Source organism: Streptosporangium sp. NPDC049046, assembly GCF_040649155.1.
Classification (GTDB): Bacteria; Actinomycetota; Actinomycetes; order Streptosporangiales; family Streptosporangiaceae; genus Streptosporangium.
On record NZ_JBEZEZ010000030.1, the window covers coordinates 57,233 to 103,170 of the forward strand.

The following is a 45,938-nucleotide window of genomic DNA, read 5'->3' on the forward strand; positions in this document are numbered from 1 at the left end:
CCACACGTTGCCCATCCCGCCGCTGCCGATCACGGACAGGAGCCGGTAGCGGCCGTTGACCACGCGGCCGTTCGTCTCGGGGGTCACGCAGGATCAGTCGTCGTCATCGGGGAACAGCTCGATCCTGCCGGGCCGCTCGCCCGCGGGGCCGCCGCCGGAGTCGGATCTGCGGAACACCCGGGTGTTCGGCATCGCGCGCAGCATGTCGTCCTCGGCGGAGTAGAGGTCGCCGTCCGGGGTGCGAGGGTCGGTCATCCGCGCGGTGTTCGACGGCCCGGCCGGAGTCTGCACCCTGTGGGCGGCGCGTAACGGGTCTGGCTCCTCCCAGATATCCCATATCGATGCGGGGTCGTCGTCGGGGTCCTGCCGCGTCGCGGAACCCGGTGAGGGGATGGCGGAACCGAACTGGGAGCTGTAACTGTCTCGCGCGTCGCGGAACTCCTGCTTCGCCGCGAGGTTGAGGATCTTCTCGTAGTTGCCCGGCTTCTGCATCAGCTTGACCGCGACCGGCAGGCACTCGATCAGCAGGAACAACAGGATCAGCAGGAGGTGGGTCAACCTGAGGGTGATGTCCTCGCCGGACACCTCGTTGAGCGCCTGCAGCCGGATCAGCAGCCCGCCGGTGGCGCGGTTCTCCGCGTCGAACGCGTTCTGCAGGTCGCTCTGGCGCCGCACGGCGGCGTCGAGCGACTCCTGGGTCTTGGGCAGTGCCTGCCTCGCCTGGGCGAGGCGCTCTGACCTGCTGTTCTCGTCCGTGGCGGTGAGCTCCGCCTTGCGCTCCTCGATCTGCCGGTTGAGCAGGTCGACCCGGCTCTTGGCCTTCTCGTACGTTCTCTCACTGGCCTGAGCGAGGGGGCCGTTGCCCTTGCGCGGGCACGTCTTGCCGCCGTAGAGCTGGCACTGCCACTCGTCGTAGAGCTTCTCGGTCTGCTTCTGCTGGGCGTCGCGCTCGGCCGTCAGTGACTTGACCTTCGGGTCCTTGGCGGGATCCAGCGGGACGTCGCCCTCCGAAGTGATCACGTTCTGGAGAGCGGTCACCTCCTTGCGGAGGTCGTCGACTTCACGCCCGACGCTGCCCGCGCTCTGCCGCGTGGCGAATTCGTTGGCGCGCTGCTGTTTGATCTGAACGATCTGCGCGTCGATCTCGGATTTGAAGATCTGCAGCACCAGCGGGGTGGAGATGACGATGCCGAGCAGCACGGCCATGAGGATCCGCGGCAGGGCCACCCGCCAGCGGCGCGACCCGTCGGCGTGCATGGTGCTGACCAGCCAGCGGTCGAGGCTCATGATGGCGAGGCCCCAGACGAGGCTGGCGGGGATGGCGATGAGGAGGGAGACGCCGAGCGCGGAGTTGAGGGCGAACGTCATCGACACGACCGCCAGCACGCTGGTGGTGAGCACCGCCCCGCCGATGCCCTCGAACTTGCCCTGCTCGGTCGGGCAGAGCTTCAGGATTTCTGGGCGTGCGCCGGACAGGGCAATCAGGAGTGTCCTCATCTATTCCCCTTCCGAATGGCGCTCGAACCGGCGGCTATGAACTTTAGGTCACGAGCGCGGGGCGTCGCCATGACATGGACACTATTATAATTCCGTAAGGTGTGATTCCTTATACCGCAGGGAAATCAAGCCCGGGGAGCGTCCCGGAGATGATCATTGTGAGGCCGTCGCGACCTTGACAAAAGGCGGAAAGGGAATTACGCCGCAGATGTTCGGGAATTCGCCGGGGGCTTCGGGAGGCGGGCGGAGTCGTCGCGCCGACGGTGCTCCGTGCCTTTCTTCAGACGCGTTACGGAGGCCATCAGGTGACCGAGCCGGGTGAGGTTCCGCTCCGCAAGGCTCTCGCCGGGGCGGTCGCGGGACTCGACGAGTCCGGGGGGCTGACCGTGGTGGAGGTGGCCGCCGACGGCATCACCACGTTCCACCTGCGCCGCGACGACCTGGGCAGGCCGCGCTGCCGGTTCACCCCGGTGATCCCGTGGACCTCTCTGTCGGGGGAGCACGGGCGCGATTTCGCGCGGGGCGACCTCACGTGGCAGGACCCCGCGCGGCGTGATGCCGCGAGGCAGGACCCCACGGAGGAAGCCGTCCTCCGCGCCGCGGGCGTCCACTCCCATGACGTGCTGATCCTTGTCTGCTCCTTCCCCGACAGTCCTCTGGCCGGGCAGGCGATGACCTGGCTGCACGCGGCGTGTCCGGAGGCGATGGCCTTCGTCCAGGCGGACGTGCGGGTCGACGCGCTGCTGCGCGAGGTCGTCGGGAACGACCCGCTGGACCGCCCGTACGAGCTGGTCGTGCTGAGGCGGAGCGCGGTGACGGGTGGGCTCGAACTCGCCGCTCACCAGCTGTTCGGCATCGGGGCGAGGCCCGGCGCGGTCGCCGAGGTCAGTGCTCGCTGCGAGGCGGGTGACGAGAGGGGCACCGCGTTCGCCGTGGTGGCCTGGGGGCGGAGGCCGCTGCTGCTGTCGGTGCAGTCGGCGAGACTCGTTCCCGGCCTTCACGATTTCACGGTCGAGCTGGAGAGACCCGGCCGGGTCCGTTTCCTCGGTCTGCCGGGGCTGGTGGACGACGACCGCAGCTGGGCCGACCTGGTCGAGGCGGTCCCGCGCCGGCTCGACCCCCGGGACGGCTCGCGGCACCTGATCTGCGCGGTGGAGATCAGCGGTGCTCCGGGTGACGTCACGACGCGGCTCGACCGCATCCGTCAGATGATCACGAGGATGTCCGCGGACCCCTCGGGTTTCCTCCGGGTCTCACTGGTCGCCTACGGTGCGCACTCCTACGACCGGAGGGTCCCCGAGGTGAAGGTCGAGGTCGCGGACTGGCTGGCTCCTCCCGGGCAGGCCCTCGCCTCGCTGTCCCGCCTGGAGGAGCGCGACCCGGCGCCGGAAGGCCACCCGCACGGTGCGCAGCTGGAGGACATGCTCGCCGTGGTGGCCGGCCGGATCGGTGAGGGAGAGGCCCAGCGGACGGTGCTCCTCACGGTCGGCGACCGGCCGCCGCATCCGGCCAGGGTGAACGGGACGATCCTGCCCTGCCCGTATCGCCACGACTGGCGCGCGCTGCTGCGCCGGCTCGGACAGCACCCCGGCATCGCGTTCGGAGCGATCTGCGACCGAGACGTCGGAGAGGCCGACCCCGTCTGGTCCCGCCTGGGTGCCACCGCGCTGACCTGGCTGGACGCTCTGGACATCCGAGAGTTCGGTGCCGAGCTCGGTCTGACGGCGCCTCAGGACCAACCGATCCCCTTCCCCCTGATTGAGGTGCCATGACGAACATGTGGAGCGGGCAGCGCGTGGCTCCCGACCTCGGATCCGAGCGTTCGCTGCCCAACATCGCGATGTGGGGCGCTCCGGGCAGTGGGAAGACCACGCTTCTCGCCGCGCTCAACATCGCCCTGCTCCGCCAGGAGGGCGACTGGAGCGTCGTGGGCGCGGACGCCCAGTCCACCAGCTTTCTGACGGAGAAGACCACCGCGCTGTCGCGGGACAAGGTGTTCCCTCCGGCGACGCAGGGGCTGGACAACTACAACTGGTTCCTGGTGGGGCAGCACAAGCGGCGTACACGTTGGTTCCGCAGGTCGAGAACGCCCCGTGCCCTCAAGATCGGCATCAATCTCCTCGACCCGCCCGGCGGGGCGTTCGGCAACCAGCGAGGAGGCGGCGCCTCCCAGCAGGACCTGCTCCGCAACCTGGTGCACAGCAGGGGCATCGTCTTCCTCTTCGATCCCATCAGGGAGAACGAGGACGGTGACGCGTTCGAATACTTCTACGGGGCCCTGGCCCAGCTCGCCGAGCAGGTGATCGCCGGATCCGCGGTGACGGACGGCAAGCTGCCGCACCATCTCGCGGTCTGCATCACCAAGTTCGACGACTTCAAGGTGCTGGAGACGGCGAAGCGGCTGAGGCTGCTCACGACCGACCCCGAGGATCCCTTCGGGTTTCCCCGGGTGGCGAACGACGACGCGAAAGAGCTGTTCCAGCAGCTGTGCAGGGTGTCGGCGAGCGGAAACGCGGATATGGTGCTGAATGCTATTGGGCGATTTTTCCGTGAAGACCGAATTAGGTACTTTGTCACGTCATCGATTGGTTTCTATGTCGGTCCGAAGAACAAGCTCTTCGACATGGACGACTATCAGAATCTTGTTCCGACGATTTCCCGGCCGGTGGACGGTGAGTCGGCCTCCGAGACCCGATACAACACCGAGATTCGGATACGCGGTGAGGTGCGTCCCATCAATGTGATGGAGCCGATGCTCTGGCTCGGACAGCGGATTTCCGCGCCGTAGCCGATCAGGAGGACTGGCCGATGAGCACGGTGCGACTGCCGTTCGAATGGGCGGTCGGGGGAAAGCCCCCCGGCAGCGGTGACGACTACCGGATCCTCGCCTGCAGCCAGGGGCTGCTCAGCCGTGACGACTTCGAGGACATCAGGACCGTCTACACGATCGGCACTCCCGAGGAGCTGCCCCAGGTCGTGATCGCATGGGTGGGCAGCGGGGACGACGCGCACCTGGTCCTGGCCATCCAGAGCTGGTCGGACGAGGAGGACAGACGGCACCGCAGGATCGCCCGCACCCACTACTTCTGCCTGCCGTACGCCCACATCGCCCAGCCCGCCTTCCCCGTGTCCTACGAAGATCTCCACCAGGCCCTCGGGGGGGTCTTGCTGCCCACGGAGAGGCAACTTGTCGTCTCCGTTCCCGAGCTCGACTCCGGCGCGGTCGCGGCGAGGATCGACCGGACGGCCATCTACGCGGCCGCGCTGCTCATGACCGGTCAGCACGTCTGCGTCGTGGGTGGTGAGGCCGTTCCGATGATCGAGCGTCTGCGATTCCTCGACACGGTGGCCGCGCTGCTCCCGTACGGCATGCGTGCGAGGCTGACGGCGTCGACCTGGGCGAGCAGCACCGCCGACCACAAGATCAGGCTCGCGTTCACCCAGCACGTCCCGGCCGGGACATACCCGGTCGTCTGGGGACGGCCGGCGGAGATCCCCGATCGGGAGGAGGACGCGTACCGTTACCTCACCCTGCTGGCGCGTCACGATCCGGACGCCGATCTGGTCGGCTGGCTCGCCTCGCGGACCGAACCGCTCACGTTCGGCAAGAACGGCAGGGCCCGTGCGCTGGACCTCCTACGGGGGTTCAGACCCTCCCCGCCCGCACTCACGCCCCCGCCCGTGTCCCCGCGCGCTCAGGACTCGGTGGAAGGGCTGCTGACCGAGTGCGCCGACGTCCTCGAACGCGGCGGGACGGCCGAGATCAGGGGTGTCCTCGAAAGGTTGGGCGACGTTGTCTCAAGCCGAGGGGTGGCGATCTCGGACGACGAGCGGGCCCTGTACCAGAAAATCATCAGGGACCGCCGGCTGCTGCCGCCGAAGGACGGTCTGCCCGAGGAACTGCGGGCCTACCTGCTCGCGGTGATCCAGATGGCCGGACACGGTCCGCCGGCCTCGTCCGTGCCGCGGACGGACGAGGTCGCCCGGGAGGTGGCCCCGCCGGTCAGGGTGTCGACGACGGCGATCGTCCACAGGCCCTCTCCCGATCCGGTCGCCTCCATGAAAACGGCGCACGACCAGGGTAGGGAGGAGCTGGAGGAGATACTCAGGCCACTGCAGACCAGGGACCTGGTCGCGATGGCCGCACGGCAGCCCTACGACATGCGGGTGATGGAGATCGCCTGTGACGAGCTCGTCAGCCGGGGGGGCGGCCATGCCGAGGACCATCAGATCGCCGAGGCCCTGCGCGAGCACGGTTATCTCGCCGACGCGATCAGCGGGCTTCATCCTGCCGGAGACCAGGCCCGGTTCGAGAGACTCTACCGCTTGCTGAGGGCGGCCTACGGGCAGGAGTTCGGCCCCAAGCAGTTCGAGGAGGTTGTCCGTTCCTCGGGCTGGCAGTCGGCGCCGCTGTTCGCCACCGCGGCGTTCCTGTTCGGCAAGGGCGCGGGAGACGCCCTGAAGAAGTCCGCCATCAACCTCGTGCGCGATTCGGGACTCGACCGCAAGGTCATCGAGGAGATCGAGAGGTCGCTGCTCGAATCCGAGTCGGGTGTGGGCCACCTGATCGCGGCCGATCCGCCGAGGAAGGAGCGGAGGCAGTGGTTCGGGCGCGGACGCCGAGGCAAAAGGGCCGAGTATCCCGTGCCCCCCTTCACCCTGTACTCCGTGATCGTCGCGCTCATGATCATCGCACTCGTGGAGCTCTTCCTGCTCTTCCCGGACTTCTGAGTGGGAGGCCGGCCATGCCGATAACCGTCGAGTGGGCGCTGTGGGGCATGTCCCCCGGAAGCAAGGGCCTGCCCGAGGTCCTGTCCTGCGGTCAGGGACGGATCCCCCGCTCGGGCTTCTCCGAGCTCGTCGAGCGGTACGCGATGACGACCCCCAGGCAGCTTCCCCAGGTGACGATCGCCTGGGCCGGCGCCGCCGAGGACGCGCACATCTTCCTCGCCGTCCAGGAGTGGTCCGGCACGTTCGACGGGTTGGGCCGGGAGATAGCGGTCACCCGCTGCTTCTGCGTGCCCTACGCGCAGGCCGCCTTCGGCCCCGTCTCCTACGAACGGCTCTACCGGGCGCTGAAAGATCAGAGACCGCCGGACGGCGGTCCGCTCGTCATCGACCCGCCGGCACTGGACGCCGAGGTCACCGCCGAGGCCGTGGACCAGACCGTCATCGGCGCGGCGGCCCTCCTGCTCACCGGGAAAAAGGTCTGCGTCGTCGAAGGCGGCGGAGTGTCGCTGCTCGACCGGCTCAGGTTCCTGGACACGGTGGCCGCGCTGCTCCCGTACGGCTTCAGGACCAAACTGATCGCCTCGACGTGGGCTCCCCTCGCGACCGGTCACCGGAGCAGGCTGTTCTTCGCCGACCACCCCTCTGAGAACGCGCTCACCATCGCCTGGAAGCAGGAGGTGAGCGTTCCCGAGAGCCATCCCGTCGCCCACCGCTACCACGAGATGCTGGCGAGCGGGATGGAGAAGGGACTCGCCGGGCTGATCGCGCGGTTCGCCCGCGACACCGGGCAGCGGAGGTTCTCCACGGAGGACCTGGAGGTCGTCCCTTCGATCGTCGAGTCCGGTGGCGAGCCCTCCCACACGTCGATCGACGACCTGCTGATCGCCTGCGCCGACAGCATCGAGGAAGGGCAGGTCGGCCTGATCCCCGATCACCTGGCCAGGCTCGACGCGCTGCGGGGTTCGGCCGCCGTGAACGGCGGCGTGCGTCGCCGCCGCAACATCGTGAGCGACCGCCGCCTCCTGGACAGGAGTCCCGTCCTGGTCCCGTCGGTCCAGGAGCATCTCTACGACCTGGTGCTGAGCGTGGCCTACGGGCCCAAGCTCACCGTGGACGGGCTTGAGCAGATCCTCAGGGACGTGGATCCGGTTCCCGCACGGCTCCTGACCGCGCTGTCCCGGATGCCGGTGGCCGATCCGGCCGTCACGGTGCGGCTCGCCGGCCGCCTCGACCCGCGCCGGTCCGCGCCGGCCCTCGCGTCGCTCTCCGTCGAGAAACTGGTCGAGGCGGGAGAACGGGAGCCGATCGACACCTCCGTCGTACGGCTGGTGTGCTCGGAACTCGCGGCCCGCTGCGCCAAGCCCTCACAGCGGGCCGGCATCGGCACGACGTTGCGGGGCCGCGCACGTCTCAGGGCCGCGATCGAGCGGCTTGAGGGGACCGACGCGGACAGCCGGTTCGAGAGATGCCTCGTCCTGCTGGTGGCCGACTACGGCTCGTCCATCGACTCCGACGAGTTACGGGAGGCCTTCACCTCTCATACCGAGGTGTTGCCGGCGCCGCGGCTCGCCGCGCTCGCACTGCTGTGCGACGCCCCCGCCCGCCAACTGCTCGCGCAGCTCGTCTTCCGCGAGCTCCTCGTCCAGGGGGGCATCACGTCAAAGACCTTCGAGAAATTCCAGCTCTAGCGATGACATCCCGGAGGATCCCGATCCGTCGCGCACGCACGCTCCCCTGTCACGGAAGCAGCACGCTCCCGCGCCGCCTCGGATCACCTACCGCGCACGCCTCCGGCCTCGGACCGGGGAGAGAAGGACCCCGGAGCGCTCCGCCTCACGGCTGCGCCAGCCAGAGGAAGGGCTTCTCCACGTCGATCGGATGCACCTCGCCGCGTACCCGAACCTCGCCGGCGGGGTGGGCACCGGATTCGGTGGAGGAGGCCGGTTGGCCGCCCTCGGGTCCGAGGGCAGCCGGAACGATGTTCTGGTAGTCCTCCATGTCGAAAAGCCTCTTCCTGGGATCGAGATAGAAGCCGATCGACGAGGTCACGAAGTATCTGGTCCGGTTTTCGTGGAACAGACGACCGAGGACGTTGGGAAACATGCCGGGGTACACGTCCGACAACCCGCACAACTGCGTGAACAACTCCTCGGCGTCCTCGCCGACCACCCGGGGAAACCGGAAGGGGTCCTCGGGGTCGGTCGTGAGCAGCCTCAGCCGGTTGGCCGTCTCCAGCACCCTGTAGTCGTCGAACTTGGTCACGCAGACCGCGAGACGGTGCGGCAGGCGACCGGTCTCGTCGAGAGGCAGGCCGAGCTTCGGCAGCGTCCTCAGGAAGAAGCCGGTGGCGTCGTCCCACCCGGATTCGCGGAGGGGGTCGAAGAGATAGATCAGATCGTCACAGGCGGCGAGCCATCGTGCCATGTCCTCGCGCGGCCTACCTGAGGTGGTCATGGAGCCGAGGTGGAGGACGACGCCGGTCTCACGGCGCCCCATTCCCATGAAGCCCCGGGACAACCGGCTCGTCCGGATCGTCACCTCCGCGTCGTCCAGGTCGGCGCTCGCCGGGGGGAACCTGCGTTCCCGTACGAGGGCGTCGGTGAGTTCGACGAGCCGAGCGGCCGCCGCGCTGTCGGCACCCAGCACCGACAGGCCGGAGTTCTGGCGCAGGACCGCCACGCTGAGCGCGCCGAGAAAGGCCGACTTGCCGCTGCCCACGGCGCCCAGCAACCCGATGCGGCGCACGATGTGTTCGGGGTCGGTTGCCAGGTCGCGCCCGGCCGCGGTCACGCGCGTGAGCACGGGACTCCCGGTGGACGCGACATTTCGTATGGCCATCGCGTCCACGAGGGCGGCGGGGTCGGCCCGCCGCAGTTCCACGGAGTGGTCGGCGCCGATCCTTCGCAGGTGAGGGGACACCCGGCCGGGTGGGGCGTCGGTGACGGCCATGAGACGCACCCCGCGCTCGGCGAGCCGATCGGTCAGTTTCCGGTGGTCGTAGCGGTTCGGGCAGGGAAGCGCGGCGTCTCGGCTCGCCCTCGCCGGGTGGGGCGGTTGCCCCGCCAGCACCAGCAGGACGACGGGCCGGTCCTGCTCATCGGGGGGAAGGCGCTCGTCGATGTAGTGCAGCGCGTCCTCCAGGGGAGCCGCCCCGGGGAAGACCTCCGACGTCGACTCCAGCTGCGCCAGTGACTCCAGGGCGTCCTCGGCGGGTTCCAGCCAGGAGCCGGTGACCACCGGCCGGCGCCCGTCGCCGCGGCGCTTGTAGTCGTGGTAGGTGTAGCCGACGACCGCGACGTTCACCTCGCCGGGGTAGGTGACCGCGAGCCGTTCGATGATGTCCGCGGCCAGTTGCCTGCGTCGCTGGACCGTCTCGTGCCTCCCGGACATCTCGATGGCGAAGATCACGTCTGCCCGCTTCGGCGGCACGGGAGCGGGACGCGCGTCCATCTCATCCATCAGGTAGGCGGCTTCGTCCAGGAAATCGATGCCGGCAGGCGGCGAGGCACCGGTACCGGGGTACGACGCGACGGGGTCAGGCACGAGAGCGGGGCGTCCCCAGAGGTTCGGGCCGTTCATCCGGTCCGGACCGCCCGGTCTGCTGCCGGGCGCCTCGGGCAGCTGTCCGGGAAGCAGTCTGTTCACCTCCCGCATCGTGATCGCCACCCCGCCGCCGAGGTCGTCGGCGGAGGTGACCATTCCGACGACGGCCGCGTAGCCCGGCGACCACACCGGGGCGCCGCTGAGGCCGGGATCCAGCCGATGGCCCGGGTCGGCGGTGAGCGTGACGTTCCCGTGGGCGAAAGCGGGATCCATCATCCCCTTGACGATCACACTCCGGCCCTCGACGTCGACCGGCCCCTCCACCAGCCACCGCCGCCCCACCAGGTCGTCCGCCTCCTCCAGCCGTAGGGGCGCCGAGACCACCTCCGCTGAAGGGCGCTCCGCGAGCAGCAGGAACGCGGGGCCGCCCGGAGACGTCGCCGACGGCGCGACCGAGGTCCCCACCGAGACCACCGAGGCGCCGTAGCGACGCGTCGGAGTGTTCGCCCGGGGAAAGGTCACCCACAGCCGTTCCGTGGAGCGGTGGCCGGTGTGGGCGACGAGATGGGCGCAGGTGAGCAGCCGGTTCTCGCCGACGAGGACTCCGGCGCCCACCGGCCTCGGATCGTCTCCCCGATGGATCGCGGCGATCCAGGTCCTCTCCCGCCTCGTCCGGTCTCCGGGCAGGGGAATCCCGGGTGTCGCCTGGAGATCGCCCCGGCGGTCCTCCCCGGGCGGGAGCGCGGTGATGCGCACGGGCAGCATGTCGGTCCTCACGGTGGCGCCCCTCTGGGTGCTGAGGCTGAGCCGGAGCCTGTGGTCCCCGGCCTCTCCCCGCGCGGTCACGACGAACCTGGCAGGCCCGTACGTGCCACCGAACCGGTGCAGGATCACCGAGATGTCGTCCACCGACTCGACGGCGACCCGCTCCCCGCCGTCGAGCATGCAGCTGAAGACGAACTCCTCCTCCCTGTACGGCCACTCGTCTCCGGGACGTGCGAGCCTGAGGTCCACCGTGACCAGATACTCCTGGCCCACCGTCATGGTCCGGGGCCAGCTGACCAGCGGCTCCAGTTGGATGGTGGGCGGACTCACCGGGTCTCCTCGCGTGGCGTCGGCCTCAGGGTGGTCTCCGGGCTTCCGAAGTACGCGTACATGAAGGCGTAGAAGAACGGGAGCAGCTTCCCGACGGCCTCCTTGTCGTCCTCGTCAAGGTCGTCCCCGATCGAGGCCGACACTCTTCTCCGATGGTCGCGCAGGGCCACGGCGACGGGCGTCCCCGGGTTCTCGGAGAGCGCGTCGAGCAGGCTCTTCGCCAGGTCGTACCCGTGTTTCAGGCCGACCTCTCCCATGGTCCCGATGAACCCGGAGGCCCCGGCGTCGAGGAAGACCCTGGCGAAGCTGCGCAGGACGGTGTTGTCGAGGTCGGGATCGACCCTCTCCCTGGCGGAGTGGCAGGCGTTGAGGAAGACGAGCCCACCGGCTCGTTCCAGGCGGAGCAGGTCGCGCGCGTGGACCTGGCGGAGACTGATCCCGCGCTTCGAGTCGCGAGAGCCCTCAAGGAGTTTGATCTCGGCTCCCAAGGAGGGCTTGTCGGCGTTCCCGTATCTTCCGTGGCAGGCCACGTAGACCAGAGAGACGGGGTCGCCCTCCGCGTCCAGGAGATTCAGCAGGTCCTTGAGGGTGACGTCCGTGGTGGTCGTCCGGAATCGATCCAGCAGGGCGCGGTCGTCGGACATGTCGGGAGCGACGTAGGCGAGGATCTCTCCGGTGCAGTCGGTCACCGCGGCGGGCGGTGTCCCCACCGAGCGCGCGATCGGGAACAGCGCGCCCAGCCACTCACCGGCCAGGCCCCTGTCACGGTGCCGCAGCAACTCCCAGGGGAGGTCGTAGCCCGTGAAATCCTCGATGATCATGCGTACGTCGTCGCCGTGCGCCCGGCGGATCGCGGAGATGAAGCCTTTGAGACCCTCGCTCGCGTCCTTGGACCAGCTTCTGAGGCGCCAGAACGTCTCGACCGGAGACTCCCCGCCGCTGCCGCGACGGATGAGGTCTCCCAGGGCGAGCTTGGGAGGCCTCACCTGCTGCGGCTGTCTCTGGTAGGTGAGCGCGATGCCGCAGCAGCAGATCCCCGCGAGCCCGTAACTCTCCCTGCCGGTGCCGCTCTCCCGCCACACGTTCAGGCGGGCGGTCCTGGGGGGCAGACCGGCGGTCGGGTCGACGGGGGTGGAGGGAAGGACGGTCGTCGTGGAAACCTCCGCCCCCGGGGCGTCGGCCGGTGCCTCCGCCACCCCGGGATCCCCGGGGGGCCGCGGACGCGCCGGTCCGGCGGCGTGCGGGTTGAAGGGACGTCCGCCGTTGATCAGTGCCCTGCGCAGCCCGTTCGGCATGCCGCTCACCGGGGTTCACCGCCGTGCTGGAGCCGGGCACCGCAGGCCTCGGCCAGCGCGCGTGTCAGGGTGGCGCCCGGCCGGGGCCCGGGATCGAGGACGACGGCGTGGATCCGTTTCATCCTGCTCAGTTCTCGTGCCATCGCCAGCGCGTCCTCCACTCCCTCCCTGCCGACGAGATCGGGCAGCTCACCCGTCGCGCTCGCGCGCAACGGGATGTTGCCGCGCCCGTCGGTGACGATGACGAGCAGCACGTCGTCGGCGGGCACCCTCCCCAGGTGGAGCCGGTGGCGCAACGTCTCGACGGCGAGGTCGAGCCCGTGCGCGAGCGGGGTGCAGCGGCCGACGGGCCGTTCCAGGGCCCGTACGACCCGCGGGTCGAGCAGGCTGGACGCGCTGAACCGCTGGGCGCGGAGCTCGTTGGCGACGCCCGCGGCGCCGACCTCGATCACGCAGACGGCCGCCCTGCCGGTATAGGCCCACTGCAGATAGGGGGCGAGGGCGTCGAGCCAGTTCCAGCCCGCCCTGCACGTGTGGTCGAGGACGAGGACGAGGAGCCTGGCCGGGTCGGCGCCTCGGCGATGGACCCTCAGATCCGGTGGGATCAGGTGCAGGGGATGCGGGGGGCGCGAGTAGTGATCCTCGCACCGCCGGGCCTGCAGGGGAGCGGCGCCGAGGATGGTGGCGACGATCGCCAGGTCGCCGAAGGCGCCGGGGCGCGATCCGATGGACCTGCCGTGGCTCGGCCGTGAGGAGGAGTGCCGCGTCGCCTGGGAGCGAAGCGACCCCGGATCCCGTTCCGGCTCGATGTCGTCCTCCGGGTAGGGGCCGCCGAGGTCGGCGGGCGGGGCGGGGCCCGGAGCGAGCGGCTCGGCGGGAGCCGGGGAGACGACGTCGAACCCGTCCGTTCGCGCCCGCGGGGACCGCTCCTCCCTGTCGCGCCGCCGTCCGGCCCCTCCGCCTCCCACGGTGGCGTCCCCTTCCTGAACGCCACCGCCGGGGCCGGAGTCGTCGCCGTGACCCCGGCCGCGTGGTGGAGGGAGACGCAGGAGTGACACCGCTCGCTCGACGTCGGCGTCCGTGGTCCGCGCACGGCCGTCGAGGGTCGCCAGCGCCCGGCCGATCCTGGCGAGGGCGAGGTCTCGGCGCGCACCGGCCGTGCCTGTCGCGGTACGGCCGACGATTCCTGTGACCACCTCGTCGGGTACGGTCGCCGGTCGGCCCCCGGCCAGCGCGCGACGCCACTCCTCCGACGGGGGGTCCAGGTCCGCGGAGAGTCCTGAGGCGTCGATGCGCAGCGGGAAGCGGTCGAGCAGATGCGGAGGGATCCGGCCGATGTCGGCGCGGGCGCAGACGGCCACCCACCGGCTTCGCGGTGCCCAGGTCACGCCGAGCCCTTCGCGCTCCAGGTGGGCCACGTCGGTGTCCAGGAGGGTGAGCGCGGCCCGCTGCCCGGTGAGCGAGAGCTTCGCGAGATCGGAGACGAGGACGGTGAGAGGAGGAGCACCGGGCCTGTCGACCAGGGGACCGGGGGAGACGCCGAACGTGGGCCCGGAGGACAGGCCGATCCACGCGCTGTCCGCGACGGCCGACGCTCCCAGCACGTACGGGTGGGGGTTTCCGAGGAGTGAGCCGAGCCACTGCCCGATGTCGAGCAGCAGGGCGGGCTCAAGGTCGAACAGGAGCACCCCGCGAAGCCGTGGATCGAGCGCGGCGCACGCCAGGGCGTACCTCACTCGCGACGCGGTCGGCATGGCCATGGTCACCCCAAGATGATCGTGTCCAGCTGGTCTCGCTCCTTGGCGGTCCACTTGATCGACTCTCCGTACACCGCCTCGGGAAGGCGGTGCGCGAGGGCGAACTCGGCGACGGCGCGGACGTCGTCGGACGTGACGGTGCCGTGTCCGTCCAGCGCCGCTCGCGCTCTGGCGGCGAGTGCCATCACCTTCTCGCCGCGGTGTCCGGCCACCTCGAACTTCGCCGAGATCCGGGAGCAGAGGCCGAGGATCTCGTCCGGCATCTTCACCTCTCCCACCCTCGCCCTGGCACGGTTGAGCCGCTTTCTTATCTCCCGATCCTGTCTGGCGCCGTTCTCCAGCCACGAGGAGTCCGACTTGGTGATCTCCTCCTCGAACCGCAGGACCGTGCGGAGGATCTCGTGCCGCTGCTCGGCCGCCGTCTCGGCACTCACGGGCACCAGCAGGCCGAACCGGTCGAGAAGCTGCGGGCGCAACCACCCCTCCTCCGGATTCATGGTGCCGACCAGGGTGAACCTGACGGGGATCGTCGGCCGGTCGAGCCCTTCCCGGTGGACCACGAGCACGTTGGTCGAGGTGACGTCCAGGATGATGTTGACCAGGTGGTCGTCGAGGAGGTTGACCTCGTCGATGTAGAGGAGGCCCTGTTTGTCGGCGGCCTCCAGCAGGCCCGGCTGCCGCTCGGTCCTGCCCGTCATCAGCGCGTCGATGCTCCAGCCGCCCAGCACGCGGTCTTCGGTGGCGTTGATGGGCAGCGTGACCGGAAGCTCGCCGTAGGCCATCAGGCTGAAGGACCGCACCGTGGTCGACTTCGCCGTGCCGCGCTCGCCGCTGAGCAGCACACCGCCGATGCCCGGGGCGACGAAGGCGAGCTCCAGGCATCGGAGCAGGTCGGCCTGTCCGACGACGTGGCTGTAGGGCAGAATCCGCACCTTGGTCATGGAGCCGGCTTCCTCCAGCGCAGCGTCACCATGATCTGTGCCCCCGAGCTCAACTCCACGATCTTCGCGCCGACCTTGCCGTCGACCTTCACGGCGAGCTGCATCTCGAACTCGTCGGGACGGGCCTTCTCCTCCATGGCCTCGATCTGGTTGCGCGCCTCGTGGGCGCAGTTCGCCACCATCTGAAGTGCCTCGCTGAACAGGTGGCGGCTGATTTCCAAGGGCTTTTCCAGTGCCCCCCGGGTGTCGTCGTCGTAGATCGAGGCGTGGTCGTTCGTCTCGAATTCGTCGAGCTCTATGTTGATGACCCCGTGACCGGAGGCATTCGGAGCCGCCACCACAACCATGAAACCTCGCAGGAGATCGATGTTGTTCGTTGTGCCGCCTGACAGGTCACTGATTCTGCCGTAGATACCGGCGTGCGTCACCATATCCACTGATGTGCTTTCTTTGGAATACGGCTCGGTTGATTCTCCCGCCGTCGGTCCTTCGGATGAGATGTCTCGATTCCGGCGGGTGAGGGCAGGGCTTTTGTGTCGTCGCAGGTCGTGGAGGTGTTCGCTCCCTCGGGGAGTCGACCGTCCCGCCGTGGTCGGATCCGGTGGACCGGCCGCGTTTCGCGGCCCTCGCGCGTGCCGGAGGGTCGCCGATGTGAAGCCGTGTCAGTGCGAGGTCGCGAAGATCTGTGAGGCGATTTAGGTAGAATGGTATGAAATATCATTCTAATTCTGGTTCGGTGCTGAAGGGAGGGGAACGGGGGTCCGGCGTCCATCTCCGATCCTGCGCCGACGCGTGACCGGAAAGTCGCCACCGCCTCGTCGCCGTATGACCGGAAATCTCGCGAAGGCGCCGTCGACGCGCGGCCGGAAAGGCCGCCTCGATTCGGCGGATGTGCGACGGGAAAGCCTGACCCGGCCGGATCCGCCTTTTCTGGAATCCTGTTCTTTCGCGGCAGGATCTGTCATTCGTCGAGTGGTGCCGTGAGGTTCGACCCGTGTTCCCACGGTGCGCGGTAAGGAGGGGACCCGGTCGGCTCCTGGCTCACCTGCGAGAAGAAGTCCGGTCTCGGCGGTGGGGATCGCGTGAAGACCCGCTCGTCCACCACTTCGCCGGAGGCGATCTCTGTCCGGTGGAGGGGGCGACACGATCGGTGCCCGGAGCGTTCGGTGGAAGGCCTCGTCGGCCGGGCTCGAACCGGCGTCCACCCGGTCCAGAGCCGGGCGCTCTACCACTGAGCTACAACGAGGCGATATCCCACCGTGTACGGCACCGCCGGCCGGGCTCGAACCGGCGTCCACCCGGATGAAGAGCCAGGCGCTCTACCACTGAGCTACAGCGGGCCGCGCCTCAGTATGACCGTTGCCACCTGGCGGACGCCACCGGTATTCCGGCATATCGGTGGCGCCGACGGGCCCGCACCGGCGCTCACCCGATCCGAAGCCCGGCGGCGCCACCGCTGACCCTCAGCGGGGTGACCGGCCTATTTCTCCGGGAGGTCCGCGGCGGGCAGATCACCGACCACGACTCCGGAGGCCAGTCCGTGGCGGGCGTCGGCGGCCAGCTCGGGCTTCACGCTCCTGCCGCTGAACACCCCGGCACGCCGCAGCAGGGCCGCCCACACCGGATCGGCGACGGTCACCCCGTGCACCAGTTCGGGCGTCGGCCGAAACACCGCGACGCCACGTCGAGCCGCGGGCGCGGTCCACCCCGTCTGCTCCGGGTCCAGCCCGGCCGCATGGCAGGCCGCCTCCACGGTGACCCGCGGGCAGGCCGCGGTGCCGTCCAGCACCTCCCAGGGCAGCGGCAGCGCCGCCCACACCGCGGTGTCGGGATCGACGTCGCCGCCGGTCTCGCGATGCCAGGCGGCCAGATCGGCGGCCATCAGGCGCATCACCTTGCCGGGACAGGCCACTTCCAGCAGTTCCAACGCGTCCAGCGACGCCAGGCAGGACAACCAGGCGGCCCGGGCCGCGTTGTAGGCGACCGCCAGGTTGTTCCACGTGGTGGAGTCGTCCCCGCGCCGTACGAGCATCGTGGTGCGGTCGGTGCCGGGGTTCCAGCAGGCGCGTAGCACATCGGCGCTGTGCCGCATGACGGCCGACCACTGACCCAGCAGCCGTCCACGCTCCTCGTCGGTCAGGCGTCCAAGGATGTCGGGAGTCGTGCGTACCTGGGCGATCATCCACCAGTCGCTCCGGTCCGCGCACCGGTCGAGCAGCATCGACGCGATCTCGTCGAACGGATTGTCCCGCCCGGACAGGCTGAACTTCCGGCGTGTTTTGCGACGCGCGGTGTAGTACGCCACGAAGCACGCGGCGTCGACGTCGGAGACGAACCGCTCCAGTGGGATGTCCGCGCCGAATCCCGTGACGCCCACCATGAGCAGACGCCGCTTGACCTGCTCGGTACCCAGCGTGCCCGCCTTGGCGGCGACCCGGCGCAGCACCCTGAACCGGCGGTTGTACTGCCGCTTGGACAGGTCCATGCCCGCGGCCTTCCGGGCGTCCCGGTTGAGCCGGTCGGCCAGGAAGTCACCGCGGTCCGGCGTCCACCGGATCTCGCGCCCCATGTTCGCCGCGAACTCCAGCAGCGACTCGGGAACGTCGGGGTCGACCTGCGCCGACCGCTCGAACAGACGGCTCGCCGCCGCGACCTGCCGGGTACCGCCGACCGGCCTCGCGTAATCGGTGGACATCGAGGAGAACCAGCCCTCGCGACGGGAGGAGTACCTGGCCGCGCGCTCCAACACCGTACGCTCACGCCGCGACAGCTGCCCGTCCAGTGCTGGCAGCACCAGATCGGCGACGTCCTCGGGCCGGTACCGCCGATCCAGCGAGTCGTGCAACTCGGCGAGGATCTCCCGGCGGGATCGGCCGCTGTCCTTGTCGTCGTGAAACGTCATGGAAGTCATGATCCCGGCTTCTCCGCCCTGGCTTCGACTGGTTTATCCGATCGCGGCCATCTGGCCCCGACCGGCGCCGGTGGGCCCCACCGAGGGGGATCCCGGCTCTCCGGCTCCGCCACGCGCGGGGGTACGGCACCCAGCGATCTACGCGATACAGCTACTTCCTATGAAAAATGGGGATTTAGGGTACGCAATACATCGCGGTGATCACCGCGATGATCGTCGTCACGATTGGTCTGGGTGCTCCGTTTATGACCGTTGATCCGGCATACGAGGTTCTGGTCTTCTCCAAGACGGCCGGGTTCCGGCACGACTCCATCCCGGCGGGCATCGCCGCGCTGGGCGAGCTCGCGACCGAGAACGGCTTCACCGTCGACGCCACCGAGGACGCCGGTGTCTTCACCGCCGAGAACCTCGCCCGATACCGGGCGGTCGTCTTCCTGATGACCACCGGCGACGTGCTCGACGCCGCGCAGAAGACGGCGTTCGAGTCGTACGTCGCGGACGGTGGCGGATACGTGGGCGTCCACTCCGCCGCCGACACCGAGTACGACTGGCCCTTCTACGGCGGCCTCGTCGGCGCCTACTTCTCCTCCCACCCCGAGATCCAGCAGGTGACCGTGCGGGTGGAGGACGGCGCGCACCCCTCGACGGCTCACCTGCCGACGACCTGGGTGCGCACCGACGAGCTGTACAACTACCGCACCAACCCGCGCTCCACCGTCCACGTGCTCGCCACGCTGGACGAGTCGACCTACTCCGGCGGGTCGATGGGAGACGACCACCCGATCGCCTGGTACAGGACGTACGAGGGCGGCCGGTCCTGGTACACCGGCCTCGGCCACACCATCGAGTCCTACAGTGAGCCGAACTTCCGCGCCCACCTGTACGGCGGGCTTCGCTACGCGGCCGGGGTCGCCACGGGCGACTTCGGGAGCTGACGGTTTCGCGGTTCCCCGCCAGGAGGGCCCCGGCCAGGTTCGCCCGGCCGGGACCCTCGCCGTCTTCATGGACCGTCTCCGGAGACGGTCCATGAAGACGGCTTCGGAGAGGGCTTCGGGAGCGTCTTCGAGGACTCGCACGCCGCGCGTCCCTCGCGATTCCGGAAGTCCCGGGCGCCTCCTGACCGGATCAGGTCAGCGCGGAATCATGGCGATGGTTGACGTTGACTCAGGTCCGACTATCCCCCAGATTTCGTGCATTCCTATCTTTCGGGGGATGTACGGAGGTCGCAATGAAACGTGCGAGATCGGTCGTTCTCGCAATCGCGGTCCTGCTTCTGGGCCTGATGGTGAGCACGCCCGCGGCGGCGGTACCCGATCCATCCGCCGACGGCGACGACGGAGTGAGCGTCTACGTCGGCGAGCTCACCCCGCAGCAGATGGACGAGCTGCTGAAGTCGGGTGTCGAGCGTGAGGAACTGCGGATCACCAGGTCCGCGAACGGGGAGAAGGTCAGCGTCGAGGCGATCCTCGGCGCGGCCCAGGCGGAGCAGCTCGGCAAGGCGGGCCTCGACCTGAAGGTCCAGCGGCCCGCGGCGGCGAGCAGGCAGGCGGCGAAGGGGGACGGCGTCTTCAAGCCGTACAGCGGCGCCGGCGGCATCCGCGAGCAGATCGTCAACGCGGCGAACGCCAAGCCGAACATCGCCAAGGTCGTCGACCTCGGCACCACGGTCAAGGGGCAGCCGCTCACCGCGATCAAGGTGACGAAGAACGCGCGGCAGCTCAAGGACGGGGCGCGCAAGGCCGTGCTCTACATGTCCGCCCAGCACGCCCGTGAGTGGATCACCCCGGAGATGAACCGCAGGCTCCTGCTCCACTACCTGAACGGCTACGGCACCAATCCCCAGATCACCCAGCTCGTCGACAACGTCGAGCTCTGGTTCATCCCCGTCTCCAACCCCGACGGCTACGACCACACCTTCACCGCGGGCAACCGCCTCTGGCGCAAGAACCTCCGCGACAACAACAACGACGGCCAGATCACCAGCGCCGACGGCGTCGACCTGAACCGTAACTTCGCCTACAAGTGGGGCTACGACAACGAGGGCTCCTCCGACAACCCGGCGAGCCAGACCTACCGGGGCCCGAGCGCGCAGTCGGAACCCGAGACCAAGGCCGTCGACAACCTCGCCAAGCGGGTCGACTTCACCTACATCCTCAACTACCACTCGGCCGCCCAGCTGCTGCTGTACGGCGTCGGCTGGCAGCAGGCGACCCCCTCTCCCGACGACCTCATCTTCGAGGCGCTGCTCGGTGACGACGCGACCCCGGCCGTACCCGGCTACGACCCCGACATCGGCGCCGAGCTCTACACGACCAACGGCGAGACCGACGGTCACATGACCAACAAGCACGACGCGCTCACGATCACACCGGAGATGAGCACCTGCGAGGTCGCGGTCGAGAGCGTCCCCGACGACGAGTGGACGCTCGCCGACTGCGCGGGCGGCTCGGGCTTCACCTTCCCCGACAGCGAGGCCCTGATCCAGGCGGAGTTCGCCAAGAACGTCCCGCTCGCGGTCAATCTCGCCAAGTCCGTGAAGACCCCCGACGCGCCGGTCTCCCCGGTGGGCCGCACGGTCCCCGACTTCCGGCCCGACAGCTTCACCGTCTCGTACGGTGACCCGCAGCCGGTGGCCGTCACCATGCGGAGGTCCCTGCTCACCAAGCAACTGCGCTTCCGTATCAACGGCGGCCCGGTGCGCCAGCGCGGCCTCAGCGAGTGGAAGGGCGGCGAGCGGTACGGCGACGAGAACAAGCTGTACTTCGCCGAGTACCGCTCCAAGGTGGAGGGCGCGAAACCGGGAGACAAGGTCGAGGTCTGGTTCACCGGCCACAAGCCCGGCGTCGGGACCGTGGAGAGCGAACACTTCACGTACAAGCTGGAGAAGAAGTCCAAGGCCAAGGTCCTCATCGTGGCGAACGAGGACTACACGGGATTCAACCCCGACTACCCGGCGTCGGTGACCGCGCCGAAGTACGCGGCGCAGTACAGGCAGGCGCTGCAGACCGCCGGATACGCCTCGGAGACGTGGGACGTCGACGCCCAGGGCGTGCCGCACCACCTCGGGGTGCTCGGCCACTTCAAGGCGGTGGCCTGGTACCTCGGTGACGACCGGCTCGCGATGGACGCCCAGGACGTGGAGACCGAGACCCCGTTCGGCCCGCTTCCCGACATGGACGTCAAGCGCGAGCAGCAGGATCTGACCGTCTCCGTCCGCGACTACCTCAACGAGGGAGGCAAGCTGCTCTACACCGGGGAGACCGCGGGATACTTCGGCTTCTTCGGCACCAGCCTCGGCGGCATCTACTACGGCCTGGACGGCGCGCCGGACTCCGACTGCGTCATCACCACCCAGGACGGCTTCTTCGAGGAGTGCCTCATCCTCGCCGACGACTTCGCCCAGTACTACCTCGGTGTCTACGGCCGCAACCCGCGTGTCGGGCCGACCGGGTTCACCGGCACCGGTCCCGGGCTGAACGGCGCGAGCGGCACCTTCGGCGGCCCGGCGCTCGCCGACAACCCGCTGGACGAGGCGGGCAACCTGCAGGTGACCAGCAACACGCTGCCGCCCGCGAAGTTCCCCCAGTTCAAGAGCTGGGCCTCGGGCGACTACATCGGGGCGACCGGCCCGTTCGACCCGGTCGAGGGCGGCTGGTACGTGGCGGGCCCGCACACCGACGACGCGTACAAGAGGCTGACGCGCACGATCGACCTCGCGGCAGTCCCGGCCGCGCAGCAGCCCAAGCTGCAGTTCCAGCTCTCGTACGACACCGAGGAGGGCTACGACAACGTCATCGTCGAGGCGCACACGGTCGGCCAGGACGACTGGACCACCCTGCCCGACCTCAACGGCCGAACCAGCACCGACGTCCCCGCCCAGTGCGAGGTCGGCTTCCTGCTGGACGAGCACCCGTGGCTGCTGCGCTACCTAACCCCGGGCAACCCCTGCACGCCGACCGGGACGAGTGGTTCCTGGAACGCCTTCACCGGTAGCTCCGGCGGCTGGCAGCAGGTCGCCTTCGACCTGTCCGCGTACGCGGGCAAGAAGGTCGAGGTGTCGGTCAGCTACGTGACCGACCCCGCCACCGGCGGCGCCGGCGTGTTCGTGGACGACACCAAGGTCACCACCGTCGGCGGCCAGCTCGCCGCCGAGGGCTTCGAGTCCGGTCTCGGCGCCTGGGCGATCCCCGGACCGCCCCCGGGCAGCCCGACGGGCGCCGGTGACTTCGCCAGGGCACAGGCCGACAAGACGGCGGCCGTCTCGACGAAGGACACCGTCTTCCTCGGCTTCGGCCTGGAGCAGGTGGCCTCCCCGGCCGAGCGCGCCGCGACCATCAAGAAGATCATGAAGCACCTGATCGGCTAACCGGGCCGTCCCACCGGTAACGGCTATCCCCGGTTGACGGGCGCCCCCCGTCAACCGGACCCGACCGCGAGGCCGGGCGTCACCCCCGTGACGCCCGGCCTTCGCGCTTGAGTCACCGGACCCACAGTGGTCACAGCTGCAGGGCGGAAACCCGCCGAGCCCGGCATTACCGCCGATTTCCGGCCGATGGAAGAAGCCCGGCCACGCTGACGTCGTCCGCACAGCCGCGTTCACGGCGGTCCAGCCGGCCATGGACGTGAAAGCGGTCTGCCTGCCGTGTGGTGACCCGGTTGAGGACGGTGACCTGTCCCTGTTCCAGGTTCTAGGCCGGGGTCAGTGCGGCGCGCACCAGTGAATCGTAGGTGTCGGTCGTGCGCTCCAAGGCGATGCCGAGCGACCGCGCGAAGCCATCGAGCTCCTCCTGAACGGCGAGGATTCCGGCCGTTTCCCGGCCGATGAGACGCACACTCTGTGAGGAAACTCAACGCTTTTCGACCAGGATGGAAAAGGCTTTACAGTCTGGAGTTTGGCAATGTAGTTTCGTCATCGAGTTCGAATGAAAGTCGCGTTCGTATCAATACATCTGGAGCTCGCCTGATGGCTTTGGTTGGTCCAAGCGCCGACCGCGTGAGCATGACCCGCGCACCTTCCTCGTCTCGACCGCACAGCCATGCCCCGGCGCCGCCCGGCGCGACGGCCATCCGTCCCTGGCCGGGGCGGGCGACCGTCTCGCCCGATGGCGCTTCAGCGGCTCGCCGCGCCGGCCGGTCCGCGTCGCCCGAAGGCGCGAGTTCGAACCGACTTCCCGGGTGACGGACGCCCGGGCGTCACATCCTCGGCCAACGTACCCGCTGTCACCTGGAAAAACGACGCCGCGAAGGGGAAGCGTCGGCAGAAGACGTGGCATCGTCACCGGTGCTCCCGGACGTCGTGGGCGGTGCAGGTCACCGCCGCCGACATCCGTGACGGCTCGTCGGCACTCCCGCTCCGATCGCGAGTGGCAAGGCCGACGGCTCTCACCACCCCCTCAGTGTGGCACCGTCGCCGAACACGGCATCGACATCGACACCGACGTCGTTCTCCGCGTCCGCGCCGCCTGAGGATTCACCGCTCCGCATCGGTGCCGGATCGCCGAACGGAGCCTCAGCGGACTGATTTCCACCGTCTCATGCCCCGCAGCTACGAGACCGTGACGGTCCGCCGCGAATCATGCGCTTTATCGACTTCGTGATTCGCCGACTCAGCATGAACTCACCTCGACCTCGCGAGGAATCCGAAAGAGGTATTCGAGTGTTACGAAGGATTGTCACGATTATCGTCTCGGCGCTCTTCACCGTGGTGCCGATGGCGGTCGTGTCGCCGGTCGCACCGGCCGCGGCGCAATCCCAGGACAGGGTCATCATCTCGGGAGACTGGGACGGTGACGGTACGGACACGTACGGCATCGTGGACACCTCCACGAACCCGATGACGTGGTACCTGACGGACCGATACGACAACTTCTGGGTCGACAACCTCGTCCCCGACACCGTCTTCACCTACGGCGCCAGTGGCGCGACACCGATCGTAGGCGACTGGAACAACGACGACATCGACACCCCGGGGGTCTTCGTACGCACCGGCGGAACGCCGTCGTGGCAACTGCGCAACAGCAATTCATCGGGGTCCGCCAACGTGACCTTCGGCTACGGTGCGGCCTCGGACACCCAGCCCTTGGTCGGAGACTGGGACAAGGACGGCGACGACACCCCGGGCCTGTTCCGGCCGGGCAGTCCCAACACGTACCTGCTGCGCAACAACAACACCGCCGGGAGCGCCGACCTCACCTTCACCTACAGCAGCGGTACGGGCAAGCCCATCGCGGGCGACTGGAACAACGACGGCCGCGACACCATCGGATTCATCAACACCGCCACCAGTCCCTTCACCTGGCAGCTGCGCAACACCAACAACGCCGGATCGGCCAATGTGACGTTCACCTACGGCAGCGGCAGCGCGTCGTCGGTGTTCTTCGCCACGGGTGACTGGGACGGCAACGGCTCCGACACCCCCGCGGTCGCGCTGCCCCTGACCAACGGCCCCTTCCAGTGGCATCTGCGTAACAGCAACACCAGCGGCGTCGCCACCAGCGGCGTGCGCTTCAACCCCGTCACGCCGCTGAAGCTGATGCACTTCAACCTGTCCGGCGGCATCCTGAACAACGGCACCTACCCGATCATCGGGCGGATCGTGAGGGAGGTGCAGGCGCGCCGCCCCGACGTGATCTCGCTCAACGAGATCTGTGACCGTCAGTACGCGCACCTGGTGGACCAGTTGGCGGCGGCCGGATACGCGATGCAGGGCTACTTCCAGGAGTCCCGCACGTTCGTCCCCGACTGCATCGTCTTCCCCGACACCCGCAACGAGGCGGGGAACGCCATCCTGGTACGTGCCGAAGTGACCCAGCAGAAGGGCTACATGTTCACCAGTGACCACAAGCTGGAGGAGCGCGACCAGCCCGTGATCACGGAGGAACGCAGCGTCGCCTGCGTCGTGGCCAACTTCCCGCCGGCCAATCAGCCGGTGAAGGCCTGTTCGACACACCTGGCCGACGGCGACGCCTCCGGGGCGCAGGCCGAGACCCGGGAGTTGACCCGCGTGTTCGGCCCCGAGGCGAACTCCAGGCCGTTCATCCTGATGGGCGACCTCAACCTCACCCCGGACGACGCCGCGATCGGCACGCTCTACTACCCGGCAGGGAGCGGAAACTTCTGGGAGACCGACACCTACTGGAGCAGTTGCGTCGGCGAGGACGGGATGTGCGAACCCGTCAGGGGTGGCCGGCCCACGCGGGTCGGCGGCAACCGCAAGATCGACTACACCTTCCTCAGCCGTGACCACTTCAGCGTGCCGATCGACGGCGTCGACATCGTCGACGCCGGTAACTGCGACACCCATCCCTGCTCCGACCATCTGATCATTCACAGTTCCGTCGACCTGTACCTCCCGAGGAAGGCGCCCTGACCGGCTAACCGGGCCGTCCCACCAGTGGCAGGACCGTGAGGCCGGGCGTCACGCAAGTGACGCCCGGCCGGTTCAACGGCCAAGCGCATCCAGCCGACGTCGTTCACGCGACCGTGTTCGGCTTCGCCTCACCCTCCGGCCTGCCGGTCGCCCGCCGGGCGACCGGCTGGAAGACGATCACCTGATCGACCGTGGCGTTCTTCGATGAACTCCGGGTCGATCGATTTCGATCGTTCTGGCTGGATATCGTGTTCCGTCGGCAACGCGTGCGATCTAGGATCTTCCGCTGTGACGGCATACGGACTTCCTCCCGTGCTCGGTCTTGAACCCGCCGACCCGACCGTGCTCGGTCCCTATCGCATCGCCGGGCGCCTGGGCAGGGGTGGGATGGGGACGGTCTATCTCGCCGAGGGACCGTCAGGGCCGGTGGCCATCAAGGTGATCAACACGAATCTGGCCGCCGACCCGGAGTTCGTGGCGCGGTTCAAGAACGAGGTGGCCGCGGCGCGGAAGGTGAGCCGGTTCTGTACCGCTCCGGTCCTGGACGCCCGGCTGGAGGGTGAGCCGCTCTGGGTCGTGACGGAGTACGTCGCCGGGCCCGACCTCGCCCGTGTGCTGCGCGATCACGGCACGCTGAGCGGGGCCAACCTGGAGGCGCTCGCCGTTGGGGTGGCGCTCGCGCTCACCGCGATTCACGGTGCGGGGGTCATGCACCGAGACCTCAAACCGGCCAACGTGCTGCTGTCACCGCTGGGCCCCAGGGTGATCGACTTCGGTATCGCCCGTGCCCTGGACGCGAACGGTGGACAGACCTCGACGGGCCGTGTCATCGGTACTCCCGACTACATGGCTCCCGAGCGGTTCTCCGGAGGAACGTCAGGCCCGCCCGCCGACATCTTCGCCTGGGGGTGCGTGGTGGTCGCCGCCGCGACGGGGAGGTCTCCCTTCGCCGCACGGAACATGCCCGAGGCGCTCTACCGGGTCATGCACCACACCCCGGACCTGGAGGACCTCGAACAGGGCCTGCGTGATCTGGTGAAGGCCGCGCTCGACAAGGACCCGGAGGCCCGGCCGACCGCGCAGGACCTGCTGTCCGGCCTGGTCGGAAGGAACGACGCGGAGGACACCGCCAAGCTGGCGGACACGCTGCGGTTGAACCTCTTCGGCCTGCTCCCGCCGACCGTGCGGGTGACGGGCCCGGCGGAGCGGGAAGCGGGTCGGACGCCGTGGTTCCGGCGGCGTTCGGCGGTCGTGGGCGGTGCGGCGGCCGGAGCTCTCCTGTTGGCGGCGGGCACCGTGATCGGAATCCGCGCGCTCCCCCAGGGCCCGCCCGTGAGTACCGACGTGCTGTACCGGGACGACTTCGGCAACGACAAGTCCGGCTGGCCCAACGACGGGACACGGGTGGACACGCCCCGCGGCTACACCGGGGACGGCCGCTACACGCTGGCCACCGACTTCTCCAACAGCGACCGCTGGACCGATGCGCCTGTCAACGCGGAGCCTCCCGAGCGCGCGCTGGTCGCCGTCCGGATCGACATCGCCAAAGGCACGCCCTGGAACGCCTGGACCGGGGTCTCCTGCGACTACAAACTCGACGACGAGCACCTTCACTACTACACCCTGGAGATTCGTCCGGACGGGCGTGCGAGGATCCGCAAGAACACCAGCGTGACCGCGTGGGACATGACGCCCGATCTCCTCACGCCCGCCTTCTCCAAGGAGAAGGCGACGCTCCGGGCCGAGTGCTCCCGGGACGGGGACGAGGTGAGTCTGGCGCTCTGGGTGAACGACCGTCTCGTGGCCGAGGCCGTGGACGAGGACGCGGACGGGGCCAAAGGCAGACCCAGGTTCGGGCTCACCGTGGGAAAGCGGCCGGGGGATTCCACGGAGACCCGGGTGTACTTCGACGACTTCGAGATCGGTCGGCTTCCCTGAGACGGGTACGACTCCGTCGTACCACTACGAATATGTGGTCATGGATTCAGGTGACCGGGACGGTTATCGTCCGCGGCCCTTCGGCGCGTTTCGCGGCGCCGAACGTGATGTCCAACTCGGGGCTGCGGTCGAAGTGTTCGCCGATGAGTCGCATGGTGCGCCGCTGGGCGGGATTCATGTTCTCCGTTATGAGTGCTGTCAGTGCGTCGCTGTTCGTTCGCTCCCCAGCGCTGTCGGGGAAGGCCGGGAGCGCGTTGCCGTGGGTGGCGAGGAACACGCGGATCGCGGCGACCGCACGGTCGACGAGTGGGGCGATCTCGTGTTCCGAGGCGTCGGCGGGTAGCTCCTGGATCGCAGTGTTGACGTGGAGGAGGTCCTCAGGTGCGTCTTTCAGGGCCTTGACGAAGGTGAGCGTGTCCTCCTTCGTTATCAGGCGGGTGAGAAAGAGGGCGACGTTGCGTGAGGCGGGATCGTTGCCGAGTGCCTCCATCGCGAGGAGTGCCTCGGGAGACAGGTCAGGTGACACCCCGAGACCGATCAGCTCGTCGACCTCGGATCGAATGCGTTCGAGGTCGGCGATTCTGGTGTCGAGTTCCATGCGTAGTCCGCGCAGGGATTTCTGACCGTGCTCTTCGGAATCGAGCATCCGGGCGACGTCGTCGAGGAGGAAACCGAGGCCGGCGAGGCGGTTGATGCGCAGCGCGAGGACGAGGTGCCGGGCGGTGTACTGCTTGTAGCCGTTCGTGAGCCGTTCGGGTTCGGGCAGGAGCCCGATGTCGTGCCAGTGACGGATCGAGCGCAGCGTGACGCCGGCGAGGTCCGCGAGTTGCCTGGTGCTCCACGCCACGATCACCCCTCCTTCGCCTCCACCGCCACACCTATTGTGTCCAACGACCGGAACGCGGGGACGCACAGCGCGACCACGACGGTCACCACGATCACGACCGCGATCCCGATCCCCGCCGTCGCGAGCCCGAACCCGGAGGCGAACGCGGCGATGGGAGCCGAGGTGAGGGCAGGTGCCGCGAGCATGAGAGCGTTCTGCGCACCGAGGACACGTCCGCGCATCTCATCCGGAGTCGCCTCGATGGTCGCCACCCCCAGCACCGCGGACATGGGGCCGTTGGTCAGGCCGATGAACACGGCCGCGGCCAGCACCGTCCAGGGCGCCGCCATCATGCCGATCACGGTGAATCCGATGCCTGTGCCGACCATCCCGATCACGAACCAGGCGCGGCGCGACACCTTCCCCACGGTCGCCGCGTACACGCCCGCGCTGAGAAGACCACCGACCGCGATCCCGGTCGCCGCGAACCCGCTGAACTCCGGCAGGTTCTCGCTCGTGAAGTAGGCGGGCATGATCGTCGCCTGCAACGCCACGATCACCGCGACGAACACCGCCGACAGCAGGCTCGCGCCCAGCACCAGTCGGTGCCCGAGCAGGAACCGCCACCCGGTCGCCAGGTCGGTGAACACCCCGCGAACTCCCGTCCCCGCGGCGCGGACATCGGTCAGCGGGATCTCTCCCGCTCGGGACGACATCGCGAACGACAGCAACGCCGCGGCAAGGCTCATTCCGGCGGTGATGAACAACGCGGCGGCACTCACACCGAACAGCCACACCAGCAGCCCGCCCAGGCCGGGCCCGATCAGCATCAGCGCGCCCGCCAGCGACTCGCGGACACCTACCAGCCGGTCCAGCGCACCCGGCTTACCGCCGTCGAGGTGGACGAGGCGGGGAAGCAGCGTCTCCCGCGCCGTCATCCCCGGCATGTCCCCGAACGCGCCGATCACGCCCAGCACGATGAACCACGTCAGGTTCAACCCCCACAACGCGTCCACGACCGGGACCGCGGCGACCGACGCGGCGGACAACACGTCACTGACGATCGATACCGTCCGCCGGTTCACCCGGTCGACGACCACCCCGGTGAGCATTCCCACGACCGCGGCGACCGCGGCGGTCACCGACGCCAGGACGCCGGCGGCGAGGATGTCACCGGTCTTCGCGAGCACCAGCAACGGGAACAGGACGGACGCGACCCCGTTCCCCAGCAGGGAGAGACTGTACGACCCCAGATAAACCCAGGTGCTTCGACTCATGGACGCATCACAAACCATGCCGCTACGGCACAGTCAAGCCGGCGGCCGAAGGCGCCCGGTGAACACGAGTGAAGCCGTCCCGGCCGGTGAGGACGGGATGTGCGAACCCGTCAGGGGCGGCCGGCCCACACGGGGCGGCGGCGACCGCGTCGTGGACGCGCTTCGGCGCCGCGCGGGGAGGGAAGGATCCTGCGCACGCCGATGCGGGCTGAAAAGGTTTGTGCCGGGTGCGCGGGAGGTCGATCTCCGGACTTTTGCCTGGTCAAAAGGGGTGTTTTTGGTTGGCCTGAAAAGGGGTGAACTTCCCTCGGAGACTTATGTGGGAAGAGTCCGGACTTTCATTGACGAAGCGATATTTCGGCGTTAACAATTACTCACGGTGCGCGATAAGCGGCAGTGGTGCGTTCGGAGGCCCCCAGTGCCGGATGTCGGCATCGGTGGCACGCTGAAGCCCTCCAGACACCTCATTTTCGCTGTGACGTCGGTCAGCGCACGCGTCCTTCACACGAATGGATATGTGTGAATACTTTCCATGCCCACGATGACGACCAGGTCGAAGGCGGCGCCCTCGGGCGCAAGCTGGGACTGACCCGTCGACAGTTGTTCGCCGCGACCACGGGTATGGCCGCGGCGGCGGCCATCACCGCACTGCCGGGCAGGGCCTCGGCCGCCGCGGCCGCCCCCCTGATCCGCGACAGCAAGCGCGGCATCATCCTCTACACGGTCCGTGACGCCATCTCCCGCGACCCCAACACGACGACCCTGCCGTCGGGGTTCAAGGAGGTGTTCAAGGCGCTCAGCGACATCGGCTACGAGCGCATCGAGTTCGCCGGCCTCACGCAGCACGCCAACGCCGAGGGCGGGCAGAACCTGGAGAACATCGCCGGGGCGAAGCTGCTGCGCTCGTGGCTGGACGCCAACGGGCTGCGGGCCGAGGGCAACCACGGGTTCATCCCGGGGTCATGGCCGCTGACCCAGACGGATCTCGACCGGTTCAAGGTCAGCCTGGAGATCGCCAACATCCTCGGCATGGACCACATGGGCACCGGTAACGACCCCACCAACAGCAACTACAAGGCCGACTGGGACATCGCCGCCGAGAAGTGGAACATCCTCGGGGAGATCGCCCGGAACTCCGGCTACGTCAAGCTGTACACCCACAACCACGACGCCGCCTACAACTTCCTTCTCGACAGCGGACCGCTGGACGTGCAGGGCCGTCCGACGCGCTCCTCGGGGGTCAGGAAGCTGGAGTACTTCCTGGGCGTCACCGATCCCAAGTTCGTGAACCTGGAGATGGACATCTACTGGGCGCACGTCGCCCAGTACAAGTTCAAGACCTACACCGCCCCCGACGGCTCCGTCCAGACCAACGTTTTCAACCCTCTCGCTCTCGTCCAGGCGCAGGAGCGCCGGTATCCGCTGTTCCACGCCAAGGACGGAAAGATCAACACCGCGACCGCCAACGGCTACGACATGGTGCCCTTCGGTACGGGCGACATCGACTACACGACGTTCTTCCGGGGGCTGACCAGCCAGCACCACTACCCGATGTACGAGCAGGACACCGCTCCGGGTGGTACGGCGAACCCGGGCCAGTCGCTGCAGTTCGCCCAGATCAGTTATGACAACATGTCGGCCCTCACCACGGAGTGACCCCTCGGCGGTCCCGGAGGCCGGCCCCCTTCGAAGGGGGCCGGCCTCCGCGTCGGCCGGTATGACGCCCCATCGGTGCCCGGAGCGGGTGAGTTGACCTCGATCAAGCTTGAGGTTGCAGGCTGGGCGGCGACGTACGCGAGCGAAGGCGTACGCGAGCGAAGGGGAGTCCCATGAAGGCAGCCGCGTTTTTCGAGTTCGGCGGTCCCGAGGTGTTGCGGGCGGCGGAGTTTCCGACGCCCGAGGCGGGCGAGGGGCAGGTGCGGGTGCGCGTGCGGGCCGCGGGCGTGCAGCCGTTCGACCTCGCCATCCGGGAGGGATGGACCCCGCCGGGGGTGAGCGGTGAGCTGCCCCGGGTGCCGGGCAACGAGTTCGCCGGGGTGGTCGACCAGGTGGGCGAAGGGGTGGACGGCATCTCCGTAGGCGCCGAGGTCCTGGGCTTCAACCTGCTGAACTGCTACGCCGAGTACGTGGTCGTACCGGCGGAGAACGTCACGCCCAAGCCCGCGAACATGCCCTGGGAGGTGGCGGGCGGTTTCACCGCGGGGACCCAGACCGCCCACATCGCGCTGCGGCAGCTCGGGGTGGGGGAGGGGGACACGGTCCTGGTCCACGCCGCCGCGGGCGGGGTCGGTACCGCGGCGGTCCAGCTCGCCCGGCTCTGGGGAGCGGCCACGGTGATCGGCACGGCCCGCGAGGAGAACCACGACTACCTGCGCGCTCTCGGCGCGACCCCGGTCACGTACGGGGAGGGACTGCTGGAGCGGGTGCGCGCCCTCGCCCCCGGTGGGGTGGACCTGGTCGTGGACGGCGCGGGCGGCGAGGCGCTGGACGTCTCCCTGGAGTTGGTGAAGGCGGAGCGCATCGTCACGCTCGTCGAGCACGACAGGGCCGCGGAGCTGGGGGTGCAGCGGACCAGGGGGGTGCGGGAGGCGTCTCGCCTCGCCGAGCTCGCCGCCCTGTACGCCAAGGGCGACCTCGTCTTCCCCGTGCGCGGGACCTATCCGCTGGAGCGGGCCGCGGACGCCCACCGCGAGGTCGCCGGCAGGCACGGACAGGGCAAGGTCGTGCTGGTCACGGACTGATATCCACGTATCCCTGGCGTTGTGACCGAAATCCTTAGTAAGGTTTCTTGTTAATAACGTGCTATCCGTCGGCTCGTTGGACAGTTCTGCCTCCCATTTCTCTCTCCAGGAGGAGTCCACGTGCATCTGCGACACAAGGTGGCCACCGGTGCCGCCGCCGCGATCAGCGTAGGGTCCGTGCTCGCTCTGCTGCCGTCCACCGCGGCGGTCGCCCACGGCTCCATGTCGAACCCGCCCAGCCGGGCGTACGTCTGCAAGACGGAAGGCCCGGAGACCCCCAAGTCGGCGGCGTGCAAGGCGGCCGTCGCGGCCGGGGGCACCCAGGCCTTCTACGACTGGCACGAGGTGTCCCGGCTCGAAGCCGGTGGCAACCACCGCCAGATCATCCCCGACGGCGAGCTGTGCGGCGCCGGGCGTGACAAGTATCGCGGGCTCAACCTCGCCAGGGCCGACTGGCCCGCCACCTCGGTCTCCCCGGGGCCGCTCACGGTCACCTACCACGCGACCGCGCCGCACGCGAACAGCAACTTCGAGTTCTACATCACCAAGCAGAGCTGGAGTCCCACCCAGCCGCTGCGCTGGTCGGATCTGGAGCACATCAGGACCTTCAACAACCAGAACCCCACCCAGTTCACCAACTGGACGATCAACCTCCCGCAGCGGAGCGGCCGCCAGCTCATCTTCTCGATCTGGCAGCGTGTCGTGGGCAGTACCGAGGCCTTCTACACCTGTTCCGACGTGAACTTCGGCGGCAGTAACCCCACCCCCACATCGACTCCGACCCCGACGCCGACCCCCACGCGGCCGACCCCGACTCCGACGCCCACCCCGACGAGCCAGCCGGGCGGCACCTGGAAGGCGGGCACCGCCTACGCGGTGGGCGCGACGGTGACCTACGGCGGCGCGACCTACCAGTGCCTGCAGGCACACACCGCGCTGGCCGGTTGGGAGCCGCCGAACGTCCCCGCCCTGTGGCGACGACTCTGATCCGGTGAGATCCGGGCGGGGCGGTGATCACCGCCCCGCCCGGATCCGTCGTTCCTTCCGGGAATCCTCCCGAGAACTTTCCGGGAATCCTCCCGAGAACCGAGGAGTTCGTCTTGAAGCGTGCGGTCACAGTGGTCCCGGCGATCCCGGCGGCCTTGGCGGTTCCGGCGGTCTCGGCGGTGGTCCTGGGGGTCCTCCTGCTCTCCGGTTGCGGCGCCGACAGCATCCAGGAGCTCCGGGGAGGCCCCGCCGGTCACGGGGCACACGGCGCCGTCGGCGCTCCCGCCCGGCCAACATCCGCCCAGGGGACGCACGGCGACCCGGAACACGGCTCAGGCCCGGGTTCCGGAGAGGACTCGGCCCAGGGGGCTGATCACTCGGCGCGGGGCGCCGGTGCGGGAGTGCCCACGCCCTCGCCCGCCCCGCCCGTCGGGACCGCCGCCGGAGTCGCCTTCAACCCTCCCGACGTGATGTTCCTGCAGATGATGGTGCCCCACAACGCCCAGGGGGTACGGCTGGTGCGGTTGGTGCGCGAACGGCAGGTCCGTCCGGAGGTCAGGGAGCTCGCCGAGGCGATCGGCGTGACCCAGGAGCGGGAGTCGGTCTCGATGTCCGGCCTGCTGGACGCCTGGGGGCAGCCCGCGACCGCCGACGACGACGAGCACGCCGCCCACGGCGGGATGCCCGGGGTGAGCGAGGAGGAGGTGGCGGCGCTGACCGCCGCCCCGCCGGCCGAGTTCGAGCGGAGGTTCCTCGACATGTTGATCGCCCAGCAGGACGACGCCGCCCAGATGGCGAAGGTGGCGGTCGCGACCGGGCTGCACCCCGAGGTCACGAAGCTGGCCAGGCTCGTCGACGTCTCGCGTACGGCGCAGATCGCGCGGATGCTCGCCCTGCGCGGAGAGTAAAGATCTGCGCGGACCAGTAGGGATTTGTCCTTGCACTCCCTTTTGTGAGATATATTTCCTACTTGATGTGTAGGAATTTAGGGAGAGTCATGCGCAAGATCTTTGGGGTTGTGGCCGGATTGATCCTGGCCGGGACCCTGGCCGCGTGCGGGGGGACGTCCACCGACACGGCCCAGCCCGCCGGCGGCACACCGAACGCCGACGCGCCGCTCAAGGTCGGGGTCAACCCCGTGCCCCACGGCGAGGTGCTCAAGTACGTCAAGGACAACCTCGCCGCCAACGCCGGGCTGAATCTGGAGATCGTCGAGTTCACCGACTACGTCCAGCCCAACACCCAGCTCGACGAGGGCAACCTGGACGCGAACTACTTCCAGCACATCCCGTACCTGGAGGAGTTCTCCAAGGGCAAGGGCATCAAGCTCAGCTGGGTCGCCCCGGTGCACATCGAGCCGCTCGGCCTGTACTCCAAGAAGATCAAGAACGTCTCCGAGCTCGCTCAGGGCGCCCAGGTGGCGCTGCCCAACGACGCGAGCAACCTCGGTCGCTCGCTCAAGCTCCTGGCCGACAACGGCGTGATCACCCTCAAGGAGGGCGTGGGGGTGAAGGCGACCGAACGTGACGTCGCCGACAATCCCAAGGCACTGGAGTTCAAGCCCCTTGAGGCGGCCCAGCTGCCCCGTTCCCTGGAGGACGTGGACGCCGCGATCGTGAACGGCAACTACGCCCTGGAGGCCGGGCTGCAGCCCGCGACCGACTCCCTGATCCTGGAGAAGGGCGAGGGCAACCCGTACGCCAACGGCCTGGTCACCGTCCCGGCCAAGGTGGAGGACCCCCGGGTGAAGAAGCTCGCCGAACTCCTCACCGGCCCCGAGGTCAAGAAGTTCATCGAGGACAGGTACAAGGGCGCGGTGCTGCCCGCGGAGTAGGCCGTCCGGTGCCCGGCCTCGGGGGATCACCGTTCGCGCCCGCCCGCGGGGTGGACCGTCCGGGATCCCCACCGGGGAGTGCCGTCACCTTCCGCGCGATGCCCTCGGCCGCGCCCCCACCGTCGCGGGGGGCGCGGCCGAGTCTTTTCCGGGGCCTTCTACGCCTGTGACGACGCGTGGGAGGCCGACGTCCGCATTTACCGCCGCCAGGTGACGTTTGAGATTCGCACGGAGGATAGAGGAGGTGAGTTGGCTCGAAGGAGGAGATCCCATGACCATCGCAGGCGGCATCGTTCTCATAATGCTCGGCGCCATTCTCACGTGGGCGGTCGAATTCGACATCGCGGGCTTCGACATCAACATCGTCGGTGTCATCCTGATGATCGGCGGTCTCGCGTGGCTCCTGTTCGCCGTGTACCGGCTCAGCCTCGCCCGCCGGGCGGTGGCGGACACCACGGCCACCACGGTGATCGAGGACCCCGTCACCCACCGCCGCACCTACCAGGAGCGTCACTACAACGACCCTCCGGTGGTGTGAACCGCGGATCTCTCTCATAGGGGAGCCGCACCGTCAGCGGGTGTCGCCCGTCGTTCCGGATCCGTTATGGACTGGTTCGCATGGGTAGGCAGGCCGCTTCAGTGAACGCGAACGGAGGGCAGAGGACGTGAGCAGAGTCGTATCCCGCGGCGCGAGCGCCGTGAGCGGAATGCTCGGTGGCGCGATCGCCGGAGTCATCTTCAAGCAGGTCTGGAAGCTCGCGTCGGGCAAGGACGACGCCCCCCAGGCGACGTCGGACGAGTACGGCTGGGGCGAGATCCTCGTGGCGTCCGCCATCCAGGGCGCCATCTTCGGCGTGGTGAGGGCCGCGATCGACCGTTCCGCCGCCCGGAGCATCCACAGAGCCACCGGCAAGTGACTTTGTGAGGTGGCCGCCCTCACCCCTGGCGGCCGACCTCGTGCGGAGGCCCCCGATCCCGTCCGAGGGACCGGGGGCCTCCGCACGTCCGAAGCGTGTCCGGAGCGGTGTCCCGAACCGTGTCCCGCCTGTGTCCCGAGCCGCACTCCGAGCCATGTCCGGAGCCTTGCCCGGGGCGTGTTCGAAGCCGTTCGCGAAGTCACGTCCGAAGACGGACCGCAGGATCCGTCAGGCGGCTCCGGGACACGGTTGGGCGCCGTGTGCGCGTTCCACCCGCCGTACGGGGGCGGGGACGCCACGGGAGGCCGGGAGGTGGTGGGGTGTCGGGACGGGGGAGGCCGGGACGCGGGAGGAGAGCACCTCCGCGTACACGGCGGACGTCTGGGCGGCGATCCGGTTCCAGTCGTAGCGGGACCGTGCCCGCGCGACGGCCGCGGCGCCGTAGGCCGCCAGCACGGACGGCGCGGCGAGCAGCCGGCGCAGCGCGTCGCCCAGCGCGTACGGCTCGCGCGGTGGGACCAGCAGACCGGTGACCTCGGGCACGACGGTGTCCAGGTGCCCGCCCACCGCGGACGCGACCACCGGGACACCGCAGGCCATCGCCTCCAGCGGCACGATGCCGAACGGCTCGTACCACGGCATGGTGACCACGACGTCCGCCGAACGCATCAGGGTGGGGACGTCCTGCCTGCTCACCTTGCCGAGGAACCTCACGCGGTCGGCGACGCCGCACCTGGTGGCCAGGCGGGAGAGCCGCCTCGCCTCCGGGTCGTCGACATCGCCTCCGGCGACGACCAGGGTGGCGCCGGGGATGCGGGCGAGGGCGTGAATCGTCGTGTCCACGCCCTTGCGGCGTACGGGACGGCCGATGGCGAGCAGGACGGGCCCAGGCCCGAGGTCCCTCTTCGGTCCGGAAGGGGTGAAGGAACGCACGTCGACGCCGCAGGGTACGATCCTCGTCCGGCGCCGGGGGATGTGCATCCGGCGCAGTTCCGCCACCTCGTCGGCGCAGGTCGCGACCACCGCGTCCACCTGGGAGGCGACCATGGCCTCGACCCTGAGACGCTCGCGCGGGCTGGAGTCGGCCGGTCCCTGGTGGCGGCGCTTGACCGTGCCGAGGGCGTGGAACGTGTGCACGATGGGGACGGCGGCGTCCCTCGCCGCGGCGAGGGCGGCGAGGCCGCTCATCCAGAAGTGGCTGTGGACCATGTCGGGGGGCGCGGCGCTCCACCGCCTGGCGAGCCACCGGCCGAAGTCCGGCATCCAGGGGAGCAGATCGTCCTTGGCCAGGGTCATCGCGGGTCCGGCCGGTACGTGGACCACGGTGACCCCGGGGGCCAGGGAGGTCTCGTCGGGTTGGGAGGGGCACTCCCTGCGGGTGTAGACGGTCACCTCGTGCCCGCGGGCGGCGAGCGCGAGGGAGAGGGCGGCTACGTGGACGTTCTGGCCCCCGGCGTCGGCTCCGCCGACGGTGGCCAGGGGGCTCGCATGCTCTGACACCATCGCGATCTTCATGGACACGTCTCCACCGGATGTACGGGGCAGGCGTGCCTGCGTCTTGGGCATGGGGTTCTACCCTGCCCTGACCGGGGGTTTTAAACGTGTTTGACCTTGGGATTCGCGGGAAGGCGATGAGTTTCCGACGGAAAGGAGTTCGGCGATGGAGGCTCCCCAGTACGTCGCGGCGCGCGTGCAGCGCGCGCTCGCCGAGGACGAGAGGACCACGGAACTCGGCATCCGGGTGGACATTCGAGGTGATCAGCTCTACCTGCGAGGTCAGGTGATCGGCGCCGAGCGCCGCGAGCTGATCGCGGAGGTGGCGGGTGAGGCGGCTCCCGAGCTGGAGGTCCACAACGAGATCGACGTCGTGGACGTACGGGAGCCGATGGGGGAGGAGAGACTGTGACGGACGTGCGGATCGCGGCGGTCGGGGACGTACACCTGGACGAGAGCCGTAGGGGGAGCTACCGCGAGCGGCTTCACGACATCGGGGAGAAGGCCGATGTCCTGCTGCTCGCCGGGGATCTGACCCGGCACGGCACCATGGACGAGGCGCGGGTGGTGGCGGACGAGTTCCGCGACCTGCCGATCCCGGTGGTGGCGGTGCTCGGCAACCACGACCACCACTCCGACCAGCCCGCCGAGATCGCCGCCCTGCTGCGCGACACCGGGATCGAGGTGCTGCACGACGACGCGACGGTGCTCGACATCGACGGCGTGCGGCTCGGCGTGGTCGGCGGCAAGGGTTTCGGCGGGGGGTACGCGGGCAAGTGCGCCAGCGACTTCGGCGAGCCGGAGATCAAGGCGTTCGTCGGGCACACCAGGCGGATCGCCGACCGCTGGCGGGTCGCGCTGAAGGAGCTGCAGGCCGACCGCAGGGTCGTGTTGTCCCACTACTCGCCGGTCAAGGACACCCTCGCCGGGGAGCCGCTGGAGATCTATCCGTTCCTCGGCAGCTACCTGCTGGCCGAGGCGGCCGACGCCGAGGGCGCCGACCTGATCATCCACGGTCACGCCCACTCGGGTACCGAGAAGGGCGTGACGCCGGGAGGCATCAGGGTGCGCAATGTGGCGCTGCCGGTGCTGGGCCGGGCGTACGGCGTGTATCTCCTCTGACGGGGGCCTCGCGTTCGGGTGTCGAATGACGCGAATACCCGCTGATGTCTCAGCGGGTATCTCGGATTTTCCGGCCCAGGAAGAAGCGGGCCTGTCCCTGTCCGGGAAGAGGTGGACATATCCCGGTCCGGGAAGAGGCGGGCCGGTATCCCGGACAGCCGGAGAAGACCGGTATTCAAGACAACCGGCGACGATCGGTATCCCGGACAACCGGGCAAGAAGAAGCGGGCCGGGTATACCCGGCCCGCGAGGCTTCTTATGGGAGTTCGGGGCGCTTACATTCTTGCGAAGTGTTCTCGCGGGTGTGAAACCCGCTTGGAGAAAATGGTGCCGGCCTCAGGGCCGCACCGGACGGCGTACGGACATCGGACCGTACGGGATCGGCGTGCGGGTCGGGTGGCCCGCACCTGGGCGGTGTGCGAGCCGCCGGCTCGCACCGATCTGTGCTGTCGCGAGCGCGAGGCTCGCGTCACACATTGAAGATGCTCACACCCCCGGGGCCGACGAGGAAGCCGAGGACGATCAGGACGATCCCCCAGAGCAGGTCGCGACGGGCCAGGATGACGTAGATCCCGGAGATGACGAGGACGACTGCGATGATCCAAAGCAAAGTAGCCATAACCGGCCTCTGCCCTCACAATTCACTGCTTAACATCTTCCTCATCCTTGGTTCTGTACAGATCAACCAGCGGCTGGACGAACCACAGCCAGGCGCTCAGCAGCGCCACGACCCCGGCGAACAACGCCGCGGGCCAGGCGTTGAGCACCGTCTCGGCGACCAGTGCGACCGTGCTCGTCATCGCGACCGCGAGTCCGGCGGCCCCCGCGATGCCAAGGGTGTTGGCGCGGTGCAGCATCTTCTCCTTCAGGTTGCTCCTGAACAGGAGGCGGTGCTGGGCGGCCGGGGTGATGAAGCAGACGGACGCGACGCCCGCGCTCAACAGGGCGATGAAGAACAGTATGTGCCCCAGGTCGTCCAATTTTTCGAAGCCCGCCGCGAATGGCAGGCTGAAGAGAAAGGCGAAAAGCACCTGCACGCCGGTGACGGCGACGCGCAGGCCCTGTAACAACTCGCCGAGTTCGCGGTCGACCCGCTCCTTGTGTGTCTCTCCGGGCGCTGATTGTTCTTTTTGCGAGGGTTCGGGGTGAATCATGCGCATCGTTTACCCAAGGAAAGGTTTGGCATGCCTACCTGGGGGGTTACGGGGTACGCGTGGGTTATGGGAAGCCACAGTCACGAGGTCACCGACGCGATCCTGGAAACGCTGAAGCGGGCGAGCAGCGGTTTGAAGGACGCGGACGTCAGGTTCGCGCTCGCCGGAGGTTGCGCGGCCTACGCCCGCGGAGCCGCCCCCTCGCTCCATGACGTCGATTTCGTCCTTCCCCAGGAGGACGTGCCGCTCGCGCTCGAGGCGCTGGGCAAGCTGGGATTCGAGACCTCCAGGCAGCCGCCGGAGGACTGGCTGGTCAAGGCCTTCGACGAGGGCAGGCTGGTGGATCTGATCTTCTCGATCTGCGACCACCCGGTCACGCCCGAGTTGCTGAAGCGCGCGGAGCCGATGAAGGCCTCGGCGGTGATCCTGCCCGTCCTGGAGGCCACCGACCTGGTCATCTCGTGGCTGCTGCCGCTCTCCGAGCACAGTTGCGACTACGGCTCGCTGCTGCCGCAGGTGCGTGCCCTGCGCGAGCAGGTCGACTGGAACCGCGTCGCCGCCGTCGTGCGGGACTCCCCCTACGCCTCCACCTTTCTCATCCTCCTTCAGCGCCTCGATGTCATTCCCGGTCCCGTCGACTCCTCGGGCGACCCGACCTGGCCCTGAGACGGCCTCACCTGCGACCCGCACCCGTGCCCGAGACGACCTGGCCTTCCAAGACGTGGCCGTTCTCAGGACGACATGAAGAGGGGGCCCACCATCTGGTGGGCCCCCTCTTCATGTCGTCTCGCCCGGTGTCCCGGGATCGGAGGACGCTCAGACGGTGCCGGGTCCGCCGAAGGGGAAGCGGCCGTAGTACTCGCCGACCCGGTCGCGGTACGCGGGCTCTTTGAAGTTCGCCTCGTCGAACTCTGGGGCGTCCTTGATCTCCTGCTTGGTGCGCGCGACGTAGACCTTCTTCTCCTGCGGGTCGATCTGCGTCACCGTGCTCGCGGGCAGGAGGACCTTCTTGCCGAAGATCCAGGGGCCCGTGTCGACGACGAGGTAGCTCTCGCCGACCTCGTAGGTCGCCTCGTCGACGGAGCCGATCTTCCCGTCGGTGGCTTCGACGTGGTACCCGGCGACGTCGAGCGTCTTGTCCTGGGTGTGCACGTCGGCTCGATAGTTCCAGATCTCAGGCTGCATGACTGAATGTCTCCCTTGATGTGATACCTCGGGCTCCGGATCCCGTACCCGAGAGAGAAGTCCTAAACGGCATTTGCCCAAGTCAGCCGGTACGGAACACTGTTCGCTCCGCCCTCGGCACCAGGTCGTCGCGGGATTTCGCCCCGCCCGGCTCGGGGTGAAGTTTTCCGGTCGGCGCCCTCGATGGGCATATGTCAGCTCATCTCCAGACCTCCGGATGGGCATATATCCGATCATGTACGGACCACGGCGCCGGGTCCGGTAGGCTTGTCAACGTCAAGCGCCGCTAGCTCAGTTGGTTAGAGCAGCTGACTCTTAATCAGCGGGTCCGGGGTTCGAGTCCCTGGCGGCGCACCCAAGGAAACCCCAGCTCGCACGTCGAGCTGGGGTTTCCTGGTTTTCGAGAGGCCGAGACCGCCGAAGCGCCGGCGTCGAGCCGTGGTCGGCCGGTTCGCGGTAGGACCTTACCGATGGCGTGCGAGACAACGGAGGACGTCAAGTGGCATACGTCATCGGCGCGAGCGGTGCCCTGTTTTTCGTGCTGGTCTTTCTGGTCGACGGACTGACCCGCCCCGGTTACTCGCCGGTACGCCACCCGGTCAGCGCCCTTGCCCTCGGCGCCCGCGGGTGGATCCAGATCTCGAACTTCGTCGTCTCCGGCGCCGCGATCACCGTCGGCGGCGTCGCGATCGCCACCGCGGGGCGGCAACCGCTGCTGGGCGGGATGTTGGCGATCTTCGGGCTGGGTCTTGTGGCATCGGGCTTCAGGATGGACCCGATGCGGGGCTATCCGCCGGGTACGCCGGAGGGTGATCCGGCGGACGTCACCGTCTCCCACAGACTGCACGACTACGCCGGAGCCGTCGTGTTCTTCTCGCTGCCCGTCACGGCGGCGGTGGCGGCGTTCGTCCTGCCGGAGGTGGCGTGGAAGGTTCTTTCCGCCGTCGCCGCGGCCGCCCTGATGGCCGCCTCCTACGCGTTCGGCAAAGCCTGGGAGCGTGACTCGCCGAGGACCGGACTCATCCAGCGGGCGTTCATCGTCCCGGGATGGCTCTGGGTCGCGGCGGTGTTCCTGCGCTTCGGCTCGCAGAACGCGCTCTGACGCCTCGATCCGGACGCCGGGACGCCGGGTGCGCCGACGCCGGGGGTCAGGCTCGCGGGCCCACGGTCTCCCTGATGCCGCGACGGCGCCACAGCAGTCCGGAGACGGCGCCGAAGGTGACCAGGGAGCCGGTGAGCACGAGTGCCCGTCCGTCGGGGCCGCTCTCACCGCCGCCTCCGGTCTCCGCTCCTCCGGCCGGTGTCTCGGAGATCTCGCCGTCCGTGTCCTGCGGGGTCTCGCCCGTCTCGGCGTCGTCGTCCGACGTGGTCTCGTCGGAGGGCTGCGTGGTGGTGTCCGTCGGGTCGGGGTCGGCTCCCTGACCGCCCGCCGTGATGGTGAGGGGGTAGGTCGTGAGGGTGTCCCTGTTCTTCGGCTCGCACTCGATCGACGTCTGGCCGGGCGCCGTCCCGAAGTTGATGGCGCCGGGCTTCACCGTCGCGGTGCCCGGACTGTTCGACGTGGTGGCGAGGGAGACCGGGGTCGTCGGCAGCTGAATGGTCTGACCCGCGCCGGTCGAGTCGAGGGTTCCCACCCCGGTGGCGGAGGTGAGCCCGGAAAGCCCGCTGATGGAGACGTACGCGTACAGCTTGGTGCCCGCGGGCAGTCCCGCGGTGGGTGCCGTCAGCGCGGTGCCGGTGTAGGTGCCGCTCCAGCCGATCGTGAACTGCCGGCCCGTGGTGGCGTCGGTCGGTATCGTCAGCTCGACGTTGATCGAGGTGGTCTGCTTCCCGGTCACGCCGCTGGTGGTGCACTCGTACTCCACCATGCCCACCGTGCTCACTGTGCCCGCCGTGCCCGCAGCGACGACCGAGCCCCGCTCCGCCGGGGGAACGGAGGCGTGCGCCGGTTGCCAGAGGAGGGTCAGGCCACAGACCAGGGCGGCGGCTGAGAGAACCGAGCGGACGCGCACATCGCCTCCTGCGTACGACAGATAGGGCTTAAGGGAGACGGGGGGCAAAGGTGATCGGTTGCCAGCAATGCCACTAATGGCCTGATCCGGACAGCTGTAACTCCTATAGCGGACACGTCCATCCGGCAGCGGATCGACGGTGTTTCCCCGGCAAAGGTCGATGTGCTGCCATACGATGCTTCATCGTGATGAATCGGGGCGAGTTGCCACGGTGCGGCACAGCGGAACGAAACGGCCCCGAGCCGACCGGGCGACGCCCCGGCGCGGGAGAACGGCATCGGTTCCACGGCACCGTTCGAGAACAAAGGAAAGACGGCGCTGTCGGATGAGTGATCCCGGGCTGCGGTTCTCGATCCTGGGACCGGTACGCGTCTGGCGCGACGGCGCGGAGGTGGAGATCGGTTCTCCCCAGCAGCGGCTGGTCCTCGCCGTCCTCCTCCTGGCCGAGGGCAGGGCCGTCGGCCACGACCACCTGCTCGACGCCGTCTGGGGCGAGGAGCGTCCCCGCGCCGCGATGAGCACGTTGCGCACGTACGTCTCGCGTCTGCGCTCCGCCCTCGGCGCCGAGGCGATCATCTCGATCGGCAGCGGATACGCCCTCGCGGCAGGGGCCTGCGACCTGGTCACGATGGAGAGGCTCGCCAACGAGGGGAGATACGGCGAGGCCCTGGCGCTCTGGCGAGGAGAGCCGCTCGCCGGGCTGGAGGGAGGCTACGCCGAGGGGCAGCGGGCGCGGCTCGGGGAGCGGCGGCTCGCCGTGCTGGAGCGCAGGCTCGCCCAGGAGGTCGATGAGGGCGGGCACGCCGAGGTCGTCGCCGAGCTGACCGCGCTCTGCGGGGAACATCCGACCAGGGAGCGGTTCTGCGGGCTGCTGATGCTGGCGCTGTACCGCGCGGGAAGGCAGGCCGAGGCGATAGGCGTGTTCACCGACACCAGGAAACTGCTCGCCGATGACCTCGGCATTGATCCCTCGCCCGAACTGGCGGAGCTCTACCAGCGGATCATCACCGCGGACCCCACCCTCGGCCAGGCGAGGACGACGAGCCCGGTCCCCAGGCAGGTGCCCCGCCAGCTCCCCGCCGACACCGCCGACTTCACCGGCAGGGAGCCCGAGATCGACGAGATGGTGGCCGCCCTGAGGTCGGGGCACATCTCGGCACTCGCGATCTCGGCCGTGTCGGGCGCCGGAGGCATGGGCAAGACCACCCTCGCCGTCCACGTGGCCCACCGGCTCGCGCCGGACTATCCCGACGGTCAGCTCTTCGTGAACCTCGGGGGCTCCGGGACACGGCCGCTCACGCCGGAGACCGTGCTCGCCCGGTTCCTGCGCTCCCTCGGGGCGGAGGTCCCGCCCGACTCCGAGGAGCCGGGCGAGCGGGCGGCCATGTACCGCTCCACCCTGGCGGACCGGCGGATACTCGTCGTGCTGGACAACGCCGCGAACGCCGCGCAGGTACGGCCGCTGCTCCCCGGCGCCGCCGGGTGCGCGGTGATGGTGACGAGCCGCGCGAAGATGATCGGGCTGTCCGGCGTACGCCAGGTCGACCTGAGCGTGATGTCCCACGACGAGGCGACGGCGCTGCTCGCCACGATCGTGGGGGAGGCACGGGTGGCCGCCGAGCGTGAGGCCGCGGCGGACCTGATCGGGGCGTGCGGGCACCTTCCCCTCGCGATCAGGATCGTGGCCGCACGGCTCGCGGCGCGGCCCGCCTGGAGTGTGGCCAGGATGCGCGACCGGATGGCCGACGAGCGCCGGCGCCTCGCCGAACTGCGCGTGGACGACCTGGCCGTCGAGGCGACGTTCGCCCTCGGCTACGACCAGCTCGACGCCGCGCACGCGTCGGCGTTCCGGCTGCTCGCCGTCCCCGACGCGTCCGACTTCTCACTGGGCTCGGCGGCGGCCGTACTCGGTCTGGACGAGCAGGACGCGGAGGAGGTGTGCGAGGCGCTGGTGGACGTGAGCATGCTGGAGTCGCCCTCTCCCTGCCGCTATCGCTACCACGACCTTCTCAAGATCTTCGCCCGGTCACGACCGGACGACGAGGACGTGCGGCGAGCCGCGCTGGACAGGCTGCTCGGCCACTACCTCGCGGGCATGACCGCGGCCCACCACCTCACCTATCCGGGCGCCCCGGTGTCCGACCCGGGCCGACCGGCCGGTGCGGGACCGTCCTTCGCGGACGAGGAGGCCGCGGTGACCTGGGCCGAGGACGAGGAACAGGGGGTGATCAGCTGCGTACACCAGATCGCCCAGGAGCGGGGAAGCGCCCTCTCCGACGCGATACGGCTGCTCGACATGGCGGCCGACGTACTGGAGACCGACGTGACCCCCGAGCGCTACGAGCGGGCGGCCGGAGCCCTCGTCGAGGCGGCGGCGGCCCGCGGGGAACGTCGCGCCGAGGCGCACGCCCGGTGCGTGCGCGGAGGGTTCTGGGTGAACCGGTGGCTCCTCGACGCGGCGACCGAGGACTGCGTCGCCGCGAGGGACCTCAGCCTCGCCGAGGGCGACCGGGCACGGTACGCGGACAGCCTCAACCTGCTGGCCACGGTCCTGTCCCGTCGCGGATCGACGACCGAGGCGATCGCGCTGTACGCCGACGCGGTCGAGATCTGGCGCGGGCTCGGCGACCGAAGCGGTGAGGCGGCCGGCCTGGGCGACATGGCGCTCGCCCTCGCGTCGGTCGACAGGATCGACGAGGCGGTGGAGGTGGTGGAACTGGCCGACCGCACCGTCCGCGAGTCGGGCGGCGGGACGGATCCCGACGTCATGTACCGGTCGGCCGTCGTGCTGTGCGACGCCGGGCGTCCCGAGGAGGCGCTCCTTCGGCTCAGGAAGACGCGCAAGGCGTATCGGAGGCTCAAGCAGCGCGTCCGTGAGGGGGCGACCCTGCTGCGGATGGCCGAGACCCACCTCGCCCTGGGGCAACCGGAGCGCGCCGTCGACTGTGCCGAGGACTCGCTGGGCCTCATGGCGGAGGCGGGCGACGAATGGATCCAGGGCAAGGCGCTCGTCGCGCTCGGCGAGGCGTTCTCCCGGCTCGGCCGGCCGGGAAGGGGAGTGGCCTGCCTGACCGAGGCGCTGGAGATCTTCGTGCGGCGGGACATGCCGGAGGCCGACGAGGTACGGGCACTGCTCGACCGGGACGAGGACTCGCGATGGGACACCGAGCGGAAAGAGACCACCCTGACCCGCTGAGCGGGCACCGTGTTCGGCCGGAAACCGTCGGTGGCCGCTGGCATCATTAGGCGTGTGGAACCGCACTACTACGCACGCGTCGTCGCGGTGGGGGGCAAGTGGGGCCCCCCCTGGGT

Annotated in this window: 36 protein-coding genes and 3 tRNA genes (1 of these 39 cut by a window edge); 21 read left to right on the forward strand and 18 right to left on the reverse strand. The window is 69.0% G+C overall.

Going from position 1 to position 45,938, the window contains the following annotated elements; genetic code table 11:
- A protein-coding gene (locus tag AB0B96_RS32785) for a protein kinase (RefSeq protein WP_362905015.1) crosses the window boundary here: on the reverse strand, positions 1–87 show its 5' end (the start). The gene continues 1,686 nt to the left of window position 1, outside the view; 87 of the gene's 1,773 nt are visible here — the first part of the coding sequence; its start codon is at positions 85–87; the stop codon falls past the left edge of the window.
- 6 nt (positions 88–93) lie between these two features.
- Positions 94–1,497, reverse strand: a complete 1,404-nt coding sequence (locus tag AB0B96_RS32790; protein WP_362905017.1) for a DUF4407 domain-containing protein — start codon at positions 1,495–1,497, stop codon at positions 94–96.
- Between the two features lie 305 nt (positions 1,498–1,802).
- Between AB0B96_RS32790 and AB0B96_RS32795 the strand changes: the two genes are divergently transcribed.
- The 4 genes from AB0B96_RS32795 to AB0B96_RS32810 are packed head-to-tail and all read left to right on the forward strand — an operon-like array spanning position 1,803 to position 7,916.
- Positions 1,803–3,269, forward strand: a complete 1,467-nt coding sequence (locus AB0B96_RS32795) for a hypothetical protein (RefSeq protein ID WP_362905019.1) — start codon at positions 1,803–1,805, stop codon at positions 3,267–3,269.
- Entirely contained in the window at positions 3,266–4,285 is a 1,020-nt protein-coding gene (locus AB0B96_RS32800) for a hypothetical protein (protein ID WP_362905021.1), read from the forward strand. Before AB0B96_RS32795 ends, AB0B96_RS32800 begins: the two co-directional genes overlap by 4 nt.
- Positions 4,286–4,305: 20 nt before the next feature.
- Positions 4,306–6,228: a hypothetical protein gene (locus AB0B96_RS32805; protein ID WP_362905023.1), complete on the forward strand. Its 1,923-nt coding sequence runs from the start codon at positions 4,306–4,308 to the stop codon at positions 6,226–6,228.
- Positions 6,229–6,242: 14 nt separating this feature from the next.
- Complete coding sequence (locus AB0B96_RS32810) at positions 6,243–7,916, forward strand: hypothetical protein (RefSeq protein WP_362905025.1); 1,674 nt, start codon at positions 6,243–6,245, stop codon at positions 7,914–7,916.
- A 145-nt stretch (positions 7,917–8,061) separates the two neighbouring features.
- Here AB0B96_RS32810 and AB0B96_RS32815 read toward each other — a convergent pair whose 3' ends face one another.
- The 8 genes from AB0B96_RS32815 to AB0B96_RS32850 all read right to left on the reverse strand — a co-directional run bounded on the left by AB0B96_RS32815 (position 8,062) and on the right by AB0B96_RS32850 (position 17,761).
- On the reverse strand, positions 8,062–10,866 hold the full coding sequence (locus AB0B96_RS32815) for a hypothetical protein (RefSeq protein WP_362905027.1): 2,805 nt from the start codon (positions 10,864–10,866) through the stop codon (positions 8,062–8,064).
- Positions 10,863–12,161, reverse strand: a complete 1,299-nt coding sequence (locus AB0B96_RS32820) for a CHAT domain-containing protein (RefSeq protein ID WP_362905082.1) — start codon at positions 12,159–12,161, stop codon at positions 10,863–10,865. Before AB0B96_RS32820 ends, AB0B96_RS32815 begins: the two co-directional genes overlap by 4 nt.
- Positions 12,162–12,166: 5 nt before the next feature.
- Positions 12,167–13,927 carry a hypothetical protein gene (locus tag AB0B96_RS32825; protein WP_362905029.1) on the reverse strand — a complete coding sequence of 587 codons (1,761 nt, stop codon included), beginning with the start codon at positions 13,925–13,927 and terminating at the stop codon, positions 12,167–12,169.
- Positions 13,924–14,859 carry an AAA family ATPase gene (locus tag AB0B96_RS32830; RefSeq protein ID WP_362905031.1) on the reverse strand — a complete coding sequence of 312 codons (936 nt, stop codon included), beginning with the start codon at positions 14,857–14,859 and terminating at the stop codon, positions 13,924–13,926. The genes AB0B96_RS32825 and AB0B96_RS32830 overlap by 4 nt, the downstream gene beginning before the upstream one ends.
- Positions 14,856–15,290 carry a CU044_2847 family protein gene (locus AB0B96_RS32835; RefSeq protein ID WP_362905084.1) on the reverse strand — a complete coding sequence of 145 codons (435 nt, stop codon included), beginning with the start codon at positions 15,288–15,290 and terminating at the stop codon, positions 14,856–14,858. The genes AB0B96_RS32830 and AB0B96_RS32835 overlap by 4 nt, the downstream gene beginning before the upstream one ends.
- 743 nt (positions 15,291–16,033) lie before the next feature.
- Positions 16,034–16,105 (reverse strand) — tRNA-Gln (locus AB0B96_RS32840).
- Positions 16,106–16,126: 21 nt separating this feature from the next.
- Positions 16,127–16,199, reverse strand: a tRNA-Lys gene (locus AB0B96_RS32845).
- Between the two features lie 140 nt (positions 16,200–16,339).
- On the reverse strand, positions 16,340–17,761 hold the full coding sequence (locus tag AB0B96_RS32850) for a hypothetical protein (protein WP_362905033.1): 1,422 nt from the start codon (positions 17,759–17,761) through the stop codon (positions 16,340–16,342).
- 254 nt (positions 17,762–18,015) lie between these two features.
- Between AB0B96_RS32850 and AB0B96_RS32855 the strand changes: the two genes are divergently transcribed.
- Entirely contained in the window at positions 18,016–18,705 is a 690-nt protein-coding gene (locus AB0B96_RS32855; protein WP_362905035.1) for a ThuA domain-containing protein, read from the forward strand.
- A gap of 293 nt (positions 18,706–18,998) precedes the next feature.
- The gene (locus AB0B96_RS32860; protein WP_362905037.1) at positions 18,999–22,136 is read left to right on the forward strand and encodes a M14 family zinc carboxypeptidase; all 3,138 of its coding nucleotides are present in this window, start codon (positions 18,999–19,001) and stop codon (positions 22,134–22,136) included.
- A 322-nt stretch (positions 22,137–22,458) separates the two neighbouring features.
- On the opposite strand, the gene AB0B96_RS32865 is transcribed toward AB0B96_RS32860, so the two are convergent.
- Positions 22,459–22,602 carry a hypothetical protein gene (locus AB0B96_RS32865; RefSeq protein ID WP_362905039.1) on the reverse strand — a complete coding sequence of 48 codons (144 nt, stop codon included), beginning with the start codon at positions 22,600–22,602 and terminating at the stop codon, positions 22,459–22,461.
- A gap of 878 nt (positions 22,603–23,480) precedes the next feature.
- Between AB0B96_RS32865 and AB0B96_RS32870 the strand changes: the two genes are divergently transcribed.
- Both AB0B96_RS32870 and AB0B96_RS32875 read left to right on the forward strand, forming a co-directional pair.
- Entirely contained in the window at positions 23,481–25,139 is a 1,659-nt protein-coding gene (locus AB0B96_RS32870) for an endonuclease/exonuclease/phosphatase family protein (RefSeq protein ID WP_362905041.1), read from the forward strand.
- Positions 25,140–25,427: 288 nt separating this feature from the next.
- Positions 25,428–27,077: a serine/threonine-protein kinase gene (locus tag AB0B96_RS32875; protein ID WP_362905043.1), complete on the forward strand. Its 1,650-nt coding sequence runs from the start codon at positions 25,428–25,430 to the stop codon at positions 27,075–27,077.
- A 46-nt stretch (positions 27,078–27,123) separates the two neighbouring features.
- Here AB0B96_RS32875 and AB0B96_RS32880 read toward each other — a convergent pair whose 3' ends face one another.
- Both AB0B96_RS32880 and AB0B96_RS32885 read right to left on the reverse strand, forming a co-directional pair.
- Positions 27,124–27,924, reverse strand: a complete 801-nt coding sequence (locus AB0B96_RS32880) for a MerR family transcriptional regulator (protein WP_362905045.1) — start codon at positions 27,922–27,924, stop codon at positions 27,124–27,126.
- Between the two features lie 2 nt (positions 27,925–27,926).
- Positions 27,927–29,180, reverse strand: coding sequence for an MFS transporter (locus tag AB0B96_RS32885; RefSeq protein ID WP_362905047.1), 1,254 nt, complete (start codon positions 29,178–29,180; stop codon positions 27,927–27,929).
- 519 nt (positions 29,181–29,699) lie between these two features.
- Between AB0B96_RS32885 and AB0B96_RS32890 the strand changes: the two genes are divergently transcribed.
- The 7 genes from AB0B96_RS32890 to AB0B96_RS32920 all read left to right on the forward strand — a co-directional run bounded on the left by AB0B96_RS32890 (position 29,700) and on the right by AB0B96_RS32920 (position 35,659).
- A complete protein-coding gene (locus tag AB0B96_RS32890) occupies positions 29,700–30,836 on the forward strand; it encodes a TIM barrel protein (RefSeq protein WP_362905049.1) in 1,137 nt (378 codons plus the stop codon).
- Between the two features lie 173 nt (positions 30,837–31,009).
- On the forward strand, positions 31,010–31,921 hold the full coding sequence (locus tag AB0B96_RS32895) for an NADP-dependent oxidoreductase (protein WP_362905051.1): 912 nt from the start codon (positions 31,010–31,012) through the stop codon (positions 31,919–31,921).
- A 120-nt stretch (positions 31,922–32,041) separates the two neighbouring features.
- Entirely contained in the window at positions 32,042–32,908 is an 867-nt protein-coding gene (locus tag AB0B96_RS32900) for a lytic polysaccharide monooxygenase (protein WP_362905053.1), read from the forward strand.
- A 113-nt stretch (positions 32,909–33,021) separates the two neighbouring features.
- On the forward strand, positions 33,022–33,816 hold the full coding sequence (locus tag AB0B96_RS32905; protein ID WP_362905055.1) for a DUF305 domain-containing protein: 795 nt from the start codon (positions 33,022–33,024) through the stop codon (positions 33,814–33,816).
- An 89-nt stretch (positions 33,817–33,905) separates the two neighbouring features.
- A complete protein-coding gene (locus AB0B96_RS32910) occupies positions 33,906–34,742 on the forward strand; it encodes a MetQ/NlpA family ABC transporter substrate-binding protein (protein WP_362905057.1) in 837 nt (278 codons plus the stop codon).
- Positions 34,743–35,013: 271 nt separating this feature from the next.
- Positions 35,014–35,280 (forward strand): DUF6458 family protein, encoded by a 267-nt coding sequence (locus AB0B96_RS32915; RefSeq protein WP_350944916.1) that lies wholly within the window; start codon positions 35,014–35,016, stop codon positions 35,278–35,280.
- A 127-nt stretch (positions 35,281–35,407) separates the two neighbouring features.
- On the forward strand, positions 35,408–35,659 hold the full coding sequence (locus AB0B96_RS32920; RefSeq protein WP_350944918.1) for a DUF4235 domain-containing protein: 252 nt from the start codon (positions 35,408–35,410) through the stop codon (positions 35,657–35,659).
- Positions 35,660–35,887: 228 nt separating this feature from the next.
- Here the strand turns inward: AB0B96_RS32920 and AB0B96_RS32925 are convergent, their stop codons facing one another.
- The gene (locus AB0B96_RS32925; RefSeq protein WP_362905060.1) at positions 35,888–37,225 is read right to left on the reverse strand and encodes a glycosyltransferase; all 1,338 of its coding nucleotides are present in this window, start codon (positions 37,223–37,225) and stop codon (positions 35,888–35,890) included.
- Between the two features lie 94 nt (positions 37,226–37,319).
- Here AB0B96_RS32925 and AB0B96_RS32930 point away from each other — a divergent pair, with 94 nt between their 5' ends.
- Together AB0B96_RS32930 and AB0B96_RS32935 are read left to right on the forward strand one after the other, a co-directional pair.
- Complete coding sequence (locus tag AB0B96_RS32930) at positions 37,320–37,565, forward strand: BON domain-containing protein (protein ID WP_362905062.1); 246 nt, start codon at positions 37,320–37,322, stop codon at positions 37,563–37,565.
- A complete protein-coding gene (locus AB0B96_RS32935) occupies positions 37,562–38,275 on the forward strand; it encodes a metallophosphoesterase (RefSeq protein WP_362905064.1) in 714 nt (237 codons plus the stop codon). Before AB0B96_RS32930 ends, AB0B96_RS32935 begins: the two co-directional genes overlap by 4 nt.
- A 469-nt stretch (positions 38,276–38,744) precedes the next feature.
- Here AB0B96_RS32935 and AB0B96_RS32940 read toward each other — a convergent pair whose 3' ends face one another.
- Both AB0B96_RS32940 and AB0B96_RS32945 read right to left on the reverse strand, forming a co-directional pair.
- Entirely contained in the window at positions 38,745–38,894 is a 150-nt protein-coding gene (locus AB0B96_RS32940; protein WP_184719841.1) for a GPGG-motif small membrane protein, read from the reverse strand.
- Positions 38,895–38,916: 22 nt separating this feature from the next.
- A complete protein-coding gene (locus AB0B96_RS32945; protein WP_362905066.1) occupies positions 38,917–39,429 on the reverse strand; it encodes a DUF6328 family protein in 513 nt (170 codons plus the stop codon).
- A gap of 66 nt (positions 39,430–39,495) precedes the next feature.
- Between AB0B96_RS32945 and AB0B96_RS32950 the strand changes: the two genes are divergently transcribed.
- A complete protein-coding gene (locus AB0B96_RS32950) occupies positions 39,496–40,095 on the forward strand; it encodes a hypothetical protein (RefSeq protein ID WP_362905068.1) in 600 nt (199 codons plus the stop codon).
- Positions 40,096–40,245: 150 nt separating this feature from the next.
- Here the strand turns inward: AB0B96_RS32950 and AB0B96_RS32955 are convergent, their stop codons facing one another.
- Positions 40,246–40,614, reverse strand: coding sequence for a PRC-barrel domain containing protein (locus tag AB0B96_RS32955; protein ID WP_362905070.1), 369 nt, complete (start codon positions 40,612–40,614; stop codon positions 40,246–40,248).
- A 280-nt stretch (positions 40,615–40,894) separates the two neighbouring features.
- Between AB0B96_RS32955 and AB0B96_RS32960 the strand changes: the two genes are divergently transcribed.
- Together AB0B96_RS32960 and AB0B96_RS32965 are read left to right on the forward strand one after the other, a co-directional pair.
- A tRNA-Lys gene (locus AB0B96_RS32960) sits at positions 40,895–40,968 on the forward strand.
- A 145-nt stretch (positions 40,969–41,113) separates the two neighbouring features.
- Entirely contained in the window at positions 41,114–41,716 is a 603-nt protein-coding gene (locus tag AB0B96_RS32965) for a DUF998 domain-containing protein (RefSeq protein WP_362905072.1), read from the forward strand.
- A 46-nt stretch (positions 41,717–41,762) separates the two neighbouring features.
- Here the strand turns inward: AB0B96_RS32965 and AB0B96_RS32970 are convergent, their stop codons facing one another.
- The gene (locus AB0B96_RS32970; RefSeq protein WP_362905074.1) at positions 41,763–42,626 is read right to left on the reverse strand and encodes a hypothetical protein; all 864 of its coding nucleotides are present in this window, start codon (positions 42,624–42,626) and stop codon (positions 41,763–41,765) included.
- Between the two features lie 325 nt (positions 42,627–42,951).
- Between AB0B96_RS32970 and AB0B96_RS32975 the strand changes: the two genes are divergently transcribed.
- Positions 42,952–45,822: a BTAD domain-containing putative transcriptional regulator gene (locus AB0B96_RS32975; RefSeq protein WP_362905076.1), complete on the forward strand. Its 2,871-nt coding sequence runs from the start codon at positions 42,952–42,954 to the stop codon at positions 45,820–45,822.
- The last annotated feature ends 116 nt before the right edge of the window (positions 45,823–45,938 follow it).

Excerpts from the sequence above, each read along its gene's own strand:
- AB0B96_RS32930 (WP_362905062.1), top strand. The coding sequence starts at position 37,320 with ATGGAGGCTCCCCAGTACGTCGCGGCGCGCGTGCAGCGCGCGCTCGCC.
- AB0B96_RS32945 (WP_362905066.1), bottom strand. The coding sequence starts at position 39,429 with ATGATTCACCCCGAACCCTCGCAAAAAGAACAATCAGCGCCCGGAGAG.
- AB0B96_RS32915 (WP_350944916.1), top strand. The coding sequence starts at position 35,014 with ATGACCATCGCAGGCGGCATCGTTCTCATAATGCTCGGCGCCATTCTC.
- AB0B96_RS32950 (WP_362905068.1), top strand. The coding sequence starts at position 39,496 with ATGGGAAGCCACAGTCACGAGGTCACCGACGCGATCCTGGAAACGCTG.
- AB0B96_RS32820 (WP_362905082.1), bottom strand. The coding sequence starts at position 12,161 with ATGCCGAACGGGCTGCGCAGGGCACTGATCAACGGCGGACGTCCCTTC.
- AB0B96_RS32790 (WP_362905017.1), bottom strand. The coding sequence starts at position 1,497 with ATGAGGACACTCCTGATTGCCCTGTCCGGCGCACGCCCAGAAATCCTG.
- AB0B96_RS32835 (WP_362905084.1), bottom strand. The coding sequence starts at position 15,290 with ATGGTGACGCACGCCGGTATCTACGGCAGAATCAGTGACCTGTCAGGC.
- AB0B96_RS32830 (WP_362905031.1), bottom strand. The coding sequence starts at position 14,859 with ATGACCAAGGTGCGGATTCTGCCCTACAGCCACGTCGTCGGACAGGCC.
- AB0B96_RS32800 (WP_362905021.1), top strand. The coding sequence starts at position 3,266 with ATGACGAACATGTGGAGCGGGCAGCGCGTGGCTCCCGACCTCGGATCC.
- AB0B96_RS32925 (WP_362905060.1), bottom strand. The coding sequence starts at position 37,225 with ATGCCCAAGACGCAGGCACGCCTGCCCCGTACATCCGGTGGAGACGTG.
- AB0B96_RS32870 (WP_362905041.1), top strand. The coding sequence starts at position 23,481 with ATGGCGGTCGTGTCGCCGGTCGCACCGGCCGCGGCGCAATCCCAGGAC.
- AB0B96_RS32850 (WP_362905033.1), bottom strand. The coding sequence starts at position 17,761 with ATGACGTTTCACGACGACAAGGACAGCGGCCGATCCCGCCGGGAGATC.
- AB0B96_RS32975 (WP_362905076.1), top strand. The coding sequence starts at position 42,952 with ATGAGTGATCCCGGGCTGCGGTTCTCGATCCTGGGACCGGTACGCGTC.
- AB0B96_RS32955 (WP_362905070.1), bottom strand. The coding sequence starts at position 40,614 with ATGCAGCCTGAGATCTGGAACTATCGAGCCGACGTGCACACCCAGGAC.
- AB0B96_RS32855 (WP_362905035.1), top strand. The coding sequence starts at position 18,016 with ATGACCGTTGATCCGGCATACGAGGTTCTGGTCTTCTCCAAGACGGCC.
- AB0B96_RS32860 (WP_362905037.1), top strand. The coding sequence starts at position 18,999 with ATGAAACGTGCGAGATCGGTCGTTCTCGCAATCGCGGTCCTGCTTCTG.
- AB0B96_RS32810 (WP_362905025.1), top strand. The coding sequence starts at position 6,243 with ATGCCGATAACCGTCGAGTGGGCGCTGTGGGGCATGTCCCCCGGAAGC.
- AB0B96_RS32940 (WP_184719841.1), bottom strand. The coding sequence starts at position 38,894 with ATGGCTACTTTGCTTTGGATCATCGCAGTCGTCCTCGTCATCTCCGGG.
- AB0B96_RS32885 (WP_362905047.1), bottom strand. The coding sequence starts at position 29,180 with ATGAGTCGAAGCACCTGGGTTTATCTGGGGTCGTACAGTCTCTCCCTG.
- AB0B96_RS32910 (WP_362905057.1), top strand. The coding sequence starts at position 33,906 with ATGCGCAAGATCTTTGGGGTTGTGGCCGGATTGATCCTGGCCGGGACC.
- AB0B96_RS32805 (WP_362905023.1), top strand. The coding sequence starts at position 4,306 with ATGAGCACGGTGCGACTGCCGTTCGAATGGGCGGTCGGGGGAAAGCCC.
- AB0B96_RS32895 (WP_362905051.1), top strand. The coding sequence starts at position 31,010 with ATGAAGGCAGCCGCGTTTTTCGAGTTCGGCGGTCCCGAGGTGTTGCGG.